We start from the raw sequence: 49626 nt of genomic DNA, 5'->3' as shown, positions 1-49626 counted from the left end.
TTCGCCCCCCCCCCCCCCCCCCCCCCCCCCCCCCCCACCCCCCCCCCCCCCCCCCCCCCCCCCCCCCCCCCCCCCGGCGCCGACGAGCTGGGGGAGCCGCCGAGCCTGGTGAACCCGCCCGCCGGGTGCCGCTTCCACCCGCGCTGCCCGTTCGCGATGCCCGAGTGCGAGCGGAGCGCGCCCCCGCGCACCGACCTGGGCGGCGGGCACTGGGCGCACTGCTGGCTGCACCAGAAGGGCCGGGCCGGCGAGCTCGATGCCACCACCCACGCGGCCGCCCCGGCCCTGCGAGCCGCCGGTGCCGGCGGCTCGGGAGAGGAGGAACGGCCATGACGCCCAAGCGCCGCGGGCAGGCCCCGCGCCAGTCCGACGTGGCCCGGCTGGCCGGGGTGTCCCAGTCGGCCGTGTCCCGCGTGATCAGCGGGGACGTGGACTCCGCGCGCATCCCCGAGGAGACCCGCCAGCGGGTGCTCGCGGCGATCAAGGAGCTCGGGTACGTCCCCAACGCGTCCGCGCGCAACCTGCGCAACAAGCGCAACAGCCTGATCGGCGTGCACACCTTCGAGGCGGTCTTCCCGCACGCCCGCGACGACTTCTACTTCGAGTTCCTGCTCGGCATCGAGGAGCGGGCCGAGCAGACCGGCTTCGACCTGGTGCTGTTCACCTCGACGGGGGCGGGCGACGGGCGGCGCAGGGTCTACCGCGACGGCACCAACCGGCTCAACCTGGCCGACGGCAGCGTGTTGCTGGGCGTCTCCACCGACCGGGCGGAGCTGGCCAGGCTGTGGGCCGACGGCTACCCGTTCGTGCACATCGGCCGCAGGGAGGTGCCCGGCGCGGAGATCCCGTGCGTGATCCCCGACTACCGCGGCGCCGCCATCGGCATCGTCGACAAGCTGGCCGGGCACGGCCACCGCCGCTTCGCGTACCTGCGCGAGCCCATGGAGATGGAGCCGTACGCCGACCGGCGCGACGGCTACCGCGAGGCGGTGGAGCGGCTCGGCCTGACCGACAGGTCGCCCGGCTTCCGCGGCGAGAGCGGACTGACCGGTGACTGGATCGACGAGCTGGTCCGCGGCGGCGAGACGGCCGTGGTCGCCGAGAGCGTCCGGCTGGCCGAGCAACTGCTGGGCGGGCTCAGGGAGCGCGGTGTACGCGTGCCCGAGGACGTCTCCGTCGCCGTGCTCGAAGCCACCTGGGAGGGCACCTCCGCCCGGTGGGACTCCTTGGAGATCCCGCGCGTCGCCATCGGCCGCATCGCCGTCGACCGGGTCATCGCCATGCTCGACCACCCCGACCAGCCACCCGAGAGCCTGCTCGTCCCCTGCCCGATCGTCCCCGGCACGACCATCGCCGCCGCCCGCGACGAGCGGCTCTAGACCCTGGCGACCACCTCACCCGGGCCGCGCCGCGACCCGGCGATGGCCCCTGTCCTCATCGACGCGGCCCTCTACACAACACGAAGGAGCCCACGGGGAATGACGGAACTCCGAACTGACGTGCTCATCGTCGGCGGCGGCCTGGGAGGCGTCGCGGCCGCGCTCACCGCCGCGGAACTCGGCCGGAAAGTGATCGTCACCGAGCACACCGGCTGGCTGGGCGGCCAGCTGACCGCGCAGGCCGTGCCGCCGGACGAGCACCCCTGGATCGAGCGGGAGTTCGCCCCGCCGGGCTACGCCGACCTGCGGCGCCGGGTGCGCGCCTACTACCGGCGCAACTACCCGGTGCGCCCGGGCGCCGGCCCGCTGACGGACCCCGGGCTCGGCATCGTCAGCAGGATGAACCACGAGCCGCGCGTGGCCGTCGCCGTCCTCGACGAGATGCTCGCCCCTTGGCGGGCGTCGGGTCTGATCACCGTCCTGCTCCGGCACGAGCCGGTCTCCGCGTGGACGAGCGGCGACCGGATCGACGCCGTCACGCTGCGCGACCTGGAGACGGGCGGGGAGCTGACCGTGGCGGCGCCGTACGTGGTCGACGCCACCGAGCTGGGCGAGCTGCTGCACCTCGCGGACGTCGAGCACGTCGTCGGGGCGGAAGGGCGCGACACGACCGGCGAGCCGCACGCCCCCGACACCGCCGACCCCCTCGACCAGCAGGCCATCTCGTGGTGCTTCGCGCTGGAGCACCGGCCGGGGGAGGAGCACGTCATCGACCGGCCCGCCGGCTACGAGCACTGGCGCGACACCGCCGCGCCGTTCTGGCCGGGGCCGCAGCTGTCCTGGACGGACGTCGTGCCCATCACGCTGGAGCGGCGCGAGTGGCGGCTGTTCGGCGACGGGACCGGGCACTTCGACCTGTGGCAGTTCCGGCGCATCCTGGCCGGCGAGCAGTTCACCGGGCTGCCCGACCTGACCATGGTGAACTGGCCGCAGATCGACTACTGGGAGAGCCCGCTGCTCGGCGCCGACCCCGCCGTCGCCCTGGCCGGCAGCCGGGAGCTGTCGTTGTCGTTCCTGTACTGGATGCAGACCGAGGGCGGCTACCCCGGCCTGCGGCTGCGGCCCGACGTGACCGGCACCCGCGACGGGCTGGCCAAGACCCCCTACATCCGCGAGTCGCGCCGCATCGTCGCCGAGTTCACCGTCCTGGAGCAGCACGTCGGCGTGCAGGCCAGGCCGGACGGCGCGGGCAGCGAGGTCTTCCACGACAGCGTGGGCCTCGGCCGCTACCGCATCGACCTGCACCCCAGCACCGCGGGGCGCACCTACGTCGACATCGAGGCGTACCCCTTCCAGATCCCGCTCGGGGCGCTCGTCCCCGTGCGCGTGGACAATCTGCTGCCCGCCAACAAGAACATCGGCACCACCCACATCACCAACGGCTGCTACCGGCTGCATCCCGTCGAGTGGGCCATCGGCGAGGCCGTGGGCGCGCTCGCGGCCTTCTGCCTGGACCGCGACCTGCCGCCGCGCAAGGTCCGCTCCGACGCCGCGCAGCTGTCGGACTACCAGCACCTGCTGAGCGACACGCTCGGCATCACGCTCGCCTGGCCGGAAGAGATCCGTACCCATCGAGAGTAGGAGCCCATGTCCCGCTTGAGCGCCACCGTGACAGCCACCGTGACAGCCACCGTGACCACCACCGTGACCGCCCTCGTCCTCGGCCTGCTGGCCCTGATCCCCGTCCAGCCCGCCACCGCCGCCGCGGGGGAGTCGTTCATCGACCGCTTCGACGGCGCCCTCGACACCAGCCGCTGGTACGTCTCCGACGGCTGGAACAACGGCGACCACCAGAACTGCCAGTTCAACAGGAACAACGTACGGGTGGAGGGCGGAGCGCTCACCATCGCCTTCGACGACAAGGCGTACGGGGAGCGCGACTACTCCTGCGCCGAGGTGCAGTCGCGGGCCCGGCTCGGCTACGGCACGTTCGAGACCCGGATGAAGGCGGGCAAGGGCAGCGGACTGAACTCCGCCTTCTTCTCCTACATCGGCCCGGTGCACGACCAGCCGTGGGACGAGATCGACTTCGAGGTGCTCGGCAAGGACACCACCAAGGTCGAGGTGAACTCGTGGGTCAGCGGCACCTCCTCCGGCGGATTCCCCGTCGCGCTGCCCGCCGACTCGGCCTCCGCGTACGTCGACTTCGCGTACGTGTGGGAGCCCGGCCGGCTGCGCTTCTTCGTCAACGGCACGCTGGTCAAGACGCTGACCGGTGGCCAGGTGCCCACCCACGAGCAGATCCTGTTCGCCCAGATCTGGGGCAGCGACACGCTGACCGGCTGGATGGGCCCCTTCGCCTACCCCGGCCACCCCGTCGAGGCGTCCTACGACCACATCGCCTACACCAGGCTCGGTGACCCGTGCCAGTTCACCGGCTCGGTCGCCTGCGCGGTCACCACGTCGTTCGTCGACGACTTCGACACCCTCGACACTTCGCGCTGGTACGTCTCCGACGGCTGGAACAACGGCGCCCAGCAGAACTGCACCTGGGCCCGCGACCAGGTCTCCGCCTCCGGAGGCATGCTCAACCTGTCGTTCACCAAGAAGGCGACCGGCGACCGGCAGTACGCCTGCGCCGAGGTCCAGACCCGCCGGCGGCTGGGTCACGGCACCTACGAGGCCAGGCTGAAAGGGGTCGCCGGGTCCGGTCTGATGTCGGCGATGTTCACCTACGTCACCGGCGAGGCCATCGACATCAAGGTCATGGGCCGAGACCCCGGCAAGGTCAAGCTCATGGCCTGGGACGACAAGACGCCGCTGGGCGAGACGCTGGCGCCGATCCCCGAAGGGTTCGTGGACGTGGGCATGGTGTGGTCGGACAGCGAGATCGACTACTACGTCAACGGCACGAAGGTCCACTCCGTGACGGACGCCGCGCGGCTGCCCCAGCTCGACGCCAACCTGTTCCTCAACGTGTGGGGGAGCGACACGCTGACCGAGCACATGGGGCCGTTCGAGGACCCGGGCAGGACGCTCACGTTCCAGGTGGACCGGGTCGCCTACACCGCCCCCGGCGACCCCTGCCCGTTCACCGGCTCCATCGCCTGCGCCTGACAGGGGTAGCGCGGGCCGTCCCTGACGGCTCGCGGTACCCGCGTCCCGCGCGCCGCTTGTTTCCGCTACGGTGCGGAGGGCCCGCCACTTGACGTTCCCGGAGGTGACGCCCATGCCCGGCCGGCGTGCGGACGCCCGGCGCAACTACGCGCGCATCCTCGCCGTGGCGGAGGCGGAGGTCGCCGCGCGCGGCGCCGACGCCTCCCTGGAGCAGATCGCCCGTACGGCGGGTGTCGGCTCGGCCACCGTGCGGCGGCACTTCCCCAGCCGGGGCGCGCTGCTGGAGGCGGTCTTCCGCGAGCGCATCGACGCCCTGAGCGCCCGCGCCCACGAGCTGGCCGGAGCGACGGACGCGCGGGCCGCGCTGCTGGAGTGGCTGGGCGCGGTCACCGCGTACGCCGCCGGCGCGCAGGGGATGGCCGCCGCGCTGGTGGAGGACGGGCTGCTCGGATCCGGGCAGGTGAGCGCCTGCGCGGTGACACTCACCGAGGCGGGGGAGCCGCTGCTGCGACGCGCGGTACGCGCCGGCGCGGTCGATCCCGGCGTGACCGTCGCCGACCTGCTCGCGCTGATCACCGGCATCGTCCTGGCCACGGAGCGCCGGCCGGATCCCCCCGCCGCGGCGGACCGGCTGCTCGAGCTGGCCGTGCGGGGGATCAGCCCGCAGAAGTGAGACCGTTCCCGGCCGCGGCGGCCCGGGGACGCGGGGCGGGATGGCCGGCGGGCGTGCACGGCCGGAGCGCACGCGGGCGCGGCGCGGCCGTCCGGATCATCTGCCGGGCCGGCGCGTGACGCGCACCCGCCACCGGACCGGCCCGCAGGCCAGGTAGGCGAAGCCGACGTCCGGGTCGCCGGCCGCCAGGGCGGCGCAGAGCCCGGCGGGGTCGGTGCGCGCGTACAGGTCGAGCCGTTCGCCCGGAGCCAGCCTGCGCAGCCGGTCTCCGACGGCGTCGAGCAGCCGGTCCGCGGGCAGCGCGTCCAGCTCGATGACGGGGCCTTCGGTGAGCGCGAACCACCGGTGCGGGCAGGCGCCGAGGGAGGCGGTCGAGATCGTCGGCCTGCCCGGCGCGGCCAGGGTCGCCTGCTCCACGGCGAAGTGGCGTTCGAGCTGGGTGAGCAGGTCACGGACGATGGTGGCCAGCTGCGCGGGGGAGCGGGTGCCGTCGCCGCGGGCCGCGACGGAGATGGTGTCCACGCAGGCGCGCAGCCGGGCGTGGTCGCGGGCCAGGCGCGACAGCTCGGGGGTGGCCTCGCTGGCGGGGAAGAGCAGCCGTTCCTCGTCGGTGACCTGCCTGATGAGCTCGGCGCGCAGATAGCGGGCCAGCGCCGCCAGCTCCCCGCGGGGCCACCGGTTCTCCGAGGCGATCCGCAGGACGCGACGGGCGCGGTCGGTGACGTGGGCCAGGAGGAGAGCGTGCTCCGAGGTCAGCGTGGTCGGCGTGGTCGCAGTGTCCATGATCCCTTCCTCAACCGTGTGGGTGGCCGGTGCCGTGGAACTCCTACGAAGGCGGCGTGCCGGGGCCGTCTGCCCGGGCGTCGGGAGAAGCTCCGTGCCAGGTCGGGGGCAGGAGGGCGGTGTCCATGCGCCGCAGCTCGTCGCGGTGCAGCGCGCTCAGGCGCCCCAGGACCCGTTCCCCCTCGCGGGTCAGCGTCACCCGCACCGCCCGGCCGTCGCTGGGATGGGCGTCCCGGCGTACGAGCCCCTGACCCTGGGCGCGGCTGACCAGCTCGACCACGCTGTGGTGGCGCAGCAGCAGCCGGTCGGCGAGCTCCCGCACGGTGGCCCAGTCGCGTCCCGGGAACCCCTTGAGGGCCAGGAGCAGCTGGTACTGCTGCGGCGTGAGGCCGGCGGCGCGCACCGCCTCCTCGCTGAAGCGCAGGTAGCTGCGGATGCCGAAGCGGAAGCGGGCCAGCGCCTCGAAGTCGTCCTTGGTCAGGGGCGTGCGCTCCGCTGCCTGGTCGTCCATCGCCCTGCCGTCCTCCTCCGCCGACGTACCCGTGGACTCCAGTTTATATCGTGTTACGATAGAAATCGTCCAGAAGGGTGATGGATCGCACCTGGCCCCCGGAGGTGTGTCGTGCTCGACGACCACGAACGTGAAACGTTGCGCGATATCCAGCGCCGGTTGCGGGTCGACGACCCCGACTTCGCGAAGTCCTTCGGCACCGGCACGCGACGACTGCGCCGCGCCGCGGCCACCGACCTGTCGAGACGGGCCTATACCGCCATGCTCGTCGTCAGCTCGGGATTCGGGGTGATCCTGCTGCTGGCCGGATCGCCGTTCCTCGCCCTGCTGTTCGCCGCGCTGGCCGTGTGGGTCTGGTACGCACGCGCGCAACGCGACGAGAACGACGGCGAACGGCCGTGACCGGGCGGCCTCCTGGCCGGGCGCGCGGGTGGCCGGGCGGAGGTCTGCCGTAGGCGGGGGATGGGTATCCCTTTCGGGGTCTCTGACAGCCTTGTGTTGTCTCGTCCCCGACCGAACGGAGCCCGGTGGCGCCTCCCCCCACCCCCAGCAGATCGAGCGCGCTCGTCACCGCCGCCCTGGCCTTCAGCGGCATGGTCGTGTCGATGATGTTCACCCTGATGGTGCCCATCATCCCCGACCTGCCGCGGCTGCTGTCGGCCTCGGCGGAGGACGCGTCCTGGGCCATCACCTCCACGTTGCTGTCCTCGGCGGTGTTCACACCGGTGAGCGGGCGGCTCGGCGACATGTACGGCAAGCGCCGCATGATGGTGATCAGCCTCGCCCTGATGGTCATCGGCTCGGCGATCTGCGTCTTCACCAGCGCGCTGCCCCTCGTGGTGCTCGGCCGTACGCTCCAGGGCTGCGCGGTCGGCGTGATCCCGCTCGGCATCAGCATCATGCGCGACCTGCTGCCGGCGGGGCGGCTTGGCTCGGCCATGGCCCTGATGAGCGCGACGCTGGGCGCGGGCGGCGCGATCGGGCTCCCGCTGGGCGCGGTCGTCGCGCAGTACGCCGACTGGCACATGCTCTTCCTGGTGGCCGCGGCGATGGGCGCGACGGGCCTGGTCCTGACCCTCACGGTCGTCCCCGACTCGTCGCTGCGCGCGGGCGGACGCTTCGACTTCCCCGGCGCGGCGGGCCTGACGGCCGGCCTGGTGTGCTTCCTGCTGCCCATCAGCAAGGGCGGCGGCTGGGGCTGGACCAGCCCGCTGACCCTGGGGCTGTTCGCCGCGGCGGCCGTCATCTTCGCCGTCTGGGCGTTCGTGGAGCTGCGGGTCGCGAACCCCCTGGTCGACCTGCGGACGACCACCCGGCGGCAGGTGCTGCTCACCAACCTGGCGTCCATCGCCTTCGGATTCGCCATGTTCGGCACCCAGCTGGTCTTCCCCCAGGTGTTGCAGTCCCCGCCCGCCTCCGGCTACGGGCTCGGGCTGTCCCTGTTCGAGGCCGGGCTCTGCATGGCGGTCGGCGGCGGCATGATGATCGTGCTCTCGCCCGTCTCGGCCCGCATCACCGGCGCCTACGGTCCCAAGGTGACCCTCGTGCTCGGCGCCCTGCTCGCCGTCGCGGGCTACGCCGGCGCGCTGGCGGCGATGACGGAGGTCTGGCAGGTCGTGCTGGCCGCCACCATCGTCTCGGCCGGGGCCGGCCTCGCCTACGCCGCGATGCCCGCCTCGATCATGAGCTCGGTCCCCGTCTCGGAGACGGCCGCGGCCAACGGTTTCAACTCGCTGATGCGCTCCGTCGGCACCGCCACGGCCAGCGCGGTGATCAGCACCGTGCTGGCCGCGCACACCGTGCGGCTGGGCGCCGCCGCGCTGCCCTCCCGGGACGGCCTGCACTACGCGCTGATCATCTCGGTGGCCGCCGGGGTGGCCGGGATGACCATCTCCGCCTTCCTGCCCCGGCGCCGGCCCGCCCGCCCGGGCGCCGGTCCCGAGCGCCTGGTGAGGCGCACGCCCGGCGTACAGGCGCCGTCATGACCGCTGTGCGGCCGGCGTCGGCCGGCGCACGTCAGGCCGCCGCCGGCGGGACGGTCATGGACCCGCGGGTGGCGGAACACCGCCGGGTCCTTCAGGCGACGGCCAGCTTCTCCAGGTCGGCGACGAGGTCGCCGGGCGTGGGCAGCAGGGCGTTCTCGTCGCGCAGCCGGGTGGCGGCCGTGCCGTACGCGGGATCGCCGAGCACGGTGGCGGCGGCGCGCTCGATGGCGGCCGCGTCGGCCTGGCGGTAGTCCACGCTCACCGCGGCGCCCGCGCCGCCCAGCCGTTCGGCGTAGTGGTACTCGTCGGCGTGCGACGGAACCATGATCATCGCTACGGACGACGCCAGCGCCGTCATCATCGTGCCCGCGCCCCCTCCGTTGACCACGGCGTCACAGGTGGGCAGCAGCAGGTTCAGCGGCATCGACTCGACGATCCGCACCTCGGGCGGGACCTCGCCCAGCAGGGCCCGCTGGCCGGGCGTGATCGCGGCCACCACCTCGACGGGCAGCTGCCGCAGGGCCGCGACGGCCAGCTCCAGGCCGTGCAGGGTGCCGGTGCGCTGGGCGAACATGTGCCCCCACGTGACGCACACCCGGGGACGCTCGACGGGCCGGAGCAGCCACGACGGCATGACGCCCGGCCCGTTGTAGGGCACGTACCGGATGTGCTTCCTGGGCAGCTCGGCGGGCTCCGCCAGGCTGGGCGGGCACGGGGCCACCGTGAGGTCGCCGAGCGGGTCCACGCCCTCCAGGCCGTACCGCGACCACAGCTCTTCCAGGACCGGCGCCTCGAAGTCGCGGCGCCCGTAGGTGGTGTCCAGACCCCACAGGTGCCGTACGGCGGGCACACCCAGGCGGCGGGCGGCGATGAGTCCCGCGTAGGCGCGTGCCTCGAAGACGACCAGGTCCGGACGCCAGCTCCCGGCGAAGGCGATGAGGTCGTCGGCGGCCGCGGCCGCGATGCCGGAGAACATGCCGATGGCGCGGGTCAGGCGCAGCCGCTGGTGCTCCTCGGCGGTCATGTCCTCCCGCGGGCCGAGGTCGTGGCCCTGCCAGAAGGTACGCAGGTCGACGTCCTGTCCCACGGCGATCGCCGGCAGCCCCGACCGGGTCACGGTGGCGGTGAAACCGGGCTCACAGGCCACCCGTACCTCGTGTCCCGCGGCGCGGAGCGCCCAGGCGACGGGGACGGTCGGGTGGAAGTGGGCCGCGGCTGCGATGGTGGTGAAGAGTATGCGCATGGGAGCGACCGTGCGCAGGGCCGGTGGAGATGAGGTGGAGATGCGGTGGAGAACCGATCGAGCACCCGTGGAGAGCCCGTGGGCCCCGGTGATCAGGCGGTCGAGTGCGACGACAGCACGCCGGCGTGCGCGCCCGCGGCCTCCCACATGGCCCGTACGGACTCCAGGTGGGGGCGGCGTGGCCGCCAGCCGAGCAGGCGTGTCGCATGCGTGATGTCCACCTGGGTCCAGTCGCCGCCCCTGGCCTGGACGGCGCCCGCCCGCTCGCGTACCGACTCCGGTGACCGCCCCGCCGCGGCCAGGAGGTCCTCGACGATGGTGCGGATGTTGATCGCCTGGCCGCTGCCGACGTTGACGAGCGGGTCGGCGGCGCGGTCGGCCGTCACTTCCACCACGAGGTCGGCGACGTCCCTGACATCGACGAAGTCGCGCCATGCGTCCACGATCGTCAGGTCGAGCTCCGCGCCGTCGCGCAGCTTGCCGAGGAGGCCGCCGAGGAAGCTGGCCTCGGCCGGGTGCGGGCCGTAGACGTTGGCCACCCGCAGCACGACGGCGTCGAGCTCCCCAGCGCGGACCGCGTCGAGGATGCGGCGGGAGCCCGCCAGCTTCGTGCGCGCGTAGACGCTCTGCGGCGCGGGGCGCAGCTGCTCCGTGATGGTCAGCCCGTGCGGCGTCGGGCCGTACTCGTGCACGCTGCCCACGTGCACCAGACGGGCCGGGCCCGGCAGCATCGTCATGGCCTCGATGAGCTGGTCGACGAGCCGGACGTAGGTGCGGTGCATCTCCTCGTCGCCCGCGACCCAGCCGCCTGTGGCGTTGACGACCGCCTCCACGCCCTCGTCGGCCAGCACCTTGGCCAGCTCCCCGCCGGAGAGCGCGGCGACGTCCAGCGGCAGGAACCGGTACGCGTCCAGATGGGCGGCGCGGCGGCGGGCCACCGCCACCGGCGGCCGCCCCTGGCGGGCGAAGGCGGCGCACACCTGCCGCCCCACGCAGCCGCTCGCGCCCAGCACCGCCACGCGTCCGGTCACAGAACCTTCGTTGAAAGTACCCATGGCCCGACGCTCGCGCCGGCCGGACGACGGCCCGTCGAGCGTCGCTGGACCGGGCCCGCCGGCCCGCTCCAGCGATAATCGAGCCGCACGCGGGCGCCCAGGGCCTCCGACGCGTGCATGCGTGAAATGCCGATGCGCGGAATGCCGCCAGGATTGGCGGGCCCAGGTCTGACCACACTCCGAAATCGGTCGTTCATTTCAACATTTCCACGCCATTTCGGGCCGGTGCGGCGCGGTGAATTCTATCGCCGCCGCGCGGATGGTGAGCTCGTCATGGCACATGTCAAGTAAGCGTGCATCATTGTTCAGGCGCGATTGCAGGGGTTGACCGTGTTCGGGATGCCGCCCTACCATGCGATCATGGAGATCCGATATCCGATTGAAAACAATGATTTTCAGCGTGACGACGTGAAGGTTTTCACCGTCAGTCAGGGCGGAGTCGGCGTCTCCCGGACGGGCGCCATCGATATCTACACCACAGGATTCGCGGGATGCACCGGTGTGATCATCACCTCGAAGGAGGGCGGCGGAGCCCTGGTCTCTCACGTCTCCCAGCTCGGGCACGGGATCGGACGGGGGGCCGCGGACGGTGAGGACGAGCGGCAGGCGAGAAAGAAGAACTATCTGATCGAGGCCACCCAGGGCGCACTCGACCTGGCGAAAAAGCACTTCGCGGACGGCGGCGCGCTCTCTCTGGCGCTTGTCCATGGCATGAAATCGGACCCCGACTTCGCTGACGAGCTCACGGCCGAAAACCCGGCCCTGGTGCATGTCCAGGATATCCGAGCCGATCGGGACAGGGCGGCGTTGCTCTATCTGGACACGCGGAAGAAGAGGCTCTACCTGTGGGGCTCCACCCAGCACGACCATTTCGACAAAATCGTGAGCGGGGTGGAGCTGTTCGAGGAGGGCCCACCGAAATGCTCCGCGCAGGGGACGCTCGAGCTGGTGCATGCCACGAACGGAATGCCCTGGCGTCTCTACGACTGAGAGATCCGGGGCGCGGCCACCGGACGCGCGGCGGCCGGCCTACCCGCAGGCGCCGGTGAGCCAGGCGCGATATTCCCTGGTGAAGTTCGTCATCACACTCTTCGGCGCCTGCGCCAGCACCTCCTGCCAGCGGCTCACGTTGCCGTTCCAGGAGGGTGGCGGCTCCGTCCAGCTCACGCTGTCGGTCCAGCGGGCCTCGGAGCCCTTGAGGAGGCCGGGGTGGCGCATGGCGAGCTCGGCCTGGATCCAGGAGTCCAGCGAGTAGACCAGGATGCGTTGGGAGGCCTGGCGTTCTTTGATCGGGTCGGAGATCTCCTTCCAGGCGGTCGCGGCGTAGGCGGGGTCGGACAGGACGGCTCTGGCCTCGGGCTTGACCTCCAGCAGGGCGATCAGCCCGGTTGAGCGCACGTGGTCGAGCCACTGCCGCAGCGTGTAGACCTGCTCTCCCGCGTACGGGCCGCGTGCGATGCGGCGGTCGCGCAGGTTGTCGCTTCCGGCCGCCCACCAGAGGTCGGTGATGTTCTTCCTCGTGCCCGTCAGCCCGTTGGTGGAGGTGTTGTGCCACATGACGGCCTTGGTGCCGTGCCGCGTGAGCTGGAGGTCGCCTTCCACCCCGTCGGCGCCCCTGGCCTTCTGGTCGTTCACGCCGCGGACGTTGTTGGGCTGGCGGATCTGGTCGCGTTCCCAGGGGTTGGGCCCTGAAGGATAGCCGCCGTGCCCGAAGACGAGCGGACAGGAGGCCGCGCGGGCCGTCGTCGCCTGGGAGTGCGCCGCGGGCGGCGTGACCGCGACGGCGATCGCGGCCAGCGAGGTCACGAACGCAGCCTTCGTCCTGATCAGCATCACATGCGACTCCGTCCGTGGGGGGCCGGGCTGGGTGATCCGCACGGGCAGAGTATGCGCGGAGCCTCAGCCGATCAAGGGTGGAGGAGTGGCGGTGTTCGTGCCCAGCTCAGGGGTAAAAACCAGGTCAGAAGCTGTCCGAATGGGCAGACTCGGGAAGCGCGGGGTGTTGTCGCTGGCAGCGGGCACATCACCGTCCCGCGAACGGCACGAGCACGACGGAGGGCACCATGTCTCTTCTGCGCTACTTCGGCATTGCACGCCAGCCAGTGCCCAATCCGGATCTATATCCGGACAGCTCCGGCGCGAGTGCGCGCCGGCGGCGTCGGCGCCGCCGGTGAGCTGACCATCGACCTCAGAAGCATCCGGCCGAGCACCGTCCCGGTCGGGTGTTTCGCTGCCTTGCGGCCCGCTCAAGGGACCGGCCCTGCTCAGCGCGGCGACGGCAGCACGGACAGCTCGCTGGGATAGGCGTCCGCCGGCGCGCCCAGCACCCAGACGATCATCGCCGCCAGCGTCTGCGGCCGGATGCACGACGCCGGATCGTACGCGCGCCCGAAGGCCCGCCTGACCTCCCCCAGCAGGTCGGTCGCCGTCGCCGCGGGATAGACCGTGGTGACGCGCACCCCATGGGCGGCCTCCTCCTCACGCAGGGAATCGGCCAGCTCCCGCAGCGCCGCCTTGCTGCCGACGAACCCCGACCAGCGGGGGACCCCGGTCATCCCCGGCGAGGCGTTGACGAAGATCACATGACCTCTCGACCGCCGTAGGGCGGGCAACGTCAGGCGTACCAGCTCGGCCGCCGAGGCCACGTTCACCGCCAGCGTCCGCCGCCAGGTCTCGGGGCCCGCGTCCGCGACGGCCTCCACGGGAGAGATCCCGGCGCAGTGCACCAGCGCCCGCACGTCGTCCAGCCCGCCCTCCAGCGCGCTGACGGCGGCGGCCAGCGTTGTGGGATCGGCCAGGTCCGCCTCCACCCCGGGGACGTCGAGCCGTCCGACGCCGCGTCCCACGGCGGTCACCCGATGCCCCGCCTCCGTCAGCGCGCCGACCAGCGGTCCGCCGATCCCTCCTGTCGCCCCGGTCACCAGCACATGCCCCATGACGGTCCTCTCGTCGAATCCGGCACTCGATCATCGCCACTCGCGGGAGCCCGCTCAACACGGACCGGTCAGCCGTCCGGTGGAGCGGGTCAGCCGTCCGGTGGAGCGGGTCAGCCGTCCGGTGGGGCGGCGGGTTCAGCCGCCGGTTCATGGCATGGGTGGATGTGCGCCTCGCTGCCGGATTGGGAGGCTGACGACCTCAACTCCAGCAGGTCGGAAGGAACGAGACACATGTCGCAGACGAGCGGTGGGAACACGAATGCGCCCGGCCGCAGGGCGATGAGCCGTCGTGGACTGCTCGCCGGCGCGGGTGCCGGCGCGGTCACGGGGGCGGTCGCGGGGGTGGCCGGCACGTGGGGTGCCGAGGTCGCGTCGGCGGAAACGGGCGCGGCGGCGTTCGGGCCGGTGACGATACGTCCTGGTGACCCCCGTTACGACACCTTGTTGCGGGGCAACAATTTCCGGTTCGCGGGCCGGCCGGACGAGATCCGCGTGTGCGGCTCGACCGACCAGGTGGTGCGGGCCGTGTCGGACGCGGCGCGGTCCGGCAGGCGGGTCGCGGTGCGCAGCGGCGGGCACTGCTTCGAGAACCTCACCGGCGACCCGGCGGTGCGCATGCTGCTGGACCTGTCACCGATGGACGAGGTCGCCTACGACGCCCGCCGGCGGGCGTTCGCCGTGCAGCCGGGAGCGACGCTCGGCCACGTGTACCGGACGCTGTTCAAGGGCTGGGGCGTGACGATCCCCGCGGGCAGCTGCCCGGGAGTGGGCGCCGGCGGGCACTTCTCGGGCGGCGGCTACGGCGCCCTGTCCCGGCGGTACGGCTCGGTGGTGGATCACCTGTACGGCGTGGAGGTCGTGGTGGTCGACCGCGACGGCACCGCCCGCGCCGTGGTCGCCACCCGCGAGCCCGGCGACCCGAACCGTGATCTGTGGTGGGCGCACACCGGCGGTGGCGGCGGCAACTTCGGCGTGGTCACCCGTTACTGGCTGCGCTCGCCCGGCGCTGCCGGCGCCGATCCGGCGAAACTGCTGCCGCCGTCGCCGCAGCGGATGTTGCAGCAGACGGTCATCTGGTCCTGGGAGCGCATGACGGAACGGGCGCTCACCGGGCTGCTGCGCAACTTCGGGGACTGGCATGAGCGCAACAGCGCGCCCGGCTCGCCGCACGCCGGGTTGTACGGCATCCTCCATGTCTCGCACCGCGCCGGCGGCACCGCCATGCTGAACGTCCAGATCGACGCGGACCTTCCCGAGGCCGACGACCTGGTGAGCGAGTTCGTGTCCGCGGTGACCGCGGGCGCCGGGCTGACGCCGGTGCTCGACCTCCGGCGTACGCTGCCGTGGTTGCACCCGATGACCTGGCCGGGCACCGGCGAGGCCGGCGACCTGCTCACCCGCCGGTACAAGATCAAGGCCGGATATCTGCGACGGGGGTTCACCGAGGCCCAGCTCGCAGCCGTGCACCGCAACCTGACGAACACCACCGGCGGGCCGGAGTCCGGCATTCTGCTCATCGGTTACGGCGGCGAGGTCGGCACGGTCGCGCCAGGGGCCACGGCCATCGCCCAGCGCGACGTGGTCATGAAGGCGGTCTACCAGACCATCTGGAGCGACGAGAAGGACGACGCGGCCAACCTCGCCTGGGTGCGCCGCCTCTACCGCGACGTGTACGCCGGCACCGGCGGCGTGCCCGTGCCCGGCGCGGTCGACGACGGCTCCTACATCAACTACGCCGACGCCGACCTGGCCGACCCGAAGTGGAACACCTCGGGCGTGCCCGCGCAGACGCTCTACTACAAGGACAACTACCCGCGCCTGCAGCGGGTGAAGGCCAGGTGGGACCCGCGCAACGTCTTCAGGCACGCCCTGGCCGTCGAGCCTCCCCGGTCCGGATGACCGGTTGACGACGTGCTGGAGCTAGATTGTCGGCTGGGAGCGAGCCGCGCGGGAGGAGGAGGCGGATGAACGACCCCGTGGCACGGTGGCCCGTGCTGACGGCCGTCGGGCCGTACGCGCTGCTGGCGTTCCTGACCGCGGTCACCGTGGCCGGCCGGCCGGCGTCCGACGCGTCCGGGCTCACCGACCTCGTCCTGCCCGCGCTGCTGGCGGCGTGGATGCTGGGGGTCTACACGCTCCGCCCGGCCTGGCGCCGGCGGGTGCGGGTGATGGCGGTCTTCTTCGCCGTGCTGGTCGTGCTCTGGGCGGTCCTCGTGGTGAGGTCGCCGTGGTTCGGCTTCTTCACCCCCGCCGTCTACATCTACGGCTTCCACGTCCTGCCGTGGCCGTGGCAGCCGGTCGGCATCGCCGCGGTGGGCGCGGTGGCGGGCACGGCGCAGGCGTACGGCGTCGACAAGACCACGGTCGCCGGCCTGGTCACCTACGGCGCCGTCATCGCCGCGAACGTCATTCCCATGTGCACCTTCGCCTGGTTCGCCTGGCGCGACGACGAGCGGAACGAGGAGCGGGACCGCGCGCTCGACGAGGCGCGCGAGGCGAACCGCAAACTGGTGGCGTCGCTGGCGGAGAACGCGGCCCTGCACGAGCAACTGCTGGCGCAGGCGCGCGACGCCGGGGTGCAGGACGAGCGGCAGCGGATGGCGCGGGAGATCCACGACACGCTGGCGCAGGGTTTCACCGGCATCATCAGCCAGTTGCGCGCGGCCGAGCACGCGGGCGACGACCCGCCGGGATGGCGCCGGCACGTCGCCGCCGCGACCGGGCTGGCCAGGGAGAGCCTGTCGGAGGCGCGACGGTCGGTGCACGCGCTGCGTCCGGAGCCGCTGCGCTCGGCGCGGCTGGGCGAGGCGCTGGCGGGCGTCGCCGAGCGCTGGTCGGCGCTGCACGAGATCCGCGTCCAGGTCACGACGACCGGTACGGCGCGGCCGATCCGGCCGGAGGCCGAGGCCGCGCTGCTCAGGATCGCGCAGGAGGCCCTGGCCAACGTGGCCAAGCACGCGCGGGCGACCAGGGTGGGGGTGACCCTGTCGTATCTGGAGCACGAGGCGGCTCTGGACGTCCGCGACGACGGCGGCGGCTTCGAGCCGGCCAGGCTCGACACCGCCGGCGAAAGCCCGCGGGCCGATCGCGGCGGGTTCGGGCTGATCGCGATGCGGCAGCGGATCGAGAGCGTCGCCGGCACCCTGCAGATCGAGTCGGAGCCGGGCGCCGGCACGGGCATCTCGGCCCGCGTCCCCTCGGAGCGGGCGGAGGCATGAGCGTGAGCCACCCGATCGGGCTGCTGATCGTGGACGATCATCCGGTGGTCAGAGACGGGCTGAGCAGCATGTTCGCCCGCGACCCCGAGTTCGACGTGCTCGGGGAGGCCGCCGACGGAGCCGAGGCGGTACGGCTGGCCCTGACGTTGCGCCCCGACGTGATCCTCATGGACCTGCGGATGCCCGGCATCGACGGCGTGAGCGCGATCAGGCAGCTCGCCGAGCGGGAGAGCGAGGCCCGCGTGCTGGTGCTGACGACGTACGACACCGACAGCCACGTGCTTCCTGCGATCGAGGCGGGCGCCACCGGATACCTCCTCAAGGACGCTCCCCGCGACGAGTTGTCGCGCGCGGTCCGGTCGGCGGCCCGCGGCGAGGCGGTGCTCGCGCCGTCGGTGGCGGCGCTGCTGATGAACCGCGTGCGCGCGCCCGCTCCCGGGCCGCTCAGCCCTCGCGAGGTCGAAGTGCTCCAGCTCGTGGCGGCCGGGGCCACGAACCGGGAGGCGGCGGCGCGGTTGTTCCTCACCGAGGCGACCATCAAGTCGCACATGCTCAACATCTACGCCAAGCTCGGGGTGAACGACCGTGCCGCCGCCGTCAGCGAGGCGTTCAACCGGGGGCTGCTGGTCCCGCGGCCGCCCGAGCGCCCCTGACGGCGGCGATGCGCCTGCCGGATCGGCCATCCCCTACGAAAGTCGCAGGGGCCGGGTGACTTTCGCCGGGGACGGTTCCCCGCCGCCGCGCGGCACGGTTGAGCGCATGAAGAAGACCGTGGCCGCGAGCGTGCTCGCGCTTTCCGCATCACTGACCACCCTGGGCGTGACCCCGGCCGAGGCCGCCGCGCCCGTCACCGCCCTGCCGGCGCCGACCGGCGACCACCCGGTCGGCAAGACCGACCTGCACCTGATCGATTCCAGCCGCCCCGACCCCTGGGTCGCCGACCGGGACGCGCGCGAGCTGATGGTCTCGATCTGGTACCCGGCGCGGAAGGCGGCGGGGAAGCGCGCCCCGTACCTCACGCCGCAGGAGTCGGAGCTGATCATCAGGAGCGAGCCGCGGCTGGAGGACGTGCCGGCGGACACGCTCGCCAGGACCGTGACGCACGCCCGCGCCGGAGCTCCCGCGCGGCAGCGGAAAGGCGGCTGGCCCCTGGTGGTCCTGTCTCCCGGCATGACGCTGCCCCGCGCGAGCATGACCTCGCTGGCCGAGGAGTTCGCCAGCCGCGGCTACCTGGTGGCGGGGATCGAGCACACCTACGAGTCGCTGGCCACCACCTTCCCTGACGGCAGGACCGTCACCTTCGAGGCGGGCAAGGCCGGTCAGACTCCTGAGACGGGTGAGAAGGTGGCCCGGGTGCGGGCCGCGGACACCGAGTTCGTTCTCAAGCGGTTGAAAGCGGACAAGCGCTGGAACCGGCTGATCGACGAGAGGAGGATCGCCATGGTGGGCCACTCGGTCGGCGGCCAGAGCGCGGCGCACCTGCTGCCGGTGTCCGGGCGGATCAAGGCCGCGGTCAACCTCGACGGCACCTACAACCCCAAGACGCCGGCCAAGCCGGTGGCCAAGCCCTTCATGATGATCGGCAATCCCCGGCACCAGCCGGAGTCGGGCGGCAAGGACGGCTCGTGGGACCAGTTCTGGCCGCACGTGAAGGGCGAGGGGAAGCGCTGGCTGACCGTGACCGGCGCCGACCACATGAGCTTCATGGACTTTGCGGTGCTGCAGCCGCAGCTCGGGCTGCCCAAGACGCCGATCGACGGCAGGCGCGCCCTGAAGATCACGCGTACGTACGTCACCGCGTTCCTCGACACGCACCTCAAGGGCGAGCGCCGGCCCGTCCTGGACAAGCCATCAGGGAAGCACCCCGAAGTGAAGTTCTGGTAGCACCCGGGACAAGCGCGTCCGCCCGGCACCGCTATGAGCCGGGCGGACCGCGGCTCACCAGTCGTGGACGGTGCCATCCTTGAGCCGGTTGAACGGCAGGTACGCCGCCTGGTACGGGAAGCGCGCCGCGGCCTCCTCGTCGAGCTCCACGCCGAGCCCCGGCAGCTCGCCCGGGTGCAGGTAGCCGTCGGCGAAGGTGAACGACTGCCGGAATACCTCGTCGGTGGCGGCGCCGTGCTGCATGTACTCCTGGATGCCGAAGTTGTGGATCGCGAGATCCAGGTGCAGGGCGGCGGCCATGCCGACCGGCGAGATGTCGGTCGGGCCGTGGATGCCGGACTTGATCTGGTACTGAGCGGCGTAGTCGAGCAGCTTCCGCATGGCCGTGATCCCGCCGGTGTGGGTGACGGCGGAGCGCACGTAGTCGATGAGCTGCTCGCGGATCAGCGTCTGGTAGTCCCACACGGTGTTGAAGACCTCGCCGATGGCGAGCGGGGTCGTGGTGTGCTGCCGGACCAGGCGCAGCGCCTCCTGGTTCTCCGCCGGCGTGCAGTCCTCCAGCCAGAACAGGTCGTACGGTTCGAGGGCCTTGCCGAGCTTGGCGGCCTGGATGGGGGTCATCCGGTGGTGGCCGTCGTGCAGCAGCGGCAGCTCGGGCCCGAACTCGCCCCGCACCGCCTCGAACACGCCGGGCAGGTGGCGCAGGTAGGCGCGGGTGTCCCAGTCCTCCTCCGCGGGGAGCGCGGTGCGCTGGGCCGGCTCGTAGTCGTAGCGCTTGCCGTCGACGCTCGGCTGGGCGGCCACGCCGTACACGGCGTCGATGCCAGGAACGGAGGTCTGCACCCGGATCGAGCGGTATCCCAGCTCCAGGTGCCGGCGGATCGAGTCGAACAGCTCGGGCAGGTCCCGGCCCGAGGCGTGCCCGTACGCCATGATCCCGTTCCTGGAGGCGCCGCCGAGCAGCTGGTAGAGCGGCATCCCGGCGGCCTTGGCCTTGATGTCCCAGAGCGCCACGTCGACGGCCGCGATGGCGGCCATGGTGACGGGCCCGCGCCGCCAGTACGCCGAGCGGTAGAGGAACTGCCAGGTGTCCTCGATACGGTGCGGGTCGCGCCCGATCAGCAGGGGGACGACGTGGTCGGCCAGGTACGACGCGACCGACAGCTCACGGCCGTTGAGGGTGCCGTCGCCCAGCCCGGTGATCCCGTCATCCGTCGTGATCCTGAGGGTGACGAAGTTGCGGTCGGGGCTGGTGACGATGACGTCCGCAGCGGTGATCTTCACGTGGTGCCTTTCTCACGGGTGGTGCGAGCGGGGGACGGGGCCGGGCCGCGGGCCGCGTACGCGCGGCAGCCCCGCTAATGATGCTGGGACATGTCACCATTCCGCGTAGGAGCCGTCCCGGTGCCGCCACACGGGGCTGCGCCAGGCGTGCCCCTTCTTGTCGGCGGCACGGACCTGCGCATCGTCGATCTCGATGCCCAGGCCGGGCGCGGTGAGCCGCTCGACGTGCCCGTCCACGAAGGTCAACGGGGTCTTGTCGGCGCAGTAGTCGAGCACGTCGGCGCCGCGGTTGTAGTGGATGCCGAGGCTCTGCTCCTGGATCAGGTAGTTCGGCGTGGCGAAGCCGACCTGCAGGCAGGCCGCGAGCGCGATCGGGCCGAGCGGGCAGTGCGGCGCGAGCTGCACGTCGTACACGTCGGCGAGCGCGGCGATCTTGCGTACCTCGGTGATGCCTCCGGCGTGCGAGAGGTCCGGCTGGGCGACCGCGATGCCGGCCTGGAGGACGGGCAGGAACTCCTGCCGGCTGTAGAGCCGTTCCCCGGTCGACACCGGGACCGTGGTCGAGCGGACGAACTCGCCGATGAGGTGGGAGTTCTCCGGGACGACCGGCTCCTCGATGAACAGCGGCCGGTACGGCTCCAGCAGCGGCGCCAGCCGGCGGGCGTTGGCCAGGGTGAACCGCCCGTGCAGGTCCACGGCGACGTCGCGGTGGTCGCCGAGCACCTCGCGGGCGGCGGCCACCCGGGCGACCACGCCGTCCAGCTCGGCGACCGACGCGACCGGGCTCATCCTGCCGGAGGCGTTCATCTTCACCGCGGTGAGCCCGGCCTCCACCTGGGCGGCGATGTGGTCGCGCACCTGGGCGGGCTCGTCGCCGCCGACCCAGCCGTACACCCGGACGCGGTCCCGGACCGGGCCGCCGAGCAGCTGGTGCACGGGCGCGCCGAAGTGTTTGCCCGCGATGTCCCAGAGCGCCTGGTCGAGGCCCGCCACGGCGCTGGCCAGGATCGGGCCGCCCCGGTAGAACGAGCCCTTGGTCATCACCTGCCAGTGGTCCTCGATGCGCAGCGCGTCCCGGCCGACCAGCAGCTCGGCGAGCTGGTGCACGGCGGCGCGGACGGTCTCGGACCGCCCCTCGCAGGTGGCCTCGCCCCATCCGACGATCCCGGAGCCGGTCTCCACCCGGACGAAGAGCCAGCGGGGGGCGACCAGGAAGGTCTCGATGCGTGCGATGGTCGTCATGCCGGTCAGCCCTTCGTCGCGCCGGCCGTGAGGCCGGAGACCACGTACTTCTGCACGAACAGCGCGATCACCATGATCGGCAGCGTCACCACGGTGGTGGCCGCCATCAGGCCGCCCCAGTCGATGCTGGCGTAGCCGACGAAGTCGAAGATCGCCACGGGCAGGGTCTTGGTGCCGGCGTCGGAGAGCACGAGCGCGAACATGAAGTTGTTCCAGGAGAAGATGAAGGACAGGATCCCGGCGGTGGCGATCCCCGGCATGGACAGCGGCAGCGTGATGCGCCGGAACGCGCCGATGTGGGTCAGCCCGTCGACCAGCGCCGCCTCCTCCAGCTCCGCCGGCAGGCTGTCGAAATAGCCCATCATGATGTAGACGACCAGCGGCAGCGAGACGAACATGTGGCTGATGATCAGCACCCCGAAGCCGCCGACCATCTTCAGGTTGGAGAAGACGTAGAACCAGGGCACCAGGAGCGAGACGCCGGGGATGACCCGGGCCATCAGCACCACCAGCGCGGACTTCTTCATGTTGAACCGGCTCATCGAGTACGCCGCCGGCAGGCCGAGGACCAGCGACGCCACGGTGGCGGCGAACGCCACCCAGAGGCTGTTGGCGATGAACTCGACGTAGTTCGCCTGCTGGAGCACCTTGGCGTAGTTGGCCACGGTGGGGGAGAAGACCAGCGCCTTGCCCGGATCGTAGATGTCGACGTTGGTCTTGAACGACGCGGCGATCATCCAGACCAGTGGCGCGATCAGCGTGAGCACCACCACGGTGAGCGCCACCACCCGGAACACCCGGTACGCGGGCCGTGGCCTCATCGGTCGGCCTCCTTGCGCCGGGCGGTCAGGGCCCACATGGCCCCGATGATGATCAGGAAGAAGAGGATGAGGACGGTGGAGGAGACGCCGTACTCGTTGTAGTCGAAGCTGAGGCCGTAGGCGTACACGTTGAGGGTCTCCACCTCGTGGAACGAGCCGCCGCCCCGCCCCTTGGTGGCGTAGAGGATGTCGAAGGTCTTCAGCGCGTCGATGCCGCGCAGCAGGATCGCCACGGTCAGCGTGGGCGCCAGCAGCGGCAGGGTGACGTGCCGGAAACGTTGCCAGGTGCTGGCGCCGTCGATGCGCGCCGCCTCCTGCGGCTCGTCCGACAGCGATGTCAGCCCGGCCAGCAGGATCAGCGTCACCATCGGCGTCCACTGCCACACGTCGATGAAGATCGTGGTGGGCAGGGCCGTGTACTGGCCGGCGAGCCACGGCTGCGGCCCGATGCCGAACCAGCCGAGCAGCTGGTTGGCCAGGCCGATGTTCGGGTCGAAGATGAGCCGCCACATCATGCCGACCGCGACGGGGGTGGCGACCAGCGGCAGCAGGATGGCGACGCGTACCCACTTCTGGGCCTTGAACGGCCGCCAGAGCAGCAGGGCGATCGCCATTCCGAGGACCACCTCGAACAGCAGCGCGACGCCGGTGAAGGCGGCGGTCCTGCCGACGGCGGGCCAGAACCGTGCGGTGTCGGAGAGCACGTCGAGGTAGTTCTGCAGGCCCACGAACTCGCTCTCCGCGCGCACGGACCCCTCGGCGTCGGTCAGGCTGAGGTAGCCGGTCCAGGCCAGGGGGAAGACGAGCAGCGCGGCGACGAAGGTCATCGCGGGCGCGGCGAAGAGCCATTTGCGGTGGTCGTTGACCCAGCTCACCCAGCCGGGCGTGCCGGGGGCGGTGGGCGTGCCGCGCGGCGCCTTGGTCGTGATCGTTGCCATGGGGTCTCCAGGGAGGGGCGGGGTACGCGGGTGGCGGGCGCTCGCCCTCGCCACCCGCGTGTTCCGCCTACTTGGCCTCGTCGTCCAGGAACTTCTGGAACGCGGCGTTGGCCGTGTCGGCGGACGCGCCGGCGTCCTTGCCGGTGATCGCGTCCACGATCGGCTGGCCGACGATCTCGCGGGCCTCGGCGACCTGGACGACCAGCGGCCGGTCATGCCCGACCCCGTCCTTGGTGCTGGCCGCGATGGCCTCCGCCAGGTCGTCCGGGAAGGTGGAGGTGCCTTCGGGGTCGGCCCAGACGGAGGTGCGGGCGCCCGGCACGCCGGACTTCTGCTGGGCGAGCGTCTGCTCCTTGCCGGTGGCCCACTCGATGAACTTCCAGGCGTTGTCCGTGTTCTCGGAGCTGTCGTTGATGCCCAGCGCCCACGACGGGATGTTGTACGGCTTGGAACCGGCGGGACCGGCCGGGAACGGGGCGAAGCCCACGTTGTCCGAGACCTTGGACTTGGCCGGGTCGGTGGCGTTCTTGTAGAGCGAGTTCGCCTCGGTGTAGAAGGCGGCCTTGCCCTGGGTGAAGATGGCCATCGCCTCGGGCCAGCCCATGTCGGTGCTGACGTTCGCCGGGCCGGAGTCCTTGATCAGCCCGCCGTAGTAGGCGTAGGCCTGCTTGGCCGCCGCGCTGTTGACCGCGGCCTTGCCGCCGCCGTCGACGAAGTCGCCGCCGAAGCTGTAGAGGAAGCTGGAGAACTGGGTGACCGCCGTGGACTTGCCGGTGCGGGAGACGAAGCCGGCGACGTCGGGCTCGGCGGCCTTGATCTTGGCGGCCGCCGCCTTCAGCTCGTCGAGGGTCTTCGGCGGGGCGCTCAGGCCGGCCTTGTCGAGCAGGTCCTTGCGGTAGTAGAGGACCTCCTGCTCGGTGATGATCGGGATCCCGACCGGCTTGCCCTCGTACGTGGTGGCCTCGACCGGGCCGGCCTGGAAGTCGCTGAAGTCCCAGGTCTCGGATTTCACCTGGGCGGACAGGTCGGCGAGGTACTTGTTCTTGGCGAAGAGCTTGCCCTCCTGCAGCGGGCGGTACATCATCACGTCGATGTCGGCCGAGCCCGCGTTCAGCTTGACGTTGTACTGGTCGGAGAGCTGGTCCTCGCCGAGCTGGGTGACCTCGACCTTGAGCCCGGTCTGCTTCTCGAACTCGGGCAGTGCCTTCTTGACGTTCTCCGTCCACACGTGGTTGGCCAGGGTGACCCGGATCGTCTTGGACGCGCCGGCGTCGTCGCCGCCACCGCCGCAGGCGGACAGGCCCATGGCCACGACCACGGCCAGAGATGTACCGAGTATCGATCGACGTCGTCGCACGTCATATCGCCTTTCTGTCATGGCCGCAGCCCCCCGGAACAGCGCCACGCTCTCATAGCATCCGCTTAATGCCGGGATGCTAGGACAAATAAGCTGATTTATTCAAGAGCTGACTTCTAACTGATATGCTTTATCCCGTGGATCAGTCTTCAGCCCCAGGGGGCGCACCCACCCAGCGTGCCCCTGCCGAGGCTGGGCTGCACGCGCGTGTCCTCGACCACCTCGGCACCGCCATCTGCAGCGGCGAGATGGCCGCCGGTTCCGTCCTGAGCATCGACGACCTGGTCGACCGCTGCCAGGTCTCCCGCTCGGTGATCCGCGAGGTGCTGCGGGTGCTCGCCTCCATGGGGCTCATCGAGTCCCGGCGCCGGGTCGGTGTCATGATCCAGCCGGCCAAGGCGTGGAAGGTCTTCGATCCACGGGTGATCCGCTGGCGGCTCGCCTCCGACGCCCGGATGGCGCAGCTGCGCTCGATCACCGAGCTGCGCACCGCGATCGAGCCGCACGCCGCTTCGCTCGCCGCCGAGCGGATCGACGACGACGAGGCGAGCGAGTTAGTCGGGGTCTCGGCCAAGCTGTGGGCCGCCGGCAAGGCCGGTGACGAGGCGCGCTTCCTCGTCCTCGACATCGACTTCCACCGGCGGGTGCTGGCCGCCTCGGGCAACGAGATGTTCGAGGAGCTGCAGCTGATCGTCGCCGAGGTGCTCGCCGGCCGTCACCACTATCACCTGATGCCCCACTACCCGGACGAGCAGGCGCTGCAACTGCACACCGACGTGGCCCACGCGATCCAGCGGCGCGACGGCGAGCGGGCCAGGCAGGCCATGGTGGAGATCATGGAGCAGGGGTTCGACGAGATGAGGTCGATGTGGGAGCGGGCCGCCGAGCCGGGCGGCGCGTGACCCGGCCACCCCGTGGCCGAGCCTGCGAAGCGCACCACCGGGCCGGGCGGCGCGTGACCCGACCGGCCCGTCGCCGAGCCGGAAAGCACGCCGCCGGCCAGGGCGGCCAGGGCGGCCAGGGCGGCGCGGTCAGCCCGTCGCCGAGTCGCGCATGCGCCCGTGGGCGTCGTGCGGGAGGTCGGCGTAGTGCCACTGGTGGTCGCGGGCCTGACGGCATGCCGTCTCCAGGTCACCGCCCTCGATCGCGGCCAGCAGCTCGGCGTGGTCGCGGACGATGTCGTGCAGGTCGACCTCGGTCGCGACCATCGTGACCGACGTGCGTGCCTCGATCTGCAGGCCCTCCCAGGTGAGCTTGAGCAGCTCGTTGTGCGCGGCCTCGACGATGTGCCGGTGGAAGGACACGCTCGCCCGGGTCGCCGCCTCGCTGTCGCCGCGTGCGGCGGCGGTCCGCATCGCCTCCACGTCGGCCCGCAGCGACTCCACCGGCACGGTGCCGGCCAGCAGGGCCAGCCGGGTGGCCGTCTCCTCCAGCGCGGCGCGCACGACATAGCTCTCGCGCAGCGTCTCCTGGATGAAGGGCCGCACGAAGGTGCCCCTGCGCGGCTGGGTCTCCACCAGCCGCATGGCCTCCAGCTCGCGCAGCGCCTCGCGTACGGGCGCCTGGCTGGTGCCGTAGGTGGCCGCGAGCCGCGTCTCCACCAGCCGCTCACCGGGCCTGACCTGGCCGGAGACGATCCTGCCGACCAGCGAGTCGCGGATCTGCCGGGCCAGCGTGAGACGCGGCAGCTTGGAGGGCTCTTCGGTCACGGGAACGATCCTACCGATTATCGATGAAGCACGATCTCTTGACGCCTTCCTGTCGATAATCAATTATCGATAATCAGGGGAACCTCGGCGCAAGGAGGCCGCGCATGGCGATCCAGGCGGTGCACGTACCGGAGTCCCTCGACGGCGTGGTCGCCTGCTCGGCGCGGGGCGGTCAGATCATGGGCGGAGGCACGGTTGTCATGCCCCTGGTCGCCGGCGGGTCCGCGGCAGCGACCGAACTGGTCAGCCTGCGCCGCGCCGGGCTCGGCGGCGTCGAGGTGAACGACGGGGTGGCCACCATCGGGGCCGCGGCCACGCTCACCGCCGTGGGCGAGCACCCCGGCCTCGCCTTCCTGCGGCCGGCGCTGCGCACCATCGCCTCGCCGACCATCAGGAACCAGGCCACCGTGGGCGGCAACCTGTTCGTCGCGCAGCCGTACGGCGACCTGGCCGTCTGCCTGCTCGCCCTCGACGCGACCTGCGAGATCGCCGGCCCGGCAGGCCGGAGAGCAGCGCCGGTGGCCGACGTCCTGGCCGCCGGGATCGCCGCGGGCGAGGTGGTCGTCGCCGTACGGGTCACGCTGCCGGAGCCGGGAGCCTGGCACTACCACAAGGCCATGCGCCGCCGCCTGAACTCGGCGGCCATCGTCACCGTCGCCTCCGTGACCTCGGCCGGCGACCGCCGGATCGCGCTGGGCGGCCTCGCCCCGCGGCCCGTGCGCGCGGTGTCCGCGGAACGCCTGCTGAGCGGCCGGCCGCTGACACCGGAGAGCCTCACCGAGGCAGGCGAGGCGGCCCGCGCCGACATCGACCCCTTCGACGACGCCTACGCCAGCGCGTGGTATCGGGCGCGAGTCCTGCCCGTGCACCTGCGCCGTGCCTTCCTCCCGTGAAGCGCCGGCACCAGCCGTGTCCTCCCCCGTGAAGCGCCCGCACCAGAAGAGGTGGGATCGTGCCGTCACAGATCGTCTCGCTCGTCGTCAACGGTGAGCGGCGGGAGTTCATCGCCGCGCCGGGGACCACGCTGCTCGCCTGCCTGCGCGAATCGCTGGGGCTGATCGCGGCCAAACGAGGCTGCGCGCAGGGCGCCTGCGGCACCTGCACGGTCCTCGTCGACGGCCGGCCCGAGGCCGCCTGCCTGGTCGCGGTGGAGACCGTCGCGGGCGGATCCGTCCGCACGCTGGAGGGTGTCACCGCCGGAGGCGAGCTGGACGAGGTGCAGAGCGCCTTCATCGACTGCTTCGCCACCCAGTGCGGCTTCTGCACCTCCGGCATGATCATGGTCGCCGAGGCGCTGCTCGACCGGAACCCCGACCCCGGCGAGGACGACGTCATCGAGGCGATCTCGGGCAACGTCTGCCGGTGCACCGGCTACCGGCCCATCGTGGTCGCCATCATGGAGGCGGCCAGGCGGCGCCGGGAGCAGGAGGTGCCGCGATGACGTACCGGCCCGCCCCCATCGACACCGGCGCCTTCGCGGCCGAGCGAGACGGCGGCCACCTCACCGTCATCGGCTCGGTGGTGCAGCGCGCCGACGCGCGCGGGCACGTCACGGGACGCACCGAGTTCTTCGAGGACGTGGCTCCGCCGCGGCTCGCGCACCTCAGGATGCACCGCTCGGCCCGGCACCACGCGAGGATCGCCCACGTGGACGTGACCGGGGCGCTGGCCGTGCCCGGCGTGCTGCGCGTCCTCACCCACGCCGACGTCCCGAACAACGTCTACACCGTGCTCAAGCTGATCGGCGTCGAGCCGGACGACGAGCCCGTCCTCGCCGTGGACAAGGTGCGCTACCTCGGCGAGCCCATCTGCGCCGTGGTCGCCGAGACCGAGGCGGCCGCGCTGGAGGGCGCGGCCAGGATCGAGGTCGGCTACGAGGACCTGCCGCCCGTCTTCGACGTCGAGGAGGCGCTGAAGGAGGGCGCGCCGCTGGTCAACGAGTACCAGGGGCAGAACCACTTCGTCTACGAGGGCCACCACTGCCGGCGGATCCGGTTCGGCGACGTGGAGGAGGCGTTCGGCCGGGCCGACCACGTCTTCGAGTGGCGCTACCAGTCGTCGCCGATCGAGCAGGCGCCCGTCGAGACCACCGGCTGCGTCGTCGTCCCGCAGGCCGACGGGCGGCTGCGCATCCACTCCGACACCCAGGCGTGCTTCTTCACCCTGGACAACACCGCGCTGATCCTGGGCGTGCCGTTCAACAGGCTGCGCATCGTGGGCGGAACGGTCGGCGGCGGCTTCGGCGGCAAGGTGGACGTGGTGGCCGAGCCGATCGCGTGCGTCGCCGCGATGGCGGTCGACCGCCCGGTCAAGTTCGTCTACGACCGGGCCGAGGAGATGCAGGTCTCCTCGCCGCGCGCGGCCGAGCGCATCTCCATCAAGGACGCCGTGATGGACGACGGCCGCATCATCGGCCGCAAGGTCACCCTGTACGTCGACGCCGGCGCGTACGCCCGCCACAGCCCGTACGGCACCACCAAGGCCGCCGCGCACCTGCCCGGCCCCTACGCCATCCCCAACGTGTGGGCCGACTGCCACTGCGTGTTCACCAACCGCACGCCGTCCAGCGCCATGCGCGGGTTCGGCGTGACCATAGCCGACTTCGCGCTGGAGTCGCAGATGGACCGGATCGCCCGCGCCCTCGACATGGACCCGCTCCAGCTCCGGCTGCTCAACGCCTACCGCGACGGCGACCTCAAGGCCCACCGCAAGATCGCCGAGGGCACGGCCCTGGTCGAGGTGATCCAGAAGGCGGCGGAGCTGGCCGGCCACGAGCTGCCCGAGGTGTACCGCAGGATGTCCTCCACGACCCGAGAGGGGCTGTAGCGATGGCGAAGCTGCGCGGCCGGGGGTACGCGTCGGTGAACTACCCCACCGGCATGAACCTGGGCGGCGACCCCTCGCAGGCGCTGGTCCACGCCACGACCACCGGCACGTTCGTGGTCTCGCTCTCCTCGGTCGACCTGGGCCAGGGCATCAAGACGATCGCCGCCCAGTGCGCCGCGGAGACGCTCGGCCTGCCGATCGGGAACGTGCTCGTCGACACCGCCGACACCGACACCGGCCCGCACTGCATGGGCACCTTCGCCAGCCGCGGCAGCCACCGCGTCGGCAACGCCGTCATCATGGCCGCGGCCGAGGCGCGCGGCGTGATGCTGGAGGTGGCCGCCGAGGAGCTGGAGGTCGACGCCGCGGACCTGGAGACCGACGGCAGCGGCTTCGTCATGGTCAAGGGCGCGCAGGACAAGCGCATCCACGTCACCGACCTGGCCATGGCCGCGCACTTCAGGCACGGGCGGACGATCTCCGGCCGCGGCGTCTACCTGAAGGAGCCGAGCGCGCCCGTCCCCGAGACGGGGGAGATGGACCCCGACTCCTGCCAGGCGCACGCGTGCACGGTCGCCGTCGTCGAGGTCGACGACGAGACCGGGATGGTCGAGGTGCTGGAGCTGTTCAACACCTACGAGGTGGGCAGGGCGCTCAACCCGGCCATGGCGACGCAGCAGGTGGAGGGCGGGGCGTGGATGGGCGTGTCGCACGCCCTGTTCGAGACCACCGAGCCGTACTACCCGCTCCGCGACCACGGCCCGCGCGACTTCGCCTCCTACCTGATGCCGGGGCCCGCCGACCTCCCGGTCCAGCACAGCCTGCTCCTGGAACGCCCGGCCGCGAACGGGCCGTACGGAGCGAAGGGGATCGGCGAGATGACGGCCAACGCCCCGATCCCGGCCATCGCCAACGCGATCTTCGATGCCTGCGGCGTGCGCCTGACGGCGATGCCGTTCACCCCGGAACGCGTCCTGCGAGGGCTGGACGCCTTGAGGACGGAGGAACCATGCTGAAGGTCATGTCGCTGCTCAAGCGCGCCGAGGGCCTGTCCCGTGACGACTACGCCACGTGGGCCTTGGAGGAACACGTCGAGTTCGCCAGGAAGTTGCCCGGCCTGCGCAAGTACACGGTCAACGTCGTCAACGGCGACGGCGCGGCGTACGACTCGGTGCACGAGCTGTACTTCGACGACGAGGACGCCCGTGCCGCCGCGTTCGGCTCCGAGCACGGCAAGGCGGCGGCGGCCGACGCGTCCGCGCACACCTCCTCGCGCATCCACCTGCTGACCACCGAGCACGCGCAGCTGTGACCCCCGGCCCCGGCGAGCTGGCCGCGGCGCTCGAGAGGGAGGGCTATTTCGCGGACGAAGGGCTGTCCACGGCCGTCCACCTGGCGCTGCGCCTGAGACGGCCGCTGCTGCTGGAGGGCGAGCCGGGCGTCGGGAAGACCGAGGTGGCCTCGGTGCTGTCGCGGATCACCGGCCTGGAGCTGATCCGCCTGCAGTGCTTCGAAGGGCTGGACTCCGGCCAGGCCCTCTACGAGTGGGACCACCCCAAGCAGCTCCTCCACGTCCGGGTGGCCGAGAGCCGCGGCCAGGACGTCGGCGACCTGTACCGAGAGGAGTTCCTGCTGCGCCGCCCGCTGCTGCGCGCCGTACAGGCCGAGCGGGGCGCGGTGCTGCTGATCGACGAGATCGACCGGGCCGACAGCGAGTTCGAGGCGTTCCTGCTGGAGTTCCTCGGCGACCACCAGATCACGATCCCTGAGCTCGGCACCGTGCGGGCCAGCACGCCGCCGATCGTGGTGCTGACCTCCAACCGGACGCGCGAGCTGCACGACGCGCTCAAGCGGCGCTGCCTCTACCACTGGATCGCCTTCCCCGAACCGGGACGCGAGCGGGCGATCCTCCGCGCGTCCGTGCCCGGGCTGGAGGAGCGCGCGGCCGACGGGCTCGTCCGGGCGGTCCAGCGCGTACGAGGGCTGCCGCTGCTCAAGCGGCCCGGCATCGCCGAGTCGGTGGAGTGGGCCCGCGGCGCCCTGGCGCTGGCGGAGGGCGGCGAACCGTGGCCCCTGGCCCTGCGCCGGGCCCTCGGCCTGCTGATCAAGGACGAGGAGGACACCCGGCTCCTCCTCGGCCACGCCGAGGACGTGTTCAGCGATGCCTGACGCCCGCCCGAGTGGCTGGACGGGGGCCGATCCGGCCGGGCTCGCCGCGGATCACCTGTGGGGGTTCCTGGCCGCGCTGCGCGAGGCCGGGCTCCGCACCGCGCCGGCCAAGCGGGCCGACCTGCTGCGGGTGATCGCGGAGTCCCCGCCGTCCGGCATGACCGCGCTGTACTGGTCCGCCCGGATCACCCTGCTCCAGGACGTGGCCGACCTGCCCGCCTTCGACCGCGTCTTCGCCGCCTGGTTCCGGCACGGCGCCCCCGGTGACCCGCCGGTCCCGAGGGACGACGGCGTACCGTCCCCCGGCGGTCCCGGCGAGGACGATTCGCCGGCCGGCGAGGCCCGGCCGGGTGACGGCACCGAGGCCAGCACCCTGAGCACCTACGGCACGCGGGACTTCGGCCGGACCCGCGAGGGCACGCTCATGCGCGCCCTCGAAGCCGCCTGGCCCGCCGCGCTGCCCGCCACCGCGTCACGGCGCCGCCGCCCGGCCCGGTCGGGCGGGTCGGGCGACCGGCTGGACGTGCGGCACGCGTGGCGGCGCGCCCACCGCCACGACGGGGAGATCATCGAGCTGCGCCACCTCGTCCGCCCGCCCCGCCCCCGCCGCCTGCTGATCCTGGTCGACGTCTCGGGCTCGCTGCGGCAGCACACCCCGGACCTCCTGCGGGTGGCGCACACCGCGCTGCGCGCCGCGCCGGCCCGCACCGAGGTGTTCACCTTCGGCACCCGGCTCACCCGGGTCACCGCCGCGCTGGCGCACCCGCACGCCGGCCAGGCGCTGGCGTCGGTGTCGGCGCTGGTCACGGACGCCGACGGAGGCACGGCCATCGGCGCGTCGCTGGAACGTTTCCTGGCCAACCCGCGCTTCGCCGCGCTCGCCCGCGGCGCGCTCGTGATCGTCCTGTCCGACGGGCTCGAACGCGGCGACCCCGCCCCCATGGTCCGCGCCACCGCCCGGCTGTCGCGGCTCGGCCACCGGCTCGTCTGGTGGTCCCCGCTGGCCTGCTCGCCCGCCTACCGCCCCGCCACGCGCGCCATGTCTGCCCAGCTCCCGAGCCTCGATCACCTCGGCGGCGTCCGCGACCTGGCCACCGCGCTGGACGAGGTGCGCCGCCTGCCCGCCGTCCTGTCCGGCCGCCGCCACACCGCGGCGCGCCACTGGCCCACGACCCCCTCGGGAGCACCGCGATGACCGGGATCGTCGACTCGCACCACCACATCTGGCGCGCCGCCGACCTGCCCTGGCTGCAAGGGGAGATGGTCCCGCGCATCTTCGGCCCGTACGAGCCGATCCGCCGCGACTACCTCGTCTCCGAGTACGTCGCGGAGGCGGCCCCCTGCGGCATCTCCTCGGCGGTCTACGTCCAGGCCAACTGGCCGCTCGACCGCTCCGTGGACGAGGTGCGCTGGCTGCGGGACGTCCATGCCGAGACCGGCTGGCCCACCGCCGTGGTGGGCTGCGCCGACCTCTTCGCCGACGACGCCCCCGACGTGCTGCGCCGCCAGGCCGCCCTCACCCCGCTCGTCCGCGGCACCCGGCTGCAACTGCACTGGCACGAGCGGCCCGAGTTCCGTTTCGCCGCCGCCCCCGACCGCATGCGGGACCCCGTCTTCCGGCGCAACCTCGCCGTGGTCGCCGACCTCGGCTGGCTGTTCGAGCTCCAGGTGTTCCCGGCCCAGATGGACGACGCCGCCGAGCTGGTGGCCGGCCTCCCGCAGCTGACGTTCGTGCTCGTCCACGCCGGGATGCCGGTGGACTCCGCCCCGCCCGCCGTCGCGCGGTGGACGCGGGGCATGAGGCTCCTCGCCGAACAGCCCAACGTCGTGGTGAAGCTCACCGGCCAGGGCACCTTCGTGCACCGCGTGGACCGGCCGCTCATCGAGCGGGTGGCGGCCACGTGCCTGGACCTGTTCGGCTCCGGCCGCTGCATGTGGGGCAGCAACTTCCCCGTCGAGAAGCTCTGGACCGACCTGCCCACGCTGCTGTCCACCTGGCAGGACGCGCTCGCCGGGCGATCCGCCGGGGAGATCCGCGACGTCTTCGCGGCGACGGCCACCCGCGTCTACGGTCTCTGACCCCGGCAGGGGCGACGCGAGCGCCACGATCCCACCATTGACATCCTGTGCCGGTTGTCTGCATCGTCGGCTCAGCAAGGAAGGTGATCGTGTGTCCCAGCCCGGTGAGGGCGCCGCCCAGGGGCGGACTCCCGCGTGGCGCTACGCCATCGGGATGTTCGGCACGTCCATCCCGATCAACATGATCAAGGGATCGACGATCCTCTTCTACGTCGACATCCTCGGGCTCGACGTGCGCGCGTACGGCGTGGTCATGGTGATCTACGCGGTCATCGACGCGCTCGACAACCCGCTGCTCGGCCACCTCTCCGACCGCACCAGGAGCCGGTTCGGCAGGCGCCGGCCCTGGCTGCTCGCCGGCGCGCCGATGCTCGCCGCCTGCATGATCGCGTTCTTCTCCGCGCCCGACTCCCTGCGGGGCATCGGCCTCGTGCTCTGGTTCGCGGTGTTCGCGATCCTGTGTGAGGCTTTCGACTCGATGCTCAACGCGAACTACGGCGCGCTGCTCCCCGAGCTCTATCCGCGCGAGCGCGACCGCGCCGTCGCCAACAGCCTGCGCCAGGGTTTCCAGCTCGTGGCGCTGGTGATCTCGCTCGCGGTCACCCCGCTGCTCACGACGAGCGTCTTCGGCACCGAGGAGTCCACCCGGGGCTTCCAGATCACCGCCGTCATCTACGGTGCGATCGCGCTCGTCGTGATCGTGTTCATGGCGCTCGGCGCCCGCGAGCGTCCCCGCTACTCCACGCGCGAGCGGCCGCGGCTGCTGCCCAGCGTGTGGTCGATCGTGCGCAACCCGATGTTCTGGACGGTCGGGCTCACCGGCGCCTGCTACGGGATGGCCATGGCGCTGGTGCTGTCGGGCATCCAGCTGTACGTCCGCTACTCGCTCGGGCTCCCTGTCGGCAACGCGCTCTACCTTCAGGGCATCGTCATCCTCATCTCGGCGGGCGGCCTCGTCGTGTGGACGCGCGTCGTCGCGCGCCGCGGCGCCCTGTGGGCCTGGCGGCTGGCCTTCGCGGTCCTCGCGGCCGGCTTCGCCGCCCTGTTCCTGGCCACCGGCCTCGTCACCGCGATCGCCGCGGGCGTGCTCGTCGGGGCCGGCTGGTCGGGCATGCTCGCGACGAACGACCTCATCGTCGCGCGCGTGCTGGACGCCGACGCGGCGCGCAACGGGGAGCACCGCGAAGGGCTCTTCCTGTCCGCGTTCGGCTTCTTCGGCCGGCTCAACGGGATCGTGACCGGGCTCGCGCTCACCTCGCTGGGGGTGTTCTTCGGCTACAACTCGGGTGACGACCCCGGCGCCGACCCGGGCCTCGCGTTCCGGATGTACCTGTGCGTCTATCCGTTCGTGCTGACGGCGATCGGCGCGGTCGCGGCGCGACTCGTCTCCGTCCCGGCCGAGACGCCGCCCGAAGCAGCCGAGCCGGCCGGGCCACCGCCCACCGGGCCCCCGGGCCGGCCGGGCCAGCCGGCCGGGCCGGCGGGGCGGCCTGCCGGCCCCGCGGACGAGCCGGCCCCGGAGCGTCCCCGATGACCCGCCGCGTCGTGATCACCGCCGACGACCTCGGCAGGGAGCAGGGCACGACGGAGGTCATCGTCGCGCTGCTGGCCGAGGGCCACGTCACCGCCACGACGCTCATCTGCGTCTCGCCGGCCTCCGAGCAGGCCGCGGCCCAGGTCGAGGAGCTCGGCGTCGTGCCCCGGCTGCACGTGACCCTCACGAGCGAGCGCGGGCTCCCGCGCTGGCGGCCGCTCAACGGCGCGGCCGGCCTGGTCGGTGCTGACGGTCCCGTCGCCCACGGCGTGGCCGGCCTGGTCGGCTCCGACGGGACCCTCCATGACGATCCGTTCGTGCTCGGAGCCCGAGGCGAGGCGCGCGACGTCATGGCGGAGGCGGACGCGCAGCTGCACTGGATGCGCGGCCGGAGCCTGGCGCCCGAGGCGGCCGACTCCCACGCCGGCACCCTCTACGGCCTGCACGGCCGGTCGTGGCTCGCCGAGACGCTCGAATGGTGCGCGCGCCACGGCCTCGCCTTCCGGCTGCCGCGCGACCCCGAGCCGTACATCGGAGGGCCGCTCCCGCCGCAGCTCGCGCAGGCGCACGAGCGCGCCGTCGCCCTCGCCGACGCGCTCGGCGTGGCCATCCCGCAGACCATCGCCACCAACCGGCGCACGGCGCACGAGCTCGGCGCCTACGAGCGGCTCCGCGACGACTACCTCCGCCGGCTCGCCGCGCTCCCCGAGGGCACGAGCGAGCTGTTCCTGCACCCGTCGCGCGAGGACGCGGTCACGGGACCCGACGGCGTCGTACGCGCCTGGGAGGCGCGGTTGCTGCGTGACCCCGTCTGGCACGACGCGCTCGAGAAGGAGGGCGTCGAGCTCGCCGGAGGCTGGTGGGACTGAGGGGCACGCGGCCATGGAGATCGTTGGACAACGGGCCGCGTCCTCCGTGATACTTGGTGCCCGAGCAGCCACGACACATCCGCCAGCGAGTCAGAGGGACCACTCGATGCCCACGGACGGCCCGACCGTCGATCAAGGTGTGCGAGAGATGATCCTGCTGATGCCGCGGCTCATCGCGCGGTCCAAGCGCATGCCGGTTCCCGAGCAGCTGCAGGACTTCGCGCTCACGCCGCGCCACCTGTCGCTGCTGGCTCTCCTGCTGCACGACGGCCCGGCCACGGTCAAGACGCTGGCGGAAGGGCTGGAGGTCGCCTCGACGACGGTCAGCCTCATGGTCGGCGACCTGAGCCGCAAGGGCATCCTCGCCCGGCACGAGGACGAGCGCGACCGGCGGCGGACCATCGTCAGCATCACCGACGAGCACCGCGGGGCGATCGAGGGCTGGCTGGCCGCGGGTGCGGACGCGTGGCGGACCGCGCTGGAGCCCCTGGCTCCCTCGGAGCGGCAGCTGGTCATCGACGCGCTGCTCACCTACGAGCGCGAGACGATGAAGCGCACCCGCCAGCCCGACTGACCGGCGTCCGCAGGACCTAGCCCTCACCACCGCAGGAGGCCGGGCCAAAGAGCCGGCAAGGGCGCGGCGCCGGAGACCGAGAACCGAGCCCATCGAACCGGCATCTAATGTCTCGTGATCCATATGACACTTCGTCTGCCGGCCGCCGGCTCGGCATGACCGGCGTGCGGGAGGACAGCAGGGCGTTCCGGGCGGCACGCCGTGCCGGCATGCGCGGGGCGCCCGATCCCACCTCGGCACTCGGCGTCGCGGCCGTCGCCACGGGACTGCTGGTGTACTTCGTGACCATGATGGTGTCGGGGCAGGGCGACGGGTCCCTCACGCCCGACTCGGTGGTCTTCATCCTCTTCCCGGCGGTGCTCGCCGCCATCACGGGGACCTCGGGCGTGCGCGAGGCCTCCGTCAGGCTGAGGATGCGGCGGGCGTGGCAGCGCGCGAGCCGCGGGGAGGCGGTGCGGGGTCTCACCGGTGTGGCGCTGCGACGTGGCCGGACGGTGGCGGGCTACCCGGTGCGTACCGTCGTCGCCCGGGTGGACGGGCGCGCGCAGTACATCCGTCTGGCGTTCGCGCGAGCCGACGACGCGGCGATGTTGCCGGCGGGCTCGGTGCAGGTCGATCTGTTCGACGGCCCCTCGGTACGCGGCCCGGCGCGGCTGCGCCCGCGCCACGGAGGCGTGGTCTGGGCGTTCGCGGCGCGGAACGGCGATCTGGCCGTGACGGAGGAGACGCGCTACACGTTCGAGAACGGCTGGCCGGATGAGGGACAGGACGGCTGGCCGGACAGCGGCGGGGACGCCGAGCGCCATTCGGGCTGGCCCGGCGGCTCCGACGGCGACGGCGACGGCGACGGCGGAGAATAGCCCGGCGCGACGGCGGAGGCCGGAGCCGTGCCGGCGGACCCCTTCGGGCGGAGGCCGTGCTCCGCTGCCGAACAGCGTCAGCGACTGAAACGGAACGCTCTTCCGGAAAATGGGGACCGTGTTCCGATCGGCATACGATCCGCCGGCGAATTCCGCGAAACCTGTGAGCGCGTTGACGGCGTGCCGGCGAGGGCATTAGGTTTGCTTTCAAACCTGATTTGCTTTTGGTGTCATCGGACCACCTGGAGGCCCCACATGCCTGTGTACGATCTCGACCACGTCACCCTCGGCGTACGTCACCTTTACGAGAGCGCGGAGCGGCTGCGCCGCGAAACCGGGCTGCGCAGCCACGAGGGAGGGTGGCTGCAGGTCATGCCCACCGCTCACCGGGTCATCCCGCTGCCGGGCGACGCCTTCATCAACGTCGAGTCGGTCATCGACCACTACGCCGAGCTGCCCCCGGGGGTCGGCGCGTTCCGCACCTGGTTCGAGCAGACCACCCGGCAGGCCGACCACTGGATGACGTGGAACCTGCGGGCGCGCAGCTACGCCGACCTCGAGGAGGTGGCACGCCGCCTCGGCGGGGAAGTGGTGACCTCCCAGGGCGCCCAGCACCCCGACGGATCGTCCGCGACGACGGTCATGGCGCCCGGCGACGCCGGGATGACCTGGGCGCGCGGGCTGCCGAACTGGTACTACCACGAGGACATGAGCGGGCACCCGGCGCGCAGGGCGCCGATGACGCACGAGCGTCCCCTGGTCGCGGTCGCCTGGCTCGAGATCGGCAACGATCCCGCCGAGGTCGAGGAGCACGTGGGCAAGGAGACCTTCGACGCGCTGCCGCTGCGGTTCGTCCCGGGCGGTCCCGGCTTGCACGGCGTGGGCCTGCGCACCGAGGACGGGGAGGAGATCGCCGTCCGCGCCGCCTCGGGAGCGGCCGGCCTCGCCGAGTTCGCCGCCCGCGCGAGCTGACGGCAAGCGGGCCGGGAAAGGTGATGCCGCGTGGCCTGGCTGCGCACGTTCTGGCGAGGGCTGCCGACCGAGGGGCGGTGGCTGCTCGCGATCATCGCCGTGCAGACGCTCGGGCGCGGCCTCACGCTCCCCTTCACGATCATCTACCTGCGCGAGGTCCGCGGGTTCGACCTCGGCGTCGCCGGAGCGCTGATGTCGCTGGTCGCGATCGCCGGATTCGTCGTCACCGTCCCGAGCGGCTCGCTCGTGGACCGGTACGGCACCCGCGCCGTCCTGATCGGCGGGCAGGGCGCCATGACGGCCGGCAGCGTGCTGCTCGCGTTCGCCACCGGGCCCTGGACAGCGGCCGTCGCGCTCGTCCTGATCGGGCTCAACTTCGGTGCGGCGCTTCCCGCCTTCAACACGCTGATCGCGGCGGTCGTCGACGGAGACGTGCGGCAACGGTTCTTCGGCGTGCACTTCGCGCTCATGAACGCCGGCATCGGCGTGGGAGGCGTCGTCGGCGGGCTGTTCGTCGACGTGGACGTCCCGGCCACGTTCACCACGATCTACCTCGCCGAGGCCGCCGCCGCCCTGGTGCCGATCGTGGTGCTGCTGGGACCGCTCAGGAACGTGCGCGGGCCCGACCGGCGCGACCCGGGACCGCGTGCGGCGGCGCCCGGCTACCGCGCCATCCTCAGGCGGCCGCCGGTGCGCTGGCTCGCCGCGCTCACCTTCACCGGGGTCCTCGTGGGGTACGGCCAGTTCCAGGCCGGCGTGCCCAGCTTCGCGCGGGAGGTCGCCGGCGTCTCCACCAGCGCCATCGGCGTCGCGTACGCGGTCAACACCGCGATGATCGTCGTCCTGCAGCTGCCGGTGCTCGCGCGGATCAGCGGCCGCCGCCGCACCAGGGTGATGATCGTGATGGCGGGTTCGTGGGCCGGGGCGTGGCTGCTGCTCGGCGCCGCGGGGTCCGGGCTCGGCAGCGCGGTCGCGACCGCCGGGCTCCTGGCCTTCATGGCGGTGTTCGCCTTCGGCGAGACCCTGCTGCAGCCCACGGTTCCGGCGGTCACCAACGACCTGGCCACCGACGACGCCCGCGGCCGGTACAACGCGCTCAACGCGGCGGCGTTCAACGGCGGGGCGATGGCCGCGCCGGCGCTCGCCGGCCTGCTGCTGGGCCTCGACCTGGCCGCAGCGTACGTCGGCCTGATGGTCGTGGGGTGCCTGGCGCTCTGTGCCATGGCGCTCGCCCTGGAGAGAAGAATCCCGCCGGCGGCCAACGGGATGTCACGCCCGGGCGGCCGCGTGGCGTCCCAGGCCGAGGAAGAGCAGAGCAGGAGCACCGGCGCGTGAGCCGGGGTCCGACCATAGGACTGTAGGACTGTGATCGAATGAAACGAGCTGTCATCGTCGGCGCCGGCGTCGGCGGGCTGACGACCGCGATCGCCCTGCGAGCGATCGGCTGGAAGGTCTCCATCTACGAGCGGTGGCCCGAGGTCGTCGCCGAAGGGACCGCGCTCGGCATCCAGCCGGACGCCCAGGCCGGGCTGGCGAGCCTGGGGCTGGGAGCCGACCTGCACAAGCGCACCGTCCCCTACCGGCATGCCCAGGTCCGCAGGCCTGACGGCAGGCGCCTGGCCGGCCTGCCCCTGGAACGCATCGAACGGCGAGCGGGGACACCGGTCCGGATGTTGTCACGAGCCTCGCTGATCGAGATGTTGCTGCGGCAGGTGGACCCCGCGACGATCAGCACAGGCGTGGAGATCACCGACCCCTCCGCCCTGCGTGTCTGCCACGACCTGGTGATCGGCGCCGACGGGGTGCGCAGCACCGTCCGCCAGGCGTTCTTCGGCGATGAGACCCGGCCGCGCTACGCGGGCATCGTCGCGTGGCGCGGCGTGATCGAAGGGTACCAACCCCCGCACTACGGCGAGACGTGGGGCCACGGGCAGATGTTCGGGATGACGCCGCAGGCTCCGGGGGTGACCAACTGGTACGCGGCCGTACGGGTCCCTGAGGGGAACGACGAGAGCCTCGACGACCTGCGTGCCCGCTTCGCGAACTGGCACGATCCCATTCCCCGCGTGCTGGCGGAGGCGGACGACGGAGCCGTGCTGCGGCACGAGGTCCACGAACTGGCGCCGCCGCCGGCGTCGTACGTGAAGGGAAACGTGGCGCTGATCGGCGACGCGGCGCACGCGATGGCGCCGGCCCTGGGACAGGGTGCCTGCCAGGCGCTGCTCGACGCGATCGAACTCGCCGACCGCCTGCACGCGTCCGCGGGCGACGTGGCGCGGGCACTGCGTTCCTACGACGCCCGGAGGCGCCCGGCCGCCCAGCGCATCGTCACCGCGTCGCGCTGGATGACCCGCCTGGCCGTCGCCGGCCGCCTGACGGGAGCGCGCGACCTCCTGATGCGCCTGCTGCCCGCCTGACAGCGGCCGGGGACGCTCGGTTAAACAATCGTGGACTCTGTGCCATCGACGTCCGCCGCACGGGTGCGTGAAGATCGTTTGCCATGTTCATCACCCATGACCCCGCGGTCCTGCGACGGGCGCTGGCAGGCGTTCTGAGCATGGCCGCCGCCCTCACGGTCGCCGGCTGCGGCGCGCTCCAGCCTTCGGCCGAGAACCGGGCACAGGCGCAGGCTCCGGCGCGCGAGTCGGCGGCACCCGCCGAGACGGAGGAGAGCGAGCCGGCCCCCCAGGAAGCCACGGAGCAGGAGAGCACCGAGCAGGAGACCGGGCGGACGAGCGCGGAGACCACCACGGAGACCACCACGGAGACCACTGCGGCGGGCACGCGGCTCAAGCTCGGCGAGCGCGCGGTGGTCCCGTTCAGGAAGGGCACGATCGGCGTCACCGTGACCGCCGTGGAGAAGGGCGACCCGGCCGACCTCGTACGCGAACGCGGCCAGCAGGCCAAGGGCATCACGCCCTATTACATCCGCTTCACCGTCGAGAACGTGGACGGCACCGACCACTCCTACTCGTCGGGCCCCAGCCTGTCGCTGGTGACCGCGGACGGCAGCGGCACCGGCGCGATCGTCACCGGCGGCATGCCGGGCTGCGAGCGCGAGAGCGCGCCCAGGGACTTCGCCACGGCCGGAGCGACCTTCACGTCCTGCAGGCTGGGCGGCGCCAGGACCGGCATCGCGATCGCCGGCGCCAAGTTCGACGACGACGACTACCGCGACAAGCCCGTCGTCTGGCGGCGCTGAGCGGGCTCGAAGAGCTTTCCGGCTCACCCGCCGATCCACCCGAGCCGTACGGCCCGGCGCGTGGAGGCGGGCGGCGTGGCCGACTCGCAACCCGGTCGCGTCCTCCCCGCCGTTGACGTGGATCACCGGTCGGGAGGATGATCCGCGGGTGGTGCCTGGACCGACACTCGCCTGCCGCGCTCTCAGCTGCCGGGCGGGCGGGCGTACCATCGTCGAAGACCTCACCCTCGAACTGGACCGAGCCGAGCGCGTGGCGCTGATGGGCCCGTCGGGGTCCGGCAAGACCACGTTGCTGACCACGCTGGCCGGGCTGCTCCCGCCCGCCGCCGGCCGGGTCCTGGTGCGCGGCGTGCCCCTCGACGAGCAGCCGGAGCTGAGGGCCGGGCTGGCGCTGGTGTTCCAGTCGTACGGGCTGCTCAGCCTGCTCACCGCCGCCGAGAACGTCGAGGTGGCGCTCAGGGCGTCGGGGCGGACGCCGCGCGAGGCGGTACGCCTGGCGTCGGAGGCGCTGGAGCGGCTGCGGGTGTCGAAGTTCGCCGACCACCTGGTCGAGGAGCTGTCCGGCGGGCAGCAGCAGCGCGTCGCGGTGGCCAGGGCGCTGGCGTTGCGGCCCCAGGTGCTGCTGGCCGACGAGCCGACGGCCGAGCAGGACGAGACGCACCGCGCGCTCGTGCTGGACGAGCTGCTCGCGGCGACGGACGACGGCACCACGCTGGTGATCGCCACGCACGACACCGAGGTGGCCGAGCGCTGCGACCGGGTGATCGAGCTGCGCGCCCGGGCCCACCGGCAGTCGAGGAGCGCCCTGTGAGCGCGGCGGGCACCCATGAGCCGTGCCCGTCCATGAGCCGCGACCGCGGCACCCGGGAGGGCCGCACATGAGCGTCGTCAGGTGCGACGGGATCGTGCAGATCTACAAGGCGCAGGACGTCGAGGTCGTCGCGTTGCGCGACGTGGACCTGACGATCGAGGCGGGCGAGACGGTCGCGCTGCTCGGACCCTCTGGCGCGGGCAAGTCGACGCTGCTGTGGCTGCTGGCCGGGCTGCTGCGCCCGAGCGCGGGCCGCCTGTGGCTGGACGGCACCGACGTGGGGCGGCTCGACCAGCGCAGGCTCGACCGGTTGCGGGCGGCGCACATCGGCATGATGGTGCAGAACCCCGCACGCAACCTCATCGGCTACCTCTCCGCGGCCCAGAACATCGCCTTCGCCCAGCGCGCCGTCGGACGTGCCCGCCGCGGCGCCGGCGCCGTCGACAGCGCCGGTCACAGCGCCGGTCACAGCGCCGGTCATAGGGCCGGTCATAGGGCCGGCCATGGGGCCCGCGTCCCTGCCCGCCGGCGTGCCCGCGACCTGCTGGCCCGGGTCGGCCTGGCGGACGCGGGCAACCGGCCGGCCGGGCGGATGTCCGGCGGCGAGCAGCAGCGCCTCGCCCTCGCCGTGGCGCTGGCCAACGCGCCCAGGCTGCTGCTGGCCGACGAGCCCACCAGCCAGCTCGACGAGGAGTCGGGCACGCGGGTGATCGAGCTCATCAAGGACGTCGCCGCGGCCGACGGCACGACCGCGGTCGTGGTCACGCACGACACCGCGGTGAGCGAGGCGCTGAGCCGTACGGTGACGATCAGGGACGGCCGGGTCGGCGCGGAGGGCAGGCGTGGCGAGGACTTCGTGGTCGTCGGCCGGGAGGGCGCCGTTCAGGTGCCGCCCGAATACCACCACCTGCTGCCGCCCGGTTCCATGGCGCGGATCGAGACGCTCGACGACGGCATCGCGCTCAGGAGGGCGGAGCCGTGATCCTGCGCGGCCTCTGGGAACGCCGTACGCTCTCGCTGGTCGTCCTGCTGATCGCGATCGTGCCGATCGCGTCGGCGGCCGTGGGGCCGATCTACTCGGCGGCCGCCCGCACGACGATCGCCAGGGACGCGGTGAAGGCGGCGCCGCTGGAGGGGCGCGGCTGGCGGTACACGACCACCCAGGGCGGCATCGAGGCCAAGGTGGCGGCGTTCACCGCGGGCGCGGACTTCACCGGCCCGCCGGTGCTCGGGATGGAGGCGAGCAGCGGCCGGCCTGGTGACCGGCGCGCGTTCTCGCTGGTCTGGCAGGACGGGCAGTGCCGGCACCTGCCGCTGGTCGAGGGCAGCTGCCCGGACGCGGCCAAGGAGGTGATGGCCAGCCAGGCGTCGGGGTTCAAGGTGGGGGAGAAGATCAGGCTGTCGGCCGTGGTGGACGTCGAGTACACCCCCACCGGGCGGAAGCCGGCGTCGCTCACCGTGGTCGGGATCTACCGGCCGGGGCCGGCCGGCGACCCGTTCTGGTTCGGCAGGACGTTGTTCTCGCCGACAGGGGAGCCGAGCCAGGACAAGGCCGACGCGCTGTTCACCGTGCCGGAGACCCGGCTGGAGACGTACAACGTCTCCGGCGGGCAGGGGGAGGAGGGCGGCTGGACCGACTACGCCGTCGTCTCCATCGTCGCGGACCGGCTGGAGGGGACCGACCTCGCGAAACTCGCCGCGATGCAGGCCACCGCCGAGTCCACGGGCCGGACCTCGGGCGACATCGTGTTCTCCCGGGTGGCGGACACGGTCAGAGCCGTGACCGCGGGCGCCGGCGCGCTGGGCGTGCCGACGCTCCTGGTGATCGCGCAGGTGGTGGCGCTCGGCTGGATGTTGCTCTTCCAGACCGTGGGCGACCTGGTCAGGGCGCGCGGCGCGGAGATCGCGCTGGCCCGGCTGCGCGGGCACGGGCGGGCGCGGGTGTGGTTGTTCGCGCTGGCCGAGCCGCTGCTGCTGCTCGCCGCCGCCGTGCCGCTCGGGCTGCTGACCGGGCACGCCGCGGCGGGCGTGATGATCGGCGCGCTGCTGCCCGCGGGCATCCCGGTGACCTTCCCGCCGGAAGCGGCGCTGGCCGGCGTCGCGGCGATGCTGGGCGGCGTGCTCGCGGCGGCGATGGCCGCCTGGCGTACGGCGACGCGGCCGGTCACCGAGGAGTGGCGGCGCACGCCCCGCCGTACGGCCCGCGGCTGGGTGCTGGACGCCGTGGTCCTCGCGGTCACCGCGGTGGGCCTGGTCGAGCTGCTGGCCACCGGTCTGATCACGGACGTGTCGGGGAGCAGTTCGGGCGCGCTGGCGGTGCCCGGGCTGATCGCGCTGGGCGTGGCGCTGCTGGCCGCCCGGGCGCTGCCGGTGCTGACCAGGCGGCTGTTCCCGGTCACCAGGCGGCGCGGCGGGCTCGGGCCGTTCCTGGCGCTGCGGCAGGTGGCTAGGGGGCCGGTGACCGCGGGCAGCGTGATCGTGCTGGGAGCGGCGTTCGGGCTGGCCACGTTCGCGGTGTCGGCGTGGAGCGCCACGTCGGGCGACTACGCGGAGACGGCGCGCTTCCACAACGGCGCGGCCACCGCGATCACGGTCCGGCCGGTCGAGCCGAGCAGGCTGATCGACGCCGTGGCCGCCGCCGACCCCGGCGGCCGGACCGCCGCGCCGGTGATCAAGGTGCCGGGACCGCCGCAGCTGATCGCCACGGACCCGCAGCGGCTGGCCGCCGTGGGCGCGGCCTGGCGGCCCGACCTGGCGGCCGGCGCGTCCCTGGCCCAGGCCGCCGCCAGGCTGCCGACCCCGTCCGAGCCGCGGGTGTGGGTGCGCGGCGACAGGTTCCGTGCCGAGGTGAAGCACGACCGGCCGCCCGAGGGCTGGACGATGAAGCTGTTCGTCACGTTCCGGGTGCCCGGTCAGCTGCGGCCCGCCCAGCTCCCGCTCGGCGACCTCGCCGGACGCTCCGGCGTGCACGAATGGAACCTGCCGCCGGCCTGCCGGCAGGCCCGGTGCGAGCTGCGCGCCTTCCGGGGGCAGCCGGTCCCGCCCGAGCAGTTCGAGGACCCCGCGTTCGTACGGGTGACCGTCACCGGGATGGCGGTACGCGATCAGGGCCGCTGGCGCTCCCTGGCCATGCCGAGCTGGGACGCCGACCCGGGCCGGCGCGACGGCACGTTCGCGATCACCATGGTCGACAACCAGACGCTGCGCCCCGCCACGTACGACGAGCGGCCGCCGGCGGTCGCGGTCGGGGACATCGGCACCCGGGTGGTGCCGGGGCTCGACAACGCCTACGCCGGCCCGGTGCGCACCGTCGTGGCGTCCGCCGCCGCGCCCGGCCTGACCGACGCGGGCGTCCTGGTGAACCTGGAGCAGGCCGACCGGATGGCGTACGGCGTCCACGACAAGGCCGCGTACCAGGTGTGGACCGGCCTGACCGACACGGCGGCGCTGGAGCGCGAGCTGGAGCGGCAGGGGTTGTCGGTGGTGTCGCGGCGGCACGTGGCCGACCTGACCGCGTCGTTCGCCGGGCAAGGGCCGGGGCTCGCGCTGTTGCTGCTGCTGGCGTCCGCGCTGGCGGCGGCGGCGCTGGCGCTCGGGCGCACCGTGCTCGCGCTCCACACGTCGGCCAGGAGGCGCGGGTACGAGCTGGCCGCGCTGGAGGCGTCCGGTGCCAGGGTGGCGGCGCTGCGGGTGGCGCTCCTGCTGGAGCAGGTGATCACGATCGCGGCGGGCACCCTGGCCGGGCTGCTGGCGGGGCTGGTGGCGGCGCGGGTGGCGCTCGGCAGGATCCCGCAGTTCACCTCGCCGCCCGTCACGCCGCCGCTGCCGCACGAGGTGGCGGCGGTGCCCGTCGTCCTCGTCGCCGGCGTCGCCCTCCTGATCAGCCTGCTGGCCGCGGTGGTCGTGTCGGAGCTGCTGCTGCGCGGCATCCGCGTGGAGCGCCTGCGCGAGACCCCCACCTGACGGCCGGCCCGCGCCGCTCCATGACGTCGAGTTCGGCCGTGTTCCCGAGGGTCGAGGGGCCGGCACCCCGGCTGCCCCCGCCGCCGGCGCGTGAGGCGCGCCGGCCCGGCCTCGCGCGCGCCAGCGTACCCGTATCGCCCGACGGTGGTGGCTGCCGCCGCGGATAACGTTCCGCGAACGTTCATCATGCGCTTCGGTGCCCAGGACTACCGAAACAGGTCCTGAATAGGAAGAATCCAGCGAGCACGAAGATAACCTCCCAGGTTGACGGAAAGTGAGACTGCGCGACGATGGAAGCTCGCACCATCAGGCAACGGGGACCGACGGGCGAGCGCCGGTTGTCGTTGCTCTATCTGGCGCCCTCGCTGATCATTTTTGCCATCTTCGTCTTCTATCCGCTGGGCAGGACGTTCTACCTGTCCACGATGGGGACGGACATCATCGGGCGGGCCAACAAGTTCGTCGGGCTCGACAACTTCGCGGGCATGTTCAGCGACCAGGCCTTCTACAAGGCGCTGGGGACCACGGCGCTGTTCGCCCTCTTCACCGTCGTCCCGGCGATCGTCGGGGCGCTCGTGGTCGTCCTGCTGCTGGAGTCGCGCATCAGCGGGCAGCGGATGTTCCGTACGGTGTTCGCGCTGCCGTTCGCCTTCTCCGTGGCCACCGCGTCGGTGATCTTCGCCCTCATCTACAACCCGGCCGTGGGCATGGCCAACGGCATCCTCAGCTACGTCGGCGTCGACCGGATCGGCTGGCTGACCGAGCCGGACCTGGCCCTGATCTCCATCTCGATCACCACGGTCTGGATGACGCTCGGCTACAACGTCCTCGTGCTCTCCGCGGGCGTCGGCGCGATCCCCACGGAGGTGGTGGAGGCGGCCAGGCTCGACGGCGCGACGGGATGGCGGTTGCACAGCCGGATCACCGTTCCCATGCTCTCCCCCCAGCTCTTCTTCCTCATCGTGATCTCCACGATCCACGCGCTGCAGAGCTTCGGGCAGATCCACATCCTCACCAAGGGCGGACCCGACGGCGCGACGTCCACGCTGGTCTACTGGATCTACGAGAAGGCCTTCAGCTACGGGTCGTCGGACTTCGGCACGGCCAGCGCCGCGGCGATCGTGCTCCTGGTGGTCGTCCTGGCGTGTACCGGCATCCAGTTCGGTGTGCTGGAAAGGAGAGTCCACTACCGATGAGCACCACCTCCTCCTCGGTCGCGAGCAAGATCGTTGTCTATCTCGTGCTCATCGTGTGCGCGATCCCGGTGGTCTTCCCGCTCTACTACGCGTTCATCGGCGGCATCATGACGCCGAGCGACCTGGCAAGCTATCCGCCGAAGCTGCTCCCGACGGGGATCGACCTCGGCAACTACGGCTCGGCGCTCGACACCATCCCGCTGGCCAGGCAGTACCTCAACTCGGCGATCCAGACCGGCATCGTCACCATCTGCCAGCTCCTGTCGAGCGTCCTGGCCGCCTACGCGTTCGCGTTCCTGCGGATGTGGGCCAAGACGGCGATGTTCGCGCTGTTCATGGTGACGCTCATGGTGCCGTGGGAAGCGATCATCCTGCCCAACTACCTGCTGATCTCGGACCTGGGGCTGACCAAGGGGCCGCTCACCTACCTCGGGCTCACGCTGCCCTTCCTCGCCCACGCCTTCGGCACGTTCCTGCTGCGGCAGTCGTTCCTGCAGTTCCCGATCGAGGTGCGGGACGCCGCCGTGATGGACGGATGCGGCCACCTGCGGTTCCTGTGGCGGATCCTGCTTCCCCTGTCGAAACCGGCCATCGCCGCCGTCGGCGTCTACGTGTTCATGACCACGTGGAACCAGTACTTCTGGCCGTTGATCCTCGGCAACGACGACCAGTACAAGACGCTGCAGATCGGCGTCTCCATGTTGAACGACGCCGAATCGTCCAGCCCGACGCTCATCCTTGCCGGGGTCACCCTCGCGCTGCTGCCCACCCTCGTACTCGTGATCTTCGGGCAGCGCTTCATCATCCGCGGCCTCACCGCAGGCGCGGTGAAGTAATCGTGAACAAGAAACGGAGTTCCCAGATGGCACGACCCCGATTTCGGCGTACGCGCGACGGGCTGGTGGTCACGGCCGCGCTCTCCCTCGCTCTGACGGGCTGCGGTGGCGACGCCGGCTCGGGCGAAGGCGGCGAGGCCGCCACGGCGCCCGGCGCGGACGCGATCACCGAACCGATCGAGATCGAGTTCTGGCACTCGATGAAGGAGAAGAACGAGCTCGCCATCAAGGCCATGGTGGACGACTTCAAGAAGGTGAACGACAAGATCACCGTGAAGCCGGTCTTCAAGGGCGACTACGACCAGATGGTCGTCGCCTACAAGCAGGCCGTCCAGCAGGAGGCCACGCCCCCGCTGGTCCAGATCTACGACATCGGCTCGCGGTTCATGTACGACTCCCAGCAGGTCGTCCCGATGTACAAGTTCATCGAGCAGGACAAGTTCGACCAGAACGCGAACATCGAGCCCAACATCGCCAGCTACTACACGATCAAGAACAAGCTCTGGTCGATGCCGTTCAACTCCTCGGCGCCGCTGCTCTACATGAACGCGGACGCCGTGAAGGAGGCCGGGCTCGACCCGGACAAGCCGCCGGCCACGCTCGACGAGGTCGGCGAGTGGGCGAAGAAGCTCACCGTCAAGGAGGGCGGAACGGTCAAGCAGTTCGGCTTCAACGCCGCGCTCTACGGCTGGTTCGTCGAGCAGCTGACCGCCCAGGACAACGCCGAGTACTGCGACAACGGCAACGGCAGGAACGGCCTGGCCACCAAGGTGAACTTCGGCACCGGCGCGGGGCCCAAGTTCGCCCAGTGGCTGGGCGACCTGGTGAAGGAGGGCTACGCCACCAACACCGGCCGGCCGACCGACCAGGCCCAGAACGCGTTCAAGACCGGGACGATCGCCCTGCACCTGGAGTCGACCTCCGCCCTCGGCGGCTACACCGAGGCCGCGAAGGGCAAGTTCGAGCTGAAGACCGCCCCGTTCCCCAAGGTGTCCGACTCCTCCAGCGGCGGCACGATCATCGGCGGCGCCTCCCTGTGGATCAACGCGGCGGGGCACAGCGACGCGGAGAAGCGGGCCGCCTGGGAGTTCGTGAAGTTCTCCAACACGCCCGAGCAGCAGGCGAAATGGCACGAGGCGACCGGATACGTGCCGGTCAACCCGCAGGCCAAGGCGAACGACAACCCCAACTTCCAGGTCGCGGTGACGCAACTGCGCGCCCAGCAGCCGTCGGCGGCCACGTCGGGCTGCCTCCTCGGCGTCATGCCCGAGGCCAGGAAGGCGGCCGAGGTCGGCCTCGAGCAGGCCGTGCCCGCCGGGGAGGGGCAGGAGCCTCGCACCCCGGCCGAGCAGGCGATGCAGAACGCCGCCGCCACGCTGCAGACGCCCATCCAGAAGTACAACGCCAACGTCGAGCAGTGACGGCAGGGGCGGGCGTCCACCGCAGGACGCCCGCCCCCAGGCTCGGCGGCAGTCCGGGCCCCCGGCGCCCGGACGGCCGCGGGGGGGGGGGGGGGGGGGGGGGGGGGGGGGGTGGAGGGGGGGGGGGGGGGGGGGGGGGGAGGGGGGGGGCGGTACCGGGTCTGCTGGGGGGAGGGGCG

47 protein-coding genes are annotated in these 49626 nt (G+C 72.3%); 35 read left to right on the top strand and 12 right to left on the bottom strand.

What is annotated here, in order from left to right:
* Positions 1 to 87: 87 nt before the first annotated feature.
* From ACZ6SA_RS16340 to ACZ6SA_RS16320, 5 genes are all read left to right on the top strand, one after another.
* Positions 88 to 333 (top strand): oligopeptide/dipeptide ABC transporter ATP-binding protein, encoded by a 246-nt coding sequence (locus tag ACZ6SA_RS16340; RefSeq protein ID WP_465828630.1) that lies wholly within the window; start codon positions 88 to 90, stop codon positions 331 to 333.
* Positions 330 to 1379 carry a LacI family DNA-binding transcriptional regulator gene (locus tag ACZ6SA_RS16335; protein WP_465828623.1) on the top strand — a complete coding sequence of 350 codons (1050 nt, stop codon included), beginning with the start codon at positions 330 to 332 and terminating at the stop codon, positions 1377 to 1379. Before ACZ6SA_RS16340 ends, ACZ6SA_RS16335 begins: the two co-directional genes overlap by 4 nt.
* A 99-nt stretch (positions 1380 to 1478) precedes the next feature.
* Entirely contained in the window at positions 1479 to 3020 is a 1542-nt protein-coding gene (locus ACZ6SA_RS16330) for an FAD-dependent oxidoreductase (RefSeq protein WP_347642267.1), read from the top strand.
* A gap of 6 nt (positions 3021 to 3026) precedes the next feature.
* Positions 3027 to 4496 carry a family 16 glycosylhydrolase gene (locus ACZ6SA_RS16325; protein WP_465828621.1) on the top strand — a complete coding sequence of 490 codons (1470 nt, stop codon included), beginning with the start codon at positions 3027 to 3029 and terminating at the stop codon, positions 4494 to 4496.
* 112 nt (positions 4497 to 4608) lie between these two features.
* Positions 4609 to 5169, top strand: a complete 561-nt coding sequence (locus tag ACZ6SA_RS16320) for a TetR/AcrR family transcriptional regulator (RefSeq protein WP_465828620.1) — start codon at positions 4609 to 4611, stop codon at positions 5167 to 5169.
* Between the two features lie 96 nt (positions 5170 to 5265).
* On the opposite strand, the gene ACZ6SA_RS16315 is transcribed toward ACZ6SA_RS16320, so the two are convergent.
* Together ACZ6SA_RS16315 and ACZ6SA_RS16310 are read right to left on the bottom strand one after the other, a co-directional pair.
* Positions 5266 to 5952 carry a hemerythrin domain-containing protein gene (locus ACZ6SA_RS16315; protein ID WP_465828619.1) on the bottom strand — a complete coding sequence of 229 codons (687 nt, stop codon included), beginning with the start codon at positions 5950 to 5952 and terminating at the stop codon, positions 5266 to 5268.
* 43 nt (positions 5953 to 5995) lie between these two features.
* Positions 5996 to 6463 (bottom strand): MarR family winged helix-turn-helix transcriptional regulator, encoded by a 468-nt coding sequence (locus ACZ6SA_RS16310; RefSeq protein ID WP_347642271.1) that lies wholly within the window; start codon positions 6461 to 6463, stop codon positions 5996 to 5998.
* 111 nt (positions 6464 to 6574) lie between these two features.
* On the opposite strand from ACZ6SA_RS16310, the gene ACZ6SA_RS16305 reads away from it, so the two are divergent.
* Together ACZ6SA_RS16305 and ACZ6SA_RS16300 are read left to right on the top strand one after the other, a co-directional pair.
* Positions 6575 to 6865, top strand: a complete 291-nt coding sequence (locus ACZ6SA_RS16305) for a DUF3040 domain-containing protein (protein ID WP_465828617.1) — start codon at positions 6575 to 6577, stop codon at positions 6863 to 6865.
* Between the two features lie 125 nt (positions 6866 to 6990).
* On the top strand, positions 6991 to 8448 hold the full coding sequence (locus ACZ6SA_RS16300; protein ID WP_465828616.1) for an MFS transporter: 1458 nt from the start codon (positions 6991 to 6993) through the stop codon (positions 8446 to 8448).
* A gap of 91 nt (positions 8449 to 8539) precedes the next feature.
* On the opposite strand, the gene ACZ6SA_RS16295 is transcribed toward ACZ6SA_RS16300, so the two are convergent.
* Both ACZ6SA_RS16295 and ACZ6SA_RS16290 read right to left on the bottom strand, forming a co-directional pair.
* The gene (locus ACZ6SA_RS16295; protein WP_465828615.1) at positions 8540 to 9691 is read right to left on the bottom strand and encodes a nucleotide disphospho-sugar-binding domain-containing protein; all 1152 of its coding nucleotides are present in this window, start codon (positions 9689 to 9691) and stop codon (positions 8540 to 8542) included.
* A gap of 92 nt (positions 9692 to 9783) precedes the next feature.
* On the bottom strand, positions 9784 to 10722 hold the full coding sequence (locus ACZ6SA_RS16290; RefSeq protein ID WP_465828613.1) for an NAD-dependent epimerase/dehydratase family protein: 939 nt from the start codon (positions 10720 to 10722) through the stop codon (positions 9784 to 9786).
* 384 nt (positions 10723 to 11106) lie between these two features.
* Between ACZ6SA_RS16290 and ACZ6SA_RS16285 the strand changes: the two genes are divergently transcribed.
* Complete coding sequence (locus tag ACZ6SA_RS16285; protein ID WP_347642276.1) at positions 11107 to 11736, top strand: hypothetical protein; 630 nt, start codon at positions 11107 to 11109, stop codon at positions 11734 to 11736.
* Between the two features lie 39 nt (positions 11737 to 11775).
* On the opposite strand, the gene ACZ6SA_RS16280 is transcribed toward ACZ6SA_RS16285, so the two are convergent.
* Positions 11776 to 12624: a glycerophosphodiester phosphodiesterase gene (locus tag ACZ6SA_RS16280; protein ID WP_465828611.1), complete on the bottom strand. Its 849-nt coding sequence runs from the start codon at positions 12622 to 12624 to the stop codon at positions 11776 to 11778.
* Between the two features lie 386 nt (positions 12625 to 13010).
* Positions 13011 to 13682, bottom strand: coding sequence for an SDR family NAD(P)-dependent oxidoreductase (locus ACZ6SA_RS16275; RefSeq protein ID WP_465828610.1), 672 nt, complete (start codon positions 13680 to 13682; stop codon positions 13011 to 13013).
* Between the two features lie 231 nt (positions 13683 to 13913).
* On the opposite strand from ACZ6SA_RS16275, the gene ACZ6SA_RS16270 reads away from it, so the two are divergent.
* From ACZ6SA_RS16270 to ACZ6SA_RS16255, 4 genes are all read left to right on the top strand, one after another.
* Entirely contained in the window at positions 13914 to 15581 is a 1668-nt protein-coding gene (locus ACZ6SA_RS16270) for an FAD-binding oxidoreductase (protein WP_465828609.1), read from the top strand.
* A 65-nt stretch (positions 15582 to 15646) separates the two neighbouring features.
* Positions 15647 to 16900 carry a sensor histidine kinase gene (locus ACZ6SA_RS16265; RefSeq protein WP_465828607.1) on the top strand — a complete coding sequence of 418 codons (1254 nt, stop codon included), beginning with the start codon at positions 15647 to 15649 and terminating at the stop codon, positions 16898 to 16900.
* A complete protein-coding gene (locus ACZ6SA_RS16260; protein ID WP_465828606.1) occupies positions 16897 to 17553 on the top strand; it encodes a response regulator in 657 nt (218 codons plus the stop codon). Before ACZ6SA_RS16265 ends, ACZ6SA_RS16260 begins: the two co-directional genes overlap by 4 nt.
* Before the next feature lie 106 nt (positions 17554 to 17659).
* Positions 17660 to 18784, top strand: coding sequence for an alpha/beta hydrolase family protein (locus ACZ6SA_RS16255; protein WP_465828604.1), 1125 nt, complete (start codon positions 17660 to 17662; stop codon positions 18782 to 18784).
* 54 nt (positions 18785 to 18838) lie between these two features.
* Here ACZ6SA_RS16255 and manD read toward each other — a convergent pair whose 3' ends face one another.
* The 5 genes from manD to ACZ6SA_RS16230 all read right to left on the bottom strand — a co-directional run bounded on the left by manD (position 18839) and on the right by ACZ6SA_RS16230 (position 24426).
* Entirely contained in the window at positions 18839 to 20068 is a 1230-nt protein-coding gene (gene manD, locus ACZ6SA_RS16250; RefSeq protein ID WP_465828603.1) for a D-mannonate dehydratase ManD, read from the bottom strand.
* Positions 20069 to 20161: 93 nt separating this feature from the next.
* Entirely contained in the window at positions 20162 to 21310 is a 1149-nt protein-coding gene (gene dgoD / locus ACZ6SA_RS16245) for a galactonate dehydratase (RefSeq protein WP_465828601.1), read from the bottom strand.
* 5 nt (positions 21311 to 21315) lie between these two features.
* Positions 21316 to 22131 carry a carbohydrate ABC transporter permease gene (locus tag ACZ6SA_RS16240; RefSeq protein ID WP_465828599.1) on the bottom strand — a complete coding sequence of 272 codons (816 nt, stop codon included), beginning with the start codon at positions 22129 to 22131 and terminating at the stop codon, positions 21316 to 21318.
* The gene (locus ACZ6SA_RS16235; protein WP_347642286.1) at positions 22128 to 23069 is read right to left on the bottom strand and encodes a carbohydrate ABC transporter permease; all 942 of its coding nucleotides are present in this window, start codon (positions 23067 to 23069) and stop codon (positions 22128 to 22130) included. Before ACZ6SA_RS16235 ends, ACZ6SA_RS16240 begins: the two co-directional genes overlap by 4 nt.
* 67 nt (positions 23070 to 23136) lie before the next feature.
* Positions 23137 to 24426, bottom strand: a complete 1290-nt coding sequence (locus ACZ6SA_RS16230) for an ABC transporter substrate-binding protein (RefSeq protein WP_347642287.1) — start codon at positions 24424 to 24426, stop codon at positions 23137 to 23139.
* A 137-nt stretch (positions 24427 to 24563) separates the two neighbouring features.
* On the opposite strand from ACZ6SA_RS16230, the gene ACZ6SA_RS16225 reads away from it, so the two are divergent.
* Entirely contained in the window at positions 24564 to 25328 is a 765-nt protein-coding gene (locus ACZ6SA_RS16225) for a FadR/GntR family transcriptional regulator (RefSeq protein WP_347642288.1), read from the top strand.
* A 129-nt stretch (positions 25329 to 25457) separates the two neighbouring features.
* Here ACZ6SA_RS16225 and ACZ6SA_RS16220 read toward each other — a convergent pair whose 3' ends face one another.
* The gene (locus tag ACZ6SA_RS16220) at positions 25458 to 26135 is read right to left on the bottom strand and encodes a GntR family transcriptional regulator (protein ID WP_347642289.1); all 678 of its coding nucleotides are present in this window, start codon (positions 26133 to 26135) and stop codon (positions 25458 to 25460) included.
* A 104-nt stretch (positions 26136 to 26239) separates the two neighbouring features.
* Here ACZ6SA_RS16220 and ACZ6SA_RS16215 point away from each other — a divergent pair, with 104 nt between their 5' ends.
* The 22 genes from ACZ6SA_RS16215 (at position 26240) to ACZ6SA_RS16110 (ending at position 49447) form a co-directional block, all read left to right on the top strand.
* Positions 26240 to 27028: an FAD binding domain-containing protein gene (locus ACZ6SA_RS16215; RefSeq protein WP_347642290.1), complete on the top strand. Its 789-nt coding sequence runs from the start codon at positions 26240 to 26242 to the stop codon at positions 27026 to 27028.
* A gap of 59 nt (positions 27029 to 27087) precedes the next feature.
* Complete coding sequence (locus ACZ6SA_RS16210; RefSeq protein ID WP_465828595.1) at positions 27088 to 27576, top strand: (2Fe-2S)-binding protein; 489 nt, start codon at positions 27088 to 27090, stop codon at positions 27574 to 27576.
* Positions 27573 to 28961: a xanthine dehydrogenase family protein molybdopterin-binding subunit gene (locus tag ACZ6SA_RS16205; RefSeq protein WP_465828593.1), complete on the top strand. Its 1389-nt coding sequence runs from the start codon at positions 27573 to 27575 to the stop codon at positions 28959 to 28961. The genes ACZ6SA_RS16210 and ACZ6SA_RS16205 overlap by 4 nt, the downstream gene beginning before the upstream one ends.
* A gap of 2 nt (positions 28962 to 28963) precedes the next feature.
* Positions 28964 to 29977 (top strand): xanthine dehydrogenase family protein molybdopterin-binding subunit, encoded by a 1014-nt coding sequence (locus ACZ6SA_RS16200; RefSeq protein WP_347642293.1) that lies wholly within the window; start codon positions 28964 to 28966, stop codon positions 29975 to 29977.
* Complete coding sequence (locus ACZ6SA_RS16195; protein WP_347642294.1) at positions 29971 to 30273, top strand: EthD family reductase; 303 nt, start codon at positions 29971 to 29973, stop codon at positions 30271 to 30273. Before ACZ6SA_RS16200 ends, ACZ6SA_RS16195 begins: the two co-directional genes overlap by 7 nt.
* Positions 30270 to 31130 carry an AAA family ATPase gene (locus tag ACZ6SA_RS16190; protein ID WP_465828591.1) on the top strand — a complete coding sequence of 287 codons (861 nt, stop codon included), beginning with the start codon at positions 30270 to 30272 and terminating at the stop codon, positions 31128 to 31130. Before ACZ6SA_RS16195 ends, ACZ6SA_RS16190 begins: the two co-directional genes overlap by 4 nt.
* Complete coding sequence (locus tag ACZ6SA_RS16185; protein WP_465828589.1) at positions 31123 to 32325, top strand: vWA domain-containing protein; 1203 nt, start codon at positions 31123 to 31125, stop codon at positions 32323 to 32325. Before ACZ6SA_RS16190 ends, ACZ6SA_RS16185 begins: the two co-directional genes overlap by 8 nt.
* Entirely contained in the window at positions 32322 to 33209 is an 888-nt protein-coding gene (locus tag ACZ6SA_RS16180) for an amidohydrolase family protein (RefSeq protein ID WP_347642297.1), read from the top strand. Before ACZ6SA_RS16185 ends, ACZ6SA_RS16180 begins: the two co-directional genes overlap by 4 nt.
* Before the next feature lie 91 nt (positions 33210 to 33300).
* Positions 33301 to 34743: an MFS transporter gene (locus ACZ6SA_RS16175; RefSeq protein ID WP_465828587.1), complete on the top strand. Its 1443-nt coding sequence runs from the start codon at positions 33301 to 33303 to the stop codon at positions 34741 to 34743.
* Positions 34740 to 35612 carry a carbohydrate deacetylase gene (locus ACZ6SA_RS16170; protein ID WP_465828586.1) on the top strand — a complete coding sequence of 291 codons (873 nt, stop codon included), beginning with the start codon at positions 34740 to 34742 and terminating at the stop codon, positions 35610 to 35612. Before ACZ6SA_RS16175 ends, ACZ6SA_RS16170 begins: the two co-directional genes overlap by 4 nt.
* Positions 35613 to 35760: 148 nt before the next feature.
* The gene (locus ACZ6SA_RS16165; protein ID WP_347642300.1) at positions 35761 to 36186 is read left to right on the top strand and encodes a MarR family winged helix-turn-helix transcriptional regulator; all 426 of its coding nucleotides are present in this window, start codon (positions 35761 to 35763) and stop codon (positions 36184 to 36186) included.
* Between the two features lie 155 nt (positions 36187 to 36341).
* Positions 36342 to 37046 (top strand): hypothetical protein, encoded by a 705-nt coding sequence (locus tag ACZ6SA_RS16160; RefSeq protein ID WP_465828584.1) that lies wholly within the window; start codon positions 36342 to 36344, stop codon positions 37044 to 37046.
* 255 nt (positions 37047 to 37301) lie between these two features.
* The gene (locus ACZ6SA_RS16155) at positions 37302 to 38018 is read left to right on the top strand and encodes a VOC family protein (protein ID WP_465828583.1); all 717 of its coding nucleotides are present in this window, start codon (positions 37302 to 37304) and stop codon (positions 38016 to 38018) included.
* 30 nt (positions 38019 to 38048) lie between these two features.
* Positions 38049 to 39353 carry an MFS transporter gene (locus ACZ6SA_RS16150; protein WP_465828581.1) on the top strand — a complete coding sequence of 435 codons (1305 nt, stop codon included), beginning with the start codon at positions 38049 to 38051 and terminating at the stop codon, positions 39351 to 39353.
* Positions 39354 to 39391: 38 nt separating this feature from the next.
* Positions 39392 to 40435, top strand: a complete 1044-nt coding sequence (locus ACZ6SA_RS16145) for an FAD-dependent monooxygenase (RefSeq protein ID WP_465828580.1) — start codon at positions 39392 to 39394, stop codon at positions 40433 to 40435.
* Between the two features lie 83 nt (positions 40436 to 40518).
* Entirely contained in the window at positions 40519 to 41220 is a 702-nt protein-coding gene (locus ACZ6SA_RS16140; protein WP_465828578.1) for a hypothetical protein, read from the top strand.
* Between the two features lie 151 nt (positions 41221 to 41371).
* Positions 41372 to 42031, top strand: coding sequence for an ABC transporter ATP-binding protein (locus ACZ6SA_RS16135; protein WP_443150748.1), 660 nt, complete (start codon positions 41372 to 41374; stop codon positions 42029 to 42031).
* Positions 42032 to 42098: 67 nt separating this feature from the next.
* Entirely contained in the window at positions 42099 to 43013 is a 915-nt protein-coding gene (locus ACZ6SA_RS16130; protein WP_465828576.1) for an ABC transporter ATP-binding protein, read from the top strand.
* On the top strand, positions 43010 to 45994 hold the full coding sequence (locus ACZ6SA_RS16125) for an FtsX-like permease family protein (RefSeq protein ID WP_465828574.1): 2985 nt from the start codon (positions 43010 to 43012) through the stop codon (positions 45992 to 45994). Before ACZ6SA_RS16130 ends, ACZ6SA_RS16125 begins: the two co-directional genes overlap by 4 nt.
* A 290-nt stretch (positions 45995 to 46284) precedes the next feature.
* Complete coding sequence (locus tag ACZ6SA_RS16120; protein ID WP_347642309.1) at positions 46285 to 47190, top strand: carbohydrate ABC transporter permease; 906 nt, start codon at positions 46285 to 46287, stop codon at positions 47188 to 47190.
* The gene (locus ACZ6SA_RS16115; protein ID WP_347642310.1) at positions 47187 to 48026 is read left to right on the top strand and encodes a carbohydrate ABC transporter permease; all 840 of its coding nucleotides are present in this window, start codon (positions 47187 to 47189) and stop codon (positions 48024 to 48026) included. Before ACZ6SA_RS16120 ends, ACZ6SA_RS16115 begins: the two co-directional genes overlap by 4 nt.
* A gap of 26 nt (positions 48027 to 48052) precedes the next feature.
* Positions 48053 to 49447 carry an ABC transporter substrate-binding protein gene (locus ACZ6SA_RS16110; RefSeq protein ID WP_347642311.1) on the top strand — a complete coding sequence of 465 codons (1395 nt, stop codon included), beginning with the start codon at positions 48053 to 48055 and terminating at the stop codon, positions 49445 to 49447.
* The last annotated feature ends 179 nt before the right edge of the window (positions 49448 to 49626 follow it).

This window comes from Nonomuraea sp. NPDC049378 (assembly GCF_055586745.1).
This window is presented reverse-complemented; position numbering and strand designations above follow the sequence as displayed.

Bases quoted from the DNA above. Each gene is read 5' to 3' on its own strand.
- ACZ6SA_RS16335 (WP_465828623.1), top strand. From the start codon at position 330: ATGACGCCCAAGCGCCGCGGGCAGGCCCCGCGCCAGTCCGACGTGGCC.
- ACZ6SA_RS16255 (WP_465828604.1), top strand. From the start codon at position 17,660: ATGAAGAAGACCGTGGCCGCGAGCGTGCTCGCGCTTTCCGCATCACTG.
- dgoD (WP_465828601.1), bottom strand. From the start codon at position 21,310: ATGACGACCATCGCACGCATCGAGACCTTCCTGGTCGCCCCCCGCTGG.
- ACZ6SA_RS16285 (WP_347642276.1), top strand. From the start codon at position 11,107: ATGGAGATCCGATATCCGATTGAAAACAATGATTTTCAGCGTGACGAC.
- ACZ6SA_RS16120 (WP_347642309.1), top strand. From the start codon at position 46,285: ATGGAAGCTCGCACCATCAGGCAACGGGGACCGACGGGCGAGCGCCGG.
- ACZ6SA_RS16205 (WP_465828593.1), top strand. From the start codon at position 27,573: ATGACGTACCGGCCCGCCCCCATCGACACCGGCGCCTTCGCGGCCGAG.
- ACZ6SA_RS16310 (WP_347642271.1), bottom strand. From the start codon at position 6,463: ATGGACGACCAGGCAGCGGAGCGCACGCCCCTGACCAAGGACGACTTC.
- ACZ6SA_RS16160 (WP_465828584.1), top strand. From the start codon at position 36,342: ATGACCGGCGTGCGGGAGGACAGCAGGGCGTTCCGGGCGGCACGCCGT.
- ACZ6SA_RS16215 (WP_347642290.1), top strand. From the start codon at position 26,240: ATGGCGATCCAGGCGGTGCACGTACCGGAGTCCCTCGACGGCGTGGTC.
- ACZ6SA_RS16200 (WP_347642293.1), top strand. From the start codon at position 28,964: ATGGCGAAGCTGCGCGGCCGGGGGTACGCGTCGGTGAACTACCCCACC.
- ACZ6SA_RS16270 (WP_465828609.1), top strand. From the start codon at position 13,914: ATGTCGCAGACGAGCGGTGGGAACACGAATGCGCCCGGCCGCAGGGCG.
- ACZ6SA_RS16165 (WP_347642300.1), top strand. From the start codon at position 35,761: ATGATCCTGCTGATGCCGCGGCTCATCGCGCGGTCCAAGCGCATGCCG.
- ACZ6SA_RS16110 (WP_347642311.1), top strand. From the start codon at position 48,053: ATGGCACGACCCCGATTTCGGCGTACGCGCGACGGGCTGGTGGTCACG.
- ACZ6SA_RS16155 (WP_465828583.1), top strand. From the start codon at position 37,302: ATGCCTGTGTACGATCTCGACCACGTCACCCTCGGCGTACGTCACCTT.
- ACZ6SA_RS16130 (WP_465828576.1), top strand. From the start codon at position 42,099: ATGAGCGTCGTCAGGTGCGACGGGATCGTGCAGATCTACAAGGCGCAG.
- ACZ6SA_RS16320 (WP_465828620.1), top strand. From the start codon at position 4,609: ATGCCCGGCCGGCGTGCGGACGCCCGGCGCAACTACGCGCGCATCCTC.
- ACZ6SA_RS16145 (WP_465828580.1), top strand. From the start codon at position 39,392: ATGAAACGAGCTGTCATCGTCGGCGCCGGCGTCGGCGGGCTGACGACC.
- ACZ6SA_RS16260 (WP_465828606.1), top strand. From the start codon at position 16,897: ATGAGCGTGAGCCACCCGATCGGGCTGCTGATCGTGGACGATCATCCG.
- ACZ6SA_RS16315 (WP_465828619.1), bottom strand. From the start codon at position 5,952: ATGGACACTGCGACCACGCCGACCACGCTGACCTCGGAGCACGCTCTC.
- ACZ6SA_RS16265 (WP_465828607.1), top strand. From the start codon at position 15,647: ATGAACGACCCCGTGGCACGGTGGCCCGTGCTGACGGCCGTCGGGCCG.
- ACZ6SA_RS16330 (WP_347642267.1), top strand. From the start codon at position 1,479: ATGACGGAACTCCGAACTGACGTGCTCATCGTCGGCGGCGGCCTGGGA.
- ACZ6SA_RS16240 (WP_465828599.1), bottom strand. From the start codon at position 22,131: ATGAGGCCACGGCCCGCGTACCGGGTGTTCCGGGTGGTGGCGCTCACC.
- ACZ6SA_RS16325 (WP_465828621.1), top strand. From the start codon at position 3,027: ATGTCCCGCTTGAGCGCCACCGTGACAGCCACCGTGACAGCCACCGTG.
- ACZ6SA_RS16115 (WP_347642310.1), top strand. From the start codon at position 47,187: ATGAGCACCACCTCCTCCTCGGTCGCGAGCAAGATCGTTGTCTATCTC.
- ACZ6SA_RS16275 (WP_465828610.1), bottom strand. From the start codon at position 13,682: ATGGGGCATGTGCTGGTGACCGGGGCGACAGGAGGGATCGGCGGACCG.
- ACZ6SA_RS16195 (WP_347642294.1), top strand. From the start codon at position 29,971: ATGCTGAAGGTCATGTCGCTGCTCAAGCGCGCCGAGGGCCTGTCCCGT.
- ACZ6SA_RS16140 (WP_465828578.1), top strand. From the start codon at position 40,519: ATGTTCATCACCCATGACCCCGCGGTCCTGCGACGGGCGCTGGCAGGC.
- ACZ6SA_RS16295 (WP_465828615.1), bottom strand. From the start codon at position 9,691: ATGCGCATACTCTTCACCACCATCGCAGCCGCGGCCCACTTCCACCCG.
- ACZ6SA_RS16180 (WP_347642297.1), top strand. From the start codon at position 32,322: ATGACCGGGATCGTCGACTCGCACCACCACATCTGGCGCGCCGCCGAC.
- ACZ6SA_RS16170 (WP_465828586.1), top strand. From the start codon at position 34,740: ATGACCCGCCGCGTCGTGATCACCGCCGACGACCTCGGCAGGGAGCAG.
- ACZ6SA_RS16185 (WP_465828589.1), top strand. From the start codon at position 31,123: ATGCCTGACGCCCGCCCGAGTGGCTGGACGGGGGCCGATCCGGCCGGG.
- ACZ6SA_RS16235 (WP_347642286.1), bottom strand. From the start codon at position 23,069: ATGGCAACGATCACGACCAAGGCGCCGCGCGGCACGCCCACCGCCCCC.